This is a genomic window from Streptomyces sp. NPDC050448 (assembly GCF_040655295.1).
Taxonomy (GTDB): Bacteria; Actinomycetota; Actinomycetes; order Streptomycetales; family Streptomycetaceae; genus Streptomyces.
In genome coordinates, this window is record NZ_JBFAJR010000031.1 from 1 (window position 1) to 57,671 (window position 57,671).

A 57,671-nucleotide genomic window follows, 5' to 3' on the forward strand; every position below is an offset into this window, starting at 1 on the left:
AGGTTCCGGGTCAGCCCGAAACTTCCTCGGCGAGCCGTGCCCGCAGGGCCGGGTGGTCCGCGACCACCGTCGCCGAACCGGGGGCGATCTCCGTGAATCCGGCATCCCGGACCACCGGCAGCCCGCTCCCGCTCAGCTCCGCCCACCGCTCGCGCGCGGCCGTCCGGACGGCCAGCCGGAAACCGGAGTCCTGCCAGGCGGTGCGCTCCGGGCCGGTCAGCTCCCACCACGCCAGCTGCGCAGCGTGCCCGGCCTGGGCCATCGCCTTGCCGGCGGACATCTCCAGGTCCGGGTTGAGCCACAGCACCGGAATCCCCGGCGCGGCCGGAGCGACCGGCTCCGGGTCGTCCAGGTCGGTCCCCGAGACCTGGAGCTTCGCGAGCCCCTTGGGCCAGCCGTCCAACGGCACCGGCGGGAAGACCCGTACCTCCGCCATGTCGCCGTGCACCGTGACGCCGGGCAGGGCTGCGGTCTTGCGCCACTCCGCCCCGCGCGCCCGCCGCACCACCTTCCGGATCCGGGCGTCCTGCCAGTCCCGGACCGCCTCGGCCCACTCGCCCTCGCCGTGCGCCCGCTCGTCCGTCAGCAGGGCCAGGACGGCCCGGGCCGCCGTCTCCAGGGCGTCCGTCCGGGCGGGCGGTTCGGCCTTCTCGATCCGCACCACCAGGGGGAGGACGAACTGCGGTGCCTCGTCGCGGGCGACGCGCTCCTGCCGGAAAGGGCTGTCCGCCCCGACTGCGGGTACGTCTGAAGTGTGGTTCGGGTGCTGGCTGCTCATCCCGCCAAGGATGCCAGGCTCCCCCTTCAGGATGATGTCGCAGGGTCCCGGGCCGGGTGAGGATCGAGGCCATGAAGAGTGATCTTTTTGCCTCCGAGAACCTCGCCCAGCCGTCCGCCGTTCCCGGCATGACCCTGCAGAACGCCAAGGCCGTGAAGTGCACCGTCAACGGTGAAATGCTGGCCCGCCAGGGCTCGATGGTCGCTTTCCGCGGGAACCTCCGGTTCGAGCGCAAGGGCCAGGGCATAGGCGGCATGCTCAAGCGCGCCGTCACCGGCGAGGGCCTCGCGCTGATGTCCGTACGCGGGCAGGGCGAGGCCTGGTTCGCGCACGAGGCCGGCAACTGCTTCATCATCGACTTCGAGCCCGGCGACTCCCTGACCATCAACGGCCGCAACGTGCTCTGCTTCGACCCCACGCTCTCGTACGAGATCAAGATGGTGAAGGGCGCCGGCATGACCGGTGGCGGCATCTTCAACAGCCTCTTCACCGGTACCGGCAAGCTCGCCGTGGTCTGCGACGGCAACCCGATCATCATCCCCGTCACGGCGCAGAACCCCGTGTACGTGGACACCGACGCGGTGGTCGGCTGGAGCGCACAACTGGAGACGGGCCTGCACCGCTCCCAGTCGGTCGGCTCGATGATCCGCGGCGGCTCCGGCGAGGCGATCCAGCTGATGCTGCGCGGCGAGGGCTTCGTCATCGTCCGCCCCAGCGAGGTGACCGAGACGGCGGCGGACCACTGAAGCTCACCGGCGTGGGCCGCCGTTACGGACTGCGGCGGCCCTGGGTGCTGCGCGGAGTCGAACTCGACCTGCCGGCCGGCGCCCTCGTCCGCATCGAAGGCCGCAACGGCGGCGGCAAGTCCACCCTGCTGCGGATCGTCGCCGGGATCGACACCCCCTCCGAGGGGCGGATCGCCGGTCGCCCCCGCCGCACGGCGTACGTCCCCGAGCGCTTCCCGGCGGCGCTGCCGCTCACGGCGACGGCCTACCTGACCCACATGGGCCGGGTGCACGGGCTCGCGCGCGCGGAGGCGGCGCACCGGGCGGCCCGCTGGCTGGAGCGCTTCGGCGCCGCCGCGTACGCGCACACCCCGCTGGCCGAACTCTCCAAGGGCTCCAGCCAGAAGGTGGCCGTCGCCCAGGCGCTGCTCGCCGAGCCCGGACTGCTCGTCCTCGACGAAGCCTGGACCGGGCTGGATGCGCCCGCCCGCGCCGAGCTGGACCGGGCCGTCGCCGAGCGGACCGCCGCCGGAGGCACCGTGGTCTTCGTGGACCACGACCCGGCGCGGCTCGCGGGCACGGCCGACGCGCACCACCGGGTCGAGGGGGTCGCGCTGGTCCCCGTACGGGAGACCGCGGACGCGGGGCCGTACGTACGGATCGAGGCCGCCGGACCCCCCGGTTCCGAGCCGCCCCCGGGCCTGGCCGCGGAGCCCGCGCCCGGCGGGGGCCTGCTGCTGACGGTGCCCGCCGCCCGCTCGGACGCGGTGCTGCGCGAGCTGCTCACCGCGCAGTCGCCCTGGCACATCCGAACCGTGGAGGAGCTGCCGTGACCGGCCTGCTGCGATACCAGAGCGTCCTGCTGCTGCGCTCCCACCGCTGGATCGGCCCGCTTCTCCTGTACGCGGCGTTCCTGGCCGCCGGGGTCCGCCCGGGCGACCCGCTGCTGGATTCACTCGGCTTCGCGGCTGCGGGACTGGTGCCGATCACGGCCTGGCTGGTCCGGATCTGCGTGACCAACGAGCCCGACGCCGCCCGCGACTGCGCGGCCGCCGCGGCCGGTCCCGTACGGGTCCACGCGGCCGCCCTGCTGACCGCGCTGGGCGGGGCGCTGCTCGCGGGGACTGTGGGCACGGCGGTGGTGCTGCTGATCGGCGACCCCCGCACGGTGGAACACGTGGAACCGGAGGAGGCCGCCCTGGCCGGGGTGCTGGCGCTCCTCGCGTGCACGCTCACCGGCGCGGCCGTGGGGGCGCTGTGCAGCCGGCCGCTGCTGCGCTCGACGGGGGTCGCGGTCCTGGCGGGCGCCCTGGGCTCCCTGCTGGCCTGGGGCATCGCCGGCTCCCCGGCGCGCAGTGCGGTGACCGCGCTGGTGGAGGGTTCCCGGGCGCACACCGTGACGCTGCCGGTGACGGCCTGCGCGGGGGCGCTGGTGCTGGCGTGCGCAGCGGGTGCGGTGGCCTGCCTCGTCAGCGCGCGCCGGGGCTGAGTACGCTCGCGGGCATGGACGAAGTGGACCGGCCGGCCGAGACCGAGCCGTACTGCCTCCCCCGGCCACCGCTGGGGGGATCCCCAGCCCCGGGGGCGCCGGCGGGGCGGGTGGCCGGGCCGCCGTACGCCGACTGCCTGGAGTGCGGCAAGCCCACCGAGTACGGGGTCGCGACCCCGGGCGTGGTGCTGTGCCCGGTGTGCGAGTGGCAGGACGCGCAGCGCACGGCCTGCTCCGGCTGAGGCCCCTGGCCCCGGCCTACTTCCCGATGAGTTCGGACACCTTCACGAAGCGGTAGCCGCGCTTGCGCAGCTCCGGGACGATCTTCTGGACGGCCTCCTCGGTGACCGGGGCGGCGCTGCGCGTGCAGTGCATGACCACCACCGAGCCGGGCTTCACTCCGGTGAGGACCTGCTCGGCCACCGCGTTCGGGTCCTTCGCGAAGGCGTCCCCGCTGACCACGTCCCACTGGACGGCCGTGACCTTGGCCGTGGAGATGGCGCGCAGCGCCTGGTCGTCGTAGCAGCCGCCGGGGAAGCGGAAGTACGGGACCGTGTTGACCGCGCCGGCTTTGCGGAAGGCGGCGGAGGCCCGGTCGACGTCGGCGCGGGCGGCGGCCTCGTCGAGTGCGGGGAGTCCGTAGCAGGGCGACTTGAAGGCGTGGTGGCTGTACGAGTGGTTCGCGATCTCGAAGTTCGGATCGGTGCCGATGGACTTGGCCTGGTCCGGGTACTCCTCGGCCCAGCGGCCCGTCATGAAGATCGTGGACGGCACCTTGAGCTGCCGCAGGGTCGCGATCAGCTGGGGGTTGTCGAAGTGCTCCCCGCCCGCCGCGCGCGGCCCCTGGTCGGAGGTCATGTCGGCGTCGAAGGTCAGCGCGACGGTCTTGTCGGTCTGCTGCTTGGCCCGCTCGAAGACCGGGGTCAGGCCGTTCGGGCCGGGCGCCAGGGTCGGGGCCTTGGCGGGCGGCGGGGCGGCCGGGGAGGAGCCGGCTGCCTGCGGGGAGGCGGGGGAGGACGGCGGCGCGGAGGCCCCGGGGGTGCCCATACGGGCCTGGCTGCCGGAACCGGAACCGGAGGTGCCGCTGCCGCCTCCGCATCCGGCGAGGGCGGTGCAGAGAGCGGCACCGAGGGCGGCCGCGACCGCCACATTGCGCACAGAAAGGGTCACGGATGCAAAATATATGACGATCTGCCAAGCAGACTGCCGCGGCGCGAGGGCGAGCCTCCGAATCGCCCGTCCGCGCGACTTCGGGTCCTCGCGTCCTCGCGTCCTCGCGTCCTCGGGTCCTGGCGCGGTCGGGTCGTCAGGTCGTCAGCAGCCGGGCGCGGCACGCCTCGACGTCGAAATCGGCCGCGGGATAGCGCGGAGCGAGCTCCTCCAGGTGCTCCAGGAGCAGCTTGCTGACCGCCCAGTTGCGGTACCACTTGCGGTCCGCGGGGACCACGTACCAGGGTGCGGCGTCGCCGCCGCAGCGCTCCAGGGCCAGCTCGTACGCGTGCCGGTACTCGGCCCACATGCCGCGCTCGTCGATGTCGGTCGGGCTGAACTTCCAGTGCTTGTCGGGGTTGTCGAGCCGCTCCAGCAGCCGCTTGCGCTGCTCCTCGTAGCTGATGTGGAGGAAGACCTTCAGCACGGTCACGCCGTCGTCCGCGAGGGCCTCCTCGAACCGGTTGATCTGGGCGTACCGGCGGTTCAGCCGGCTGCGCGACACCAGCTCGCGGACGCGGGCGATGAGGACGTCCTCGTAGTGCGAGCGGTCGAAGATGCCGATCTCGCCCGGCTGGGGGAGGGCCTGTTCGATGCGCCAGAGGAAGGGGTGGCTCTGCTCCTCGGGGGTGGGCGCCTTGAAGGCCCTGATACGGCAGCCCGAGGGGTTGAACAGACCGATCACGTGCTTCACCGTGCCGCCCTTGCCGCTGGTGTCCGTCCCCTGGAGGACGAGCAGGACGCGGCGGCGGTCGCCGGCGGTGCTGGCCGCGTACAGCCGTTCCTGGAGGGAGGCGAGCGGCTCGGCCAGCTGCGCGGTGGCGGCCAGGCCGGCGGCCTTGCCGGTGGGGCCGGCGGGGGTCGCGGAGGGATCGAAGGCGCCGAGGTCGAGGCGCTCACCGGCGGGGACGCGAAGCACCGGGCCCAGGAGGGTGTCCTGGCCGGCCCGCTTCGGGGCTTTGCCGGTCTTCTCGCTCTTCTCCTCGTCCTTCTTCTCGTCCTTCTTGGTCTTCTTGGCCACCGCCACCGCCACCTACCCCGATCCGGTCGATTCCCTCCGATCCTCCACCACATCGAACGGGGTCGCGAGGGCACGGCCGGTTCAGCGCCAGGGGCCCGTCACGGCGAAGGTGGTCCCCGGCGCGTAGGCGTTGACGTACATCGTGCGCCCGTCCGGGGAGAAGGTGACCCCGGCGAACTCCCCCCACTCCGGGGCGCCGGGCCGGCCGATGTCGTCGGCGTTGCGGGCCATCGGGTAGACCTCGCCGCCCGGGGTGACGCCGAAGACGTACTGCGCCCCGCCGCCGTCCTCGCACACCATCAGGCCGCCGTCCGGAGCCAGGCAGATGTTGTCGGGGGAGTCCCCGGGCAGCTGGATGTCGGTGGCCGGGCCGAAACGCACGTCCAGGCGGATCGTCGCGCGCCGCGGGTCGTGGAACCACACCTGGCCGTGGTGGTCGGCGGACGCGCCCTCGGCGGTGCGGGCGTAGCTGGAGACGAAGTGGACGCCGCCGTCGCCCCAGTAGCAGCCCTCCAGCTTCTGCGCGTGGGTGATCCCGCCCGGCCCGAAGTCCTGGAACCGGATCGGGGTGCGGGCCGCCGAGGGGTCCGGTACGGGGACCCACTCGACCGGGAACTCGGCGCCCGGCTCGTCCACCACCGAGAGGTCCGCCAGCCCGGGTACGCGCAGGGCCTGGAGGCTGCCGCCGGCGCGCAGGGAGCCGGGGCCGCCGAGGGGCTGCGCGGGCAGGAACCGGTAGAAGAGCCCGAAGGGCCGGGTGAAGGCGTCCTCGGTCTCGTAGACGGTACCGCGGTACGGGTCCACGGCGACGGCCTCGTGCGCGAAGCGGCCCATCGCGGTGAGCGGGACGGGGCCGCAGCGGTGCGGGTCGGCGGGGTCGACCTCGAAGACGTAGCCGTGGTCCTTGGTGTACCCGGAGGTCCCGGCCCGGTCCTCGGTCTCCTCGCAGCTGAGCCAGGTGTTCCAGGGGGTGCGGCCGCCCGCGCAGTTGACGGCCGTGCCGGCGAGGGCGACGCGCTCGGCGGTGACGCCGCCGCTCGGGTCGAGGTCGAGGAGGGTGCAGCCGCCGAGGGCGCGGGGGTCGTAGGTGAGGCCGTCGACGGCGGGGACGCGGAGGGCGGCGGTGGTGCGGTTCTCGTGGTTGCGGACGAGGCGGACGCGGCCGGCCCCCGCGTCGAAGGCGGCCATGCCGTCGCAGTTGGCCGGCACGGGGCCTTCGCCGGAGCGGAGGGGGTCGCCGGCGCGGGAGAGCACCCGGTAGCCGAATCCGGCGGGGAGGTCGAGCAGCTTGCGGGGATCGGGCAGCAGCGGCCCGTACCCCTGGCGGGGCGGGGTCGCGTGGGAGCTCCCGGCGAAGAGGGCGCCGAGGGCTCCGGTGAAGGCGATTGCGAGGCAGGTGCCGGTGCCGGCGGCGAGCAGGGTGCGGCGGGTGACGGACATCGGCGGCTCCCGGGGCGAGGGGTGAGGGGGCCGTGGTACCACGCGGATCCGCCGCCCGCGCTCTGACGCGTACGACGCCTGCCGCGACTCACCCCACCGGACCCGGGCCCTGCCCGTGCCCGGTGGGGCTACCGGGGCCGGCGCCCGAATCCCCGCGCCTCCATCGCCGGCGGGGCCGGATGGGGCCGGGCGGCGCCGGAACGGGCTCGGCGGGCTGGTTGCCGCGCAGCGGCAATCCCAGCCTCGCCGGCGTCCGAGGCGCGGGCCCGGGCAGAGCCCGGTGAACGGGAGAAGGGCGGGCAGGGGTCAGGCCCGCGCAGCGGGAACCCGCCCCGCCGGGGCGCAGGTGTCAGACCAGCTCGGCGCTGAGGGTGATCGTCGTGCCCGTCAGGGCCTGGCTGACCGGGCAGTTCTTCTTCGCGTCCTCGGCGGCCGCGGCGAAGCCCTCCGCGTCCAGGCCCGGGACCTCCGCGCGCACGGTCAGGTGGATGCCGGTGATGCCCTCACCCGGCTGGAAGGTCACATCGGCCTTGGTCTCCACCCGGGTGGGCGGGGTGCCGGCACCGTCCAGGCCGTGCGAGAGGGCCATCGAGTAGCAGCTGGAGTGCGCGGCGGCGATCAGCTCTTCCGGGCTGGTCTTGCCGTTCGCGGCCTCGGCGCGCGAGGGCCAGGAGACGTCGAACGAGCCCCGGCCCGAGGAGTCGAGGGTGACGACACCGGTGCCCTTGAGCAGGTTGCCTTCCCAGTTGGTGTGCGCGGTACGCGTGGTGGCCATGGTGGATCCCTTCGCAGAAGTGGGAACGGCCGGCCCGTACGGGACAGGCCGGCGCCCCCAAACCTACTGGGACACCAGGGGTTTCGCGTCGCGCGCCAGTGCAGTGAGTCTCGAGATGGCGCGGAAGTACTTCTTGCGGTAGCCGCCGTTCAGCATTTCTTCACTGAAGAGGCGGTCGAACGGCACCCCGGACGCCAGCACCGGTATCTCGCGGTCGTACAGGCGGTCCGCCAGGACCACCAGGCGCAGCGCCGTCGACTGGTCCGGGACCGGGCCGACGTCGGTCAGGCAGACCGCCGATATGCCGTCGGTCAGCGCGCCGTACCGGCTCGGGTGCACCCGGGCCAGGTGTTCCAGCAGGCCCGGGAAGTCGTCCAGGCTCGCGCCCTCGGTCGCGTACGCGGCCTTGGTGACCTGCTCGTCCGAGAACGGCGCCGGTGCCTCCGGCAGGCCGCGGTGGCGGTAGTCCTGGCCGTCGATGCGCAGCGGGCGGAAGTGCGCCGACAGCCCCTGGATCTCCCGCAGGAAGTCCGCGGCGGCGAACCGGCCCTCGCCGAGCTTGCCGGGCAGGGTGTTGGAGGTGGCGGCCAGCGCCACGCCCTGCTCGACGAGGCGGCTGAGCAGGGAGGAGACGAGGACGGTGTCGCCCGGGTCGTCCAGTTCGAACTCGTCGATACAGAGGAGGCGGTGGCCGCCCAGGGTCTGGACCGTCTGCTGGAAGCCGAGCGCGCCGACCAGGTTGGTCAGCTCCACGAAGGTGCCGAAGGCCTTGAGCGCGGGCTCGGCCGGGGTGGCGTGCCAGAGGGAGGCCAGCAGGTGGGTCTTGCCGACGCCGTAGCCGCCGTCGAGGTAGACCCCGCGCGGGGCGGCGGGGGCGGTGTTCTTCGGGGTCCTCGCGAACCAGCGCCGCCTGCCGCTGCCGCTCGCGTGGGATCCGCCCAGGCCGGCGGCGAAGCCGCCGAGCACGGTGACGGCCTCGGCCTGGCTCGGCTGAGTGTCGTCCGGGTTGTACGTGTCGAAGCGCACCGAGTCGAAACGCGGCGGCGGCACCATCTCGGCCACCAGCCGTTCGGCGGGCACCCGCGGCTCGCGGGCGCACAGGGCCTGCGGGCCGACGTCGGCCGGGCCGGCTATCGGGGGTCGCCCGTAGGTGGATCCGGAGGTGGAGAGTGATGTTGACACAGCCCTTAACTCTACGGGGCGTGGCACACTGCACCGATGCGACGCCTGTTCCCTGTGACCGATCAGACATCAGCCCCCGCGGACAGCGGTGACCGTGAGTGGTCGCTGGACGAGCTGGCGGAGGCGTACGCGTACCCCGAGCTCGGCCCGGAGGGCCACTGGCTGCGTGCCAACATGGTCTCCACCCTGGACGGCGCGGCCCAGCACGACGGGCGCTCGCAGCCGATCTCCGGCGAGACCGACATGCGGATCTTCGGCACCCTGCGGGCGCTGGCCGATGTGGTGGTCGTCGGCGCCGAAACGGTTCGCCAGGAGGGTTACCGCCCGGCCCGGGCCCGGGAGGCCTTCGCGGCCCGGCGCGCGGCCGCCGGGCAGGGCCCCGCGCCCGCGATCGCGGTGGTCACCGCCGGTCTGGACCTGGACTTCTCGCTGCCCCTGTTCACCTCCCCCCTGGTGCCCACCCTCGTGGTGACCGGGGCGGCCGCGCCCGCCGATCGGGTGGCCGCGGCCGCCGCGGCGGGGGCCGAGGTGGTGGTGGCCGGCGACGGGGCCGGCGCGGATCCGGCCCGGGTGGTGCGGGAGCTCGCGGACCGGGGGCTGCGCCGCCAGCTCACCGAGGGCGGGCCCCGGCTGCTGGGGCAGTTCGTGGCCGCCGACGCGCTGGACGAGCTGTGCCTGACCATCGCGCCGATGCTCGCGGCGGGCGGCGCCCAGCGCATCTCCGCAGGGCCCTCCGTCGCCGTGCCGCACCGGCTGGCGCCGGCCTCTGTACTGGAAGAGGCTGGGTTCCTCTTCACGAGCTACCGTCGGATCTGACAAGGGGCGGAATTTATTGTTCCGCTTAGCTTCCGCCGGGCACATACCTGGGCAGACATGTCCGCGCAAGGCCCCGTGCGAGAGCGGGGCAGGATGGTTTCCGCAGGGGCCGGCCGACCGGCCCCGGCCCATGAAGGAGAGGGCGTCCGTGTTCACGAGCGTATTGATGATCGAGCAGCCGCTGACCGGCTTCGACGTGGACTTCGTCACCAGCCTGCACGGGGACGACCCGGTCTCCTTCCTCGTCCTGATGCAGCCCCGGGGCGACCAGGACCGGCTGCTGCGCGCGATCGACGACGTGGCGCTCGGCGAGCTCCCGGAGGCGCTCCGCGAGGCCGACATCCCGGAGGGCCACGCCGCCCGCGGCCCGGCCGAGCAGGCTCTGGTGCTCTCGCTGGAGGCCCTGCGCAAGAAGGGCGCCAAGGCCAGCGGGCAGATCATCGAGGACCACCCGCTCGACAAGCTGAGGAGCGTCGTGGAGGAGTCGAACGCCGACGAGGTGATCGTCCTGACCGCCCCGCACTTCGTCGAGGAGTTCTTCCACCGGGACTGGGCCTCCCGCGCGCGCCACAAGGTCGGGGTTCCGGTGCTCAAGCTCTTCGCCCACAACGAATAGGCTGGCGTCCGACACACGCGCCGGGACGGTCCGCACCGCCGAGACCCCCGGCGTACCGACCCGCACCCTGGGGAGATCCCGTATGACGCCGCCCGGCCTGCCGAACGCCATGGAACGCCCGCACTTCATCGGCATCGGCGGCGCCGGGATGTCCGGCATCGCGAAGATCCTCGCCCAGCGCGGCGCGCAGGTCGCCGGCAGCGACGCCAAGGACTCCGACACCGCCCGGGCGCTGCGCGCCCACGGCGCCACGGTCCACATCGGGCACGCGGCGGGCCACCTCGCCGACGACGCCACCTGTGTCGTCGTCTCCAGCGCCATCCGCGCCGACAACCCGGAGCTGGCCCGCGCCGCCGAGCTCGGCATCCCCGTCGTGCACCGCTCCGACGCCCTGGCCGGCCTGATGGACGGCCTGCGGCCGATCGCGGTCGCCGGCACGCACGGCAAGACCACCACCACCTCGATGCTGGCGGTGTCCCTGTCGGCCCTGGGCCTGGACCCCTCGTACGCCATCGGCGGGGACCTGGACGCCCCGGGCTCCAACGCCCACCACGGCGAGGGCGACATCTTCGTGGCCGAGGCGGACGAAAGCGACCGCAGCTTCCACAAGTACACCCCGCAGGTCGCGATCATCCTCAACGCGGAGCTCGACCACCACGCGAACTACGCGTCGATGGACGAGATCTACGAGTCCTTCGAGACCTTCGTCGGCAAGATCGTGCCCGGCGGCACCCTGGTCATCGCCCACGGCCAGGCGGGTGCCGCCGAGATCGCCGGCCGGGTCCGCGGCACCGAGGGCCTGAGCGTCGTCACGTACGGCGAGGAGGAAGGCGCCGACGTCCGGATCACCAAGATCACCCCGCGCGGTCTGACCAGCGAGGTCACCGTGGTCATCGACGGCCGGATGCTCACCTTCACCGTCTCCGTGCCCGGTCGCCACTACGCGCACAACGCCGTCGCGGCCCTCGCGGCCGGCGTCGCCCTCGGCATCCCGGCACACAACCTCGCCTCCGCCCTCGGCAAGTACACCGGCGTCAAGCGCCGCCTCCAGCTCAAGGGCGAGGCCGCGGGCGTGCAGGTCATCGACTCCTACGCGCACCACCCGACCGAGATGACCGCCGACCTGGAGGCCATCCGGGGCGCCGCCGGGGACTCCCGGATCCTGGTCGTCTTCCAGCCGCACCTCTTCTCCCGCACCCAGGAGCTGGGCAAGGAGATGGGCCAGGCCCTCTCCCTCGCCGACTCCGCCGTGGTCCTGGACATCTACCCGGCCCGCGAGGACCCGATCCCCGGCATCACCAGCGAGATCATCATCGCGGCGGCCCGTACCGCGGGCGCCGACGTCACCGCCGAGCACGACAAGGGCGCCGTCGCCGACGTCATCGCGGGAATGGCGAAGCCGGGTGATCTCGTTCTCACCATGGGCGCGGGCGACGTCACGGACCTGGGTCCGGCGATCCTCGCCCGGCTGACGGACTGAGTCACGAGGGAGCGGGAGAGTCATGTCGTACGAGGTCGAGAAGACGGACGAGCAGTGGCAGGCGGAGCTGACGCCGTCCGAGTACCAGGTGCTGCGCCTGGCCGGCACCGAGCCGGCGTTCCGCGGTGAGTACACCGACACCAAGACGGCCGGCGTCTACTCCTGCCGCGGCTGCGGCGCCGAGCTCTTCCGCTCCACGGAGAAGTTCGAGTCGCACTGCGGCTGGCCGTCCTTCTACGACCCGAAGGACTCCGACGCCGTCGAGCTGAAGGCGGACGTCTCGCACGGGATGGTCCGCACCGAGGTGCTCTGCGCGAAGTGCGGCTCCCACCTGGGCCACGTCTTCGAGGGCGAGGGCTATTCCACGCCCACCGACCAGCGCTACTGCATCAACTCCATCTCGCTCCGGCTGGCCCCGGACGAGGGCTGACGCCGTCCGGCTCCTCGCCGGGGGCCCGCCGGGGATCAGACCGCGACGCGGTCCACGGCGGGCAGGAACTGGTCGTAGAAGCTGCTCTTGAGGCCGAGGGCGCGCTCCTCCAGCTCCTTGAAGCAGTCGGTCGATTCCTCCTGGGCGAGGAGTTCGGTCACCCGGGTGGCGAGGCGGTCGGAGTGGGAGCCCGACAGCAGGGACAGCGTCGCCAGGGAGCGCGTCTTCGCGTCGTGGACGTGGTGCGGGTAGTAGAAGCGGGAGCGGTTCCTGCCCTCGTCGGTCAGCAGGGGGGCCATCCGCTCCCACAGCCGCCCGTACTCGACCGAGACCAGCACCTCGCCCCAGAACCGCAGGACGGTCAGCAGCCGAAGGTCGGCATCGGCGTGGCCGCCCGCGTCGGCGATCAGCTCCAGGGTGTCCTGGATGACCCGCAGGGTGGCGGCCGTGGGCCGTGAGGCCACCAGGGCGGAGCGGGAGATCCCCAGCCGGTGCAGGTCCTGCGTCATGTCCTCCCGGTGCGAGGGCGTGTGGCCGTGGCCGTCCGGATACTCCTCACGCAGGATGACACGGGCGATCCGCAGCCCCGCCTCGTCCTCCAGCAGGTCGATCGCGAGGTCGTAGGAGGGGGTGAAGGCGAGCGAGACGAAGCGCCGCTGGAGCAGGAGCGCGGCGAAGTCCTCGTCCGGGAGGCCGGTGACGTTCGCCAGGACCGGATGCGCCTCGAACCGCTCGATCAGTTCGTCCTCGAACTGATCCAGATGGTGCAGATCGTGCATGGCCGTACCTTTCCGTGGATCACAGGCTGATGCTTGCCACCGACGTGCGCCAGTCGAGGAGATCCACGTCCTTGCCGATGCTCCACAGCGTGCGCAGCTCCTGCTGGACCTCCTCGCCCATGACGGTGTCGTCGCCGTCGATCTCGATCTGAGTGGAATCGATGGCGAGTTGGCCGTGCAGGAACGAACTGACGAGAAAATGCCGGTCGACCTTGAACACGGCGATGGACGGCAGGGAGTTGTAGAGCCGGACCTGAAGGCGCGCCCTGCTCCCGGGCGGGATCTCCGCGTTCAGCTGGGCGAGTCCGGCGAGGCAGGATTCGACGCTGGCCTTGACGTTCACCGCGAGTGCCGGATCCCGCACCGCCCTGAGCGCCTCGTCGCGCAGCCCGGCCACGGGTGACGAGGGGTGCAGCAGCAGGATGCGTACGTGGACCTGCTGATCGACGAGTGCCTTGCGCAGGGCGGCCTTGACGTGGTGCAGGTTGGGGATCCAGGTCTGGAGGATCACCAGCTCGTCCCCGGCGCGCTCCAGGAATCCGGTGAACGCCTCTTCGGGAAAGCGGCTGTGGACCCCGACCACGCCGCCGTAGTGCTGCCGCTTGAGGCGCTGTGCGATGGCGTCGATGTCCAGCTTGGACAGGTGCGCTTCGACGTTCGCGGTGAGGGTGGTGATCTGCGCTCCGACACTGGTCTCCAGAGCGGTGAACTTCGTCCCGACGTTGGTCTCCAGGGCGGTGACCTTGTCATTCACGTCGGGGCCCAGGGCGTCCACCTTCTGCTGGACGGTGTCGAGCTTCTTGAGGCGGTCGAGCTCCAGCAGGAGGAACACCGTGACCGTGCTGAGGATGAGCAGCGTGACCTTCGGGAGGGTGCCTCCGGGAGCCAGCGCATCGAGCCAGCCGAAGAGATCCGCCAGCAGGACCACCACGCCCGACGTGGCCATCAACGCCAGCGCAGCCCGCTCCACCCAATGGCGAAACTCGCCCCTCGTACCCGCCAACGCTCAACCCCCGTCCAGTGTTCGAGCGTTGACCGTACACCCGCCGCGCGATGGGCAAGGGTGGCATTCCGGCCAACACCTCAGATGAGGCTGTGCCGGACCGCACAGGCCACGGCGTGGGCGCGGTTGCGGGCCTGGAGGCGGGACATCAGCTCGTAGATCACGTTCTTGATCGTGTGCTCCGAGCAGGACAGGGTGCGGGCGATCACCGCGTTGCCGTGGCCCTCCGCCATCAGCGTCAGCACCGCGGTCTGGCGGGCCGTGAGCCGGGGGGCGTCCGGCGGGGCCGCGGACCGGGGCGCCGGTGCGGTCGCCGACGCGGTGGCGGTGGCGGCGGCTGCGGTGGCGGCGCCGGCGGCGGTGGCCGCGCCGAGCAGGCGGACCAGGGCCGGGTACGGCATCCGGCCGTCCCCGGCCTGGCGCAGCAGGCTCAGCCGGTCCGGCGGTGCGGCGACCCGCCCGGGCGCGGTCTCACGCGTGAGTTCGGCGACGGCGGTCACAGCAGGCCCACCCGGAGGGCGTAGGCGACGGCGTGCGCCCGGTTGCGCAGCCGGAACCGCTGGGTGATGTCGTGGACGACGCTCGTCACGGTCCGCGGCGAGTAGCACAGCTGCTTGGCTATCTCGTTCGTCTCGTGGCCGTCGGCGACCAGGCGCAGGACGCTGCGCTCCCGGTCGCTCAGGCCCGCAGCCGCCCACGGGTCCGCGACCCCGTCGGACCTGCCGGCCGCCCGGCCGCCGGCGCCGGAGCGCTCCAGCAGCCGGTCCAGGAGATCCGGCGGCAGCGTGCAGTCGCCACGGGAGGCGGCCAGTACGGCGCGCGAGAGCCGCGTGACGTCCGCCTCGCGGCGGCGCAGCAGCCCGCGGGCGCCGGCCGCAATGGCGTGCAGGGCGCCGTCGGGCGCCAACTCGCCCGCCACCAGCACCACATCGGGGCGGGCCGGGGCGTCGCGGACGGTGCGCAGGACATCGAGCTCCGGCCGGCCGACCTGGTCCACGGTCATGACCACGACCCGCGGTGCGCCGCCCGGTGCCGTCAGGCACACCTCCGGGCAGGCGAACAGGGTGCTCTTGGTTCCGGCTTCCAGCACGGGGTCGAATGCGACGACGTCGACAGGGACGGGTACTCCCACCAGGTCCTCCGATGATCATCCGCCGGCCGGGGTGACGGACGGGCGGAAGGGGCACTGGACACAGGCTGCGGGGAGCGGACCGGGCGGGGCATCGGGCCGTGGCCCCCACATTTGTGAAGGTGTGCCTCCGCATGCCCGGATCCTGCGCAGGCAGCCCTCCGGGCGGCGCGCGACCTGGCGGAACCGGTGCGCCGCGGCCCCGGCCGCCGGATGCCGCACCACCCCGTACGGCGGGCCCGCGGGGCCCATGGGGGCGGGTCCGCGGAATATGGGGGGTCGGCCCCCATGTGCGCGACCCCCGCACTCTGCGAGTTTTCTCCTGTGACTGACACCGCCACCACCGCCGAAGAAACCCAGGTCGGCGGCCTGGCCCCCTCCTGGTGGGCCCGGGCCCTGAACCTGCGGGAGCGGCTCGCCGCCCCGGGCACCCCGGTACCCGCACCGGCCGACGCCCCCCACAGCCGACCGGCATCGTGGGACCTGGGGGACACGGAGGGCTTCGCCGCCCGGCTGGCGAGCCTGGGAGCCGGCGAGGACGTGGCGTACGCCCTCGCGGCGGAGGCCCCCGGCCGGCTGGCCGCCCGTACGGCCAGGCCGCAGTGGGCCCGGTACATCGAGCAGACGGTGGCCGCGGCCCCCGCAGAGGCCGGCCGGCCGGTCCCCGCGGCGGCGGACGCGGACGGCGCCGCGGTGTTCCTGCCGGCGCTGCGCCCCCTGATCGGCTCCGCCTGGGCGGAGGCGGCCGCGCGCATCGACCTCGCCGAGGGCGAACTCGCCACGGTCCGGGCCGCGTTCGAGGAGCGGCTCGGCGACCGGCTGATCCGCCAGTGCGCCCGCACCCTGGTCCGGGAACTCCACCGGGCCCGTACGGACGGCCTGCTCGCGGGGGAGACCCCGCGGGAGCGGTTCGCGGACTTCCTGGCGCGGCTCGGCACCCGGCAGGGCCTCGCCGAGCTGTTCACCGGCTACCCGGTGCTGGCGCGGATGCTGGGCCAGTCCTGCGGCCACGCGGCCTCGGCCACGGTGGAGCTGCTGGACCGCTTCACCGCCGACCGCGCGGAGATCGTCGAGGAGCTGCTGCGCGGCTCCGACCCGGGCGCCCTCGTACGGGTGGACCTCGGCCGGGGTGACGTCCATCAGGGCAACCGGTCCGTGGCCCTGCTGCGCTTCGCCGGCGGGGCGAGCGTCGTGTACAAGCCCCGGCCGCTGGACCAGCACGTCCTGCTGGACCAGGCGGTGGGCTGGGCCAACGGCAAGGTACCGGGCCTCGGGCTGCGGACCCCGCGGTCGGTGCGCGGCGACGGATACGGCTGGCTGGAGTTCATCGAGCACGGCTGGTGCGCCTCGCCCACCGAACTGGACCGGTTCTACCGGCGCCAGGGCGCGCTGCTCGCCCTGCTCTACGCGGTCGACGGCGTGGACATGCACTACGAGAACGTCATCGCCTGCGGTGACCAGCCGGTGCTGGTGGACGCCGAGACCCTGCTGCACTCCGGCCTGCCGGCGGCCGTGACCTACGGGTCCGACCCGGCGGCGGACGCCCTGGCCTCCTCGGTGTACCGCACCTGCCTGCTGCCGAGCCTGCTGATCGGCGAGAACGGCGCCATGGACATCTCGGCGCTGGGCGGCGGCGAGGGCGGCTCGTACCCCAGCGACGGGCTGCGCTGGGAGGCCGCCGGGACGGACCGGATGCGGCTGCAGCGCGGCCCGGTGGCCAGCCCGGCCGGGCAGAACAGGCCGGCGCCGCAGGGCCGGGCGGCCGGGCACGCCGACCACCGGGCGGCGCTGCTGGAGGGATTCCGGGCCGGGTACGACGCGATCACCGAGCACCGGGGCGAACTCCTGGGCAGCGCAGGCGCCGAGGGTGAGGGCGACGGCGGGCTGCTGGCCCGCTGGGCCACCAGCCCGGGGCGTCTGATCGCCCGCTCGACCCGCCTCTACACGACCCTGCTGGACGAGTCCACCCACCCCGACGTGCTGCGCGACGCCCTGACCCGCGACGCGGTGCTGGCCGTGCTCTGGGCGGAGTCCGCACACGACCCGGCCCGCCAGCGGCTCATCGAGGACGAGATCGCCGACCTGTGGTCCGGGGATGTGCCGCTCTTCTTCCACCACCCCGCGGACACCGCGGTGCGGACCTCCCGCGGCACCCGCCTCGACGGGGTGCTGCCGGCCCCGAGCCTGCGCTCCGCCCGTGGCAAGATCGCCGCCATGGGAGAGGTGGACCGCCACGACCAGGAGTGGATCATCTCGGCGACGCTCGCCGTCACCGGGGCCAACCTCAGCGTCGGCGGCCCCCGTTCGACCCTGGCCGGACCCGCCGCGCCGGCCGTCGTGCCCGAGCCGTCCCGGCTGCTGGCCGCGGCCTGCGGGATTGCCGACGAGATCGCGGCCCGGGCGGTGCACGGCGGCGGGCGGGTCAACTGGCTCGGCCTGGAGCAGGTGGCCGGCGAGCACTGGGCCGTCCTGCCGATGGGCGGCGGGCTCGCCCAGGGCTACTGCGGGGTGGCGCTGTTCCTGGCCCAGCTCGGCGCCCTGACCGGCGCCGAGCGGTACACCGCACTGGCCCGGCAGGCCGTACGGCCGCTGCCCGCGCTGCTGGCCACGCTGGCCGGGAACCCCGGACTGGGCGCCGCGGTGGGACCCGGAGCCCTGCACGGACTCGGCGGCATCGTCTACACGCTGGCCCGGCTGGCCCCGCTGCTCGGCGAGGGCCTGGGCGACTGCCTGCCCGACGCCCTCGCCGCCCTGGAACGCGCGGCCGAGGCCGATGCCGAGGACGGCGCCGAAGGGCCGGCCGACCTGGCCGACGGCCTCGCCGGAGCCCTGGCCGCGGCGGTCGCGGCGCAGCGCACGTCCGGGGCGGAGGCGGAGGGAGCAGCGGAAGCGGCGGGAGTGGCCCGACGACTCGCCGACCGGCTGCTGCTCCGGGCCGAGAAGAGGCTCGCCGAGCAGCACCCGGCGGCCCCCGGCTTCGCCCACGGCGACGCCGGCATCGGCTGGGCCCTGCTGCGCTACGCCGCCGCCTCGGCGGAGGCGGGGCAGCCGGGCGCCGCGTACGCCCGTACCGGTGCCGCGCTGCTGCGCCCGGCGCTGGACGAAGCCCTGCGCCGCCCCGCCGACCTCGGCTGGCACTCGGGCCTCGCGGGCACCGCGCTGGCCGCCGCCGACGTGCTCTGCGCCGCCGGGCAGCCGGTGCCCGCGGCGGAACTCGACCGGTGCGCCGCCCTGGCGGGTGCGCCCTTCGAATCCCCCGACCTCAGCCTGCACCACGGCGCCCTCGGATCCCTGGAGCTGCTCGGCGTGCTCGCCGGGCAGGGCCACGACGGGGCCCGGGCCGCACTCGGCCACCGCGCCGGGGACATCCTCGGCCGGCTCGAGGACCACGGCCACCGCTGCGGAACCCCCGACCACGTACCGTCCCCCGGGTTCCTCACCGGGCTCTCCGGCATCGGATACGCCCTGCTCAGGCTGGGCTTCCCGGAGGCCGTCCCGTCCGTCCTGCTGCTCGAACCCGCCACACCGGAGCCGAGCGGCCCGCGCACCACCGGCTGACCGGCACCACCGAGCACCACTCCCCATCAGGTAACGAGAAAGGTACTCACCACCATGCAGAAGCCCCAGGTCAACGCCCAGTCCGTCACCGCCGCCGACGAGGCCGCCGCCGGCGTCGCGGCCGAGGCGCGGATCGAGGACCCGGCCGGCGGGATCACCCTGTCGGGTCGGAACAAGGCGTGCGCCCGGGCCCGTGCTCTGGCCGGCGTGGTGCTCACCAGCGGCATCGTGATCACCCTGAGCTCGATCGACACCAGCGTCTCGGCCCCGAACGTCACCTGGTAGTCCGTGTCCGATCTTCTCCGGATCTCTCCCGGATCTCCACTCCGCCTTTGTTCGGAACGGCCAACTTTCGTCGCACAATCAGCCGTTCACATGAACTAGATTGCGGACATGCGTTCCCGTTCGCGGTACATCGTCGGTCGTGACTCGCAACTGCGGGAGATCAAGCAGGCACTGACCGACGCGGGCGAAGGGCGCGGCGGCGTCGTCTTCCTGGTCGGCGAGGCCGGAATCGGAAAGTCCCGGCTCGCCGCCGAAGCCGTGGGCATGGCCTTCGGCATGGGCCTGCGAGCCCTGCGGGGCCGCAGCAGCACCACCAGCCCCACCGTCCCTTTCCGGCCACTCACCGAAGCCCTGATGTCGCTTTTCCGCAGCGGCCCGCTCGACGGCACCGCCCTGGACGACCTGCCGCTGGGCCCCTACCGGCCCGCGCTCGGCAGGATCATCCCGGACTGGAGCAGCGACGCCCAGAACAACAGCTCCATGGTCATCCTCGGCGAGGCCGTGCTGCGGTTGCTCATCGCCACCGGCAAGGAGCACGGCCAGCTCCTCCTCCTGGAAGACCTGCACGACGCCGACCCCGAGACGCTCGCGGTCGTCGAATACCTGGTGGACAACCTGGAGTACACCAACGTGGTGCTCCTGGCCACGATCTGTACGGAGCCCTGCGACGCGCTCGACATGGCCGAGTCGGCCCGCCGGCGCGGCGTGGGGACCGTACTGGAACTCGCCCCGCTCACCCGACCCGAGGTCGGCGCGGTGATCGCCGCCCAACTGGACACCGAGCCCGGGCTCGTCCCGCCGGCGGCCCTCGACCGGCTCTGGGACGACAGCGCCGGCAGCCCCTTCCTCGTCGAGGAACTGCTCCAGGGCATGATCGGCAGCGGCGCCCTCGTCCGCTTCGACGACGGCTGGCGGGTCGTCGGCGACCTGCGCAGCGACGTGTCGACCGCCCTCGCCCGCGGGATCCTGCGCCGCATGGACCGGCTCGGCCCGCAGGGGCTGACCCTGCTGTCCGCCGCCGCCGTGATCGGCCGCCGCTTCCCGCTGACCGTGCTCCAGCGGATGACCGGCATCGACGACCGCGGGCTGCTCAGCCACCTGCACGCCGGCGTCGCGGCCCAGCTCGTCGTCCCCGACGAACCCGCCCCGGACTGGTACGCGTTCCGCCACTCGCTCACCGCCGAGGCACTGCTCACCCAGCTCACACCGGGCAACCGTGCGACGATGTCCGGCCGCGCCGCGGACGCGGTGCAGGCGCTCTACCCGGACCTCGAGGGCGACTGGTGCCCCCTGGTCGCGGAGCTGCGCTCCCAGGCGGGCGACGAGGCCGAGGCCGGCCGCCTGTTCACCGACGCCGGCCTGCGCGCCCTCGCCGCCGGCGCGATCGGCTCCGCGGTCACCCTGCTCAGCCGCGCCGAACGACTGCTCGCCGCCAGCCAGGACCCCGCCGGCCGCACCGACGCCCTGGAGGCCCTGCTCCCCGCGCTCGCCGAGGCCGGGGACTTCGCCCGGGCCTTCGGCTTCGCGGAGAACCTGCACACCCTCGGCGGCAGCGGCCTGAGCGCCACCCGGCTCGCCGCGCTGCACACCCGGCTCGCCAAGGTGGCGCACACCGCGGGCCGCTGGGAGGACGGCAATAGACAGATAGCCCAGGCCAGAGCCCTCCTCGGCGCCCACCCCGACGAGCGCTGCACCGCCTCGATCGATGTGACCGCCGCCTACCTCGCCCTCGACACCCCCGGCCCGGACCGCACCCAACTGGCCGAGAAACTCGGCCACTGCGCACTCCAGGCAGCGCAGCGCCACGGCCTCGCGACCGTCGCCTGCCAGGCCCTGGAACTCCTCGCCACCCTGGCCCGGGAGCGGGACTTCGACGAGGCCACCGCCCTGCTGGAATCGGCCCTGCAGACCGCCGAACAGCACCAGCTCCCGCTCCAGCGGATGTACGCGCTCACCCGGATCGGCGGCAACTACTGGCTCACCGAGGGCGCCACCGCCCCGCTGCTGGCGGCCCGGAGCCAGGCCCAGCGGCTCGGCTCGGCCACCATCGTCTACACCATTGACGGCATCATGATCCTGGACGCCGTCCTGCGGGCCGATTTCACCGCCGCGCAGCAGTCCGCCGAGGAGTGCCTGGCCGTCGTGCAGCGGCTCCGGCTGGCCCCGGCCACCCGCTACGTCCTGATGGCCCGGGCGGCGATGGCCGCCCACCGGGGCGACCGGCCCGCGATGGAGAGCGCGCTGGCCGCGTTCGCCGACTGGGACGGGGCCGGCTCCCAGGAGGAACCGCTGACCCGCGGCCTCGCCCGGGCCTTCTGCGCGCTGACGGAGGAGGACCGGCCCGGCGCCGTCCGCGAACTGCGCGCCGTCGCCGCCCTCGAGGACACCAACCCCAGTACCTACTACCTCAGCGGGCGGTACGGCATCGGCCTGCTCCTGGACGTGCTGTCGGGGGAGGCCGGCCGCGCCGCGTACGAGGAGATCGCCGCCACCGCACCCGGGCGGATGCGCTGGAACCGGCAGTTCGTCCTGTTCGCCGGCGCCGTCCTGCTGGGCCGCGAACGCCGTCCCGAAGAGGCCGCGGCCGCCGTGGCCGAGGCCCTGCGCGCCGCCGCCCCGTACGCCACCGCGCTCCACCTGGGCCTGCGGCTGATCGCCGAAGCGGCGTACGAGGACGGCTGGGGCGAGCCGGTGGCCTGGCTGCGCCGCGCCGAGGAGCACTTCCACCAGGGCGGCGTGGCCACGGTCGCGGGCGCCTGCCGCGCGGCCCTGCGCCGCATGGGCGCTCCGGTTCAGCAGCGCCGCACGGGTTCGAGCACGATCCCGGACGTCCTGCGCTCCCAGGGCGTCACGGTCCGCGAGTACGAGGTCTTCCGGCTCCTCGCGGAGCGCCTGGGCAACAAGGACATCGCCGACCGCCTCTACATCTCGCCGCGCACGGTCGAGAAGCACATCGCGGCTCTCGGCACCAAGACGGGCCGCACCAACCGCGCCGCCCTGTGCGAACTCTCGGCATCCCTGGCCTCGTCGGCGTCCTGACGTACCGGTCCCCGCGCCCGGACGCCCCCGCACGGTGACGCAGGCATCCCGCCGCGGACGGCACCCGGTCAGCGCATCTCGCGGACCGTGCGCGAGCTGAGGATCCCGATCCCCGTCACGGCCAGGACCACCGCCGAGAGGGCGAACATCGGGGCCGTGCCCGACTGGGCCAGGGCTCCGCACAGGATCAGGGAGAGCGGGGCCACCGCGTAGCCGATGACCATGTCCACCGAGATCACCCGGCTCAGCACCGGGCCGTCGATGGTGCGCTGGATCCAGCTGAGGCCGAAGACCCCCTGGAAGCCCATCCCGAAGCCCATCGCCAGGACCGTCGCGAGGGCCCCCGCCGTATTGCCGACGATGCCGAGCAGGCCCGTGCCGATCGCGAGCCATCCCGCCAGCGCGGCGATCAGCAGGCCCACCCGGGGGCGGCTGCTCAGGGCGCCGCCGACGAGGGTGCCCAGCATCGCCCCGCCGGCCAGTGCGCCGTTGAGCAGGCCGAGGGTGGCCGAGCCGCCGTGCAGGTCCACCTTGGCCAGGGTGGCGAAGCCGACGGTGAACGGGCCCGCCTGGCAGAAGGTCACCGCCGCGTCGACGGCCAGGATCGTGCGGATCCGGGGGTCCTCGAACGCGTACCGCAGCCCGGCGCGGATCCGGGAGCCCGGCGAACCCCCGTCCACGGGCTTCGCCGGCGCCGCCGAGCCCCCGGCCGGTGCGTCCGCCCCGGGGCGGGGCAGCGGGCGGATCCCCGCGACGCACAGACCGCAGAGCGCGAAGCACACCCCGTCGACGAGGAAGGCGACCGGGGCGTCGGAGAAGGCCACCACCATGCCCCCGACGGCCGGGCCGAGCACGGCCGACACCTTGGCGGCGACCGCGAGCAGGGCATTGGCCGGGGCGAGCAGCTCCTTGTCCACCACCGACGGCAGGATCGACGCCCGGGCGGGCTGGAAGAACGCGTCGACCGCGCCGAAGGCCGCGGCGGCGCAGCACAGCGTCCCCACCGTCAGGGATCCGGCCAGGCCGGCCAGACCGACGGCGGCCATCAGGCCGGCCCGGGCCCAGCTCGAGAGCGTCATCAGCGTCCGGGAGGACCACTTGTCGCTGAGGGAACCGCCGACCAGGGTCAGCAGGGCCCGCGGCACCGCCTGGAAGGCGAGGACGTAGCCGAGGGCCAGGGTGGACTGCGTGAGGCCGAGCGTGATCCAGGAGAAGGCGATGTAGCTGAACCCGTCGCCGAGCAGGGACAGGGACTGTCCGAGCCACAACAGGCGGAACGACGGCAGCCGGGCGGGGGCGCTCAGCCGCGACCGCGCGTCCACCAGGGTGGAAGCCATGGAGAAAATCCCCTTCGTAGGGCTGTCGGGCCGCCGCCGGGCGGCCGTGGTCAGTAGCGGACGGGCAGGGCCGTCAGCGCGCGGTTGAGGAGGGAGAGCTGCCAGGTGTGCTGCCGGTCGAGCAGCTCCAGGCCCGGGTATTCGCGTACGAGTACGTCGACCACCGCGCCGGCCACCAGCCGGGCCAGCGCCGCACCGATGCAGAAGTGCGCGCCGAATCCGAACCCCAGGTGCGAGGCGCTGCCGCGCCGGACGCTGAACAGGTCCGGGTCGGGGAAGCGCGCCGGGTCCCGGTTGGCGGCCGCCGTGACCAGGAACAGCCGGTCCTCCGCGCGGACGGATCGCCCGTCGAGGTCGAAGTCCCGGGCGGCGGTGCGGATGGACATCTTCGACGGTCCGTCGAAGCGCATGGCCTCCTCGACCGCCATCGGCACCAGCTGCGGGTCCTCGCGTACGGCCGCCAGCTCGTCGGGGTGCTCCAGCAGGGCGAGCACGGTGTTGACGATCAGGTTGCTGGTGGTCTCGCCGCCGGCGAAGGCCATCTGGGTCAGCATCCCGACGAACTCCTCCTCGCTGACCGACTTCCCTATCAGGCCGCCCGCCAGCACGGCGCTGATCAGGTCGTCCTTGGGGTCGGCGCGGCGCTGTCGCACCAGGTCTGCGAGGTAGTCGTCCAGGTTGACCAGGGACTGGAGGGAGGTGCGGTACTCGCGCTCCTCCTGGGCCGCCCCCAGGACGAGGTCGCCCACCCGGGCGTTCCAGTACCAGAAGGACGGGCCGTGTGCCTGGGGGACGCCCAGCCAGCGGGCGAAGACCAGGGCGGGCAGCGGCCGGGCGATGTCGGCGACCAGGTCCCCGATCCGGCCGGGGACGGCGCGGCGGGCGAGCATGGCGCGGGTGGCGCGTTCGACGAAGGCCCGGTAGCGGCCGATCGAGCGGGCCGCGAACTGCTCCTGGAACACCTGGCGCAGCCGCCGGTGCTGCGGGGCGTCGTTGAACACCATCCAGCGGGACAGGATCGCGAACGCCCGCTCGGCGTCCTCGCGGGCGCCCTCCGGCACGGCGTCCATCAGCGGGCGCACCCGCTCGGCGGAGACCGCGGGGTCGCGCAGGCAGTGCATCAGCTGGGCATGGCCGGTGACGAGCCAGGCCCGGTGCATGGCGGACCAGTACACGGGGTCGTGGTCGCGCAGGGAGCCCAGGTACCCGTACGGGTCCGCGTTGACGGCGGGGTCGAGGAGGTACCGCTCGGCGAAGCCGGCCGGCGGGGGCGGCGGGGTCGTCCGGGCGGCCGGAGCCGCCGGGGTGGCGGGCGGTGCGGTCCTCCCGGACATCGGGCACACCAGGGCGGTCGTGTCCGCGATCGTCTTCGCGGTCGTGTCGGTGTTCGTGGTCAGGACGGTCATCGGCGTGCCTCCGACTGGATCCGGCCGAGCACTGCAGCGGTCTTGTGCATCAGCCGTTCGGACATCATGGACATGTGGTCGCCTTCGGTGACGTGGACGGTCAGCCCGCCGAGCGCGACCTCGCGCCAGCGCTCGACGTAGGTCCGGAAGTCCACGTCCAGCCCGGGCATCGGTTCGCCGTCGGGCAGTTGCGCGGCCGCGCTGCCCACCAGGAGGTGGACGTGACCGGGGTAGGGGCGCAGTGCGTAGCCCGCCAGGGCGGTCAGCAGCGAGTGCCACACCTCGATGGGGGCGTGCTCCACCAGGGCCGCCTCGCCGGGGCTCATGCCGGCGCCCAGCAGCAGGGCGGTGAGCTCGGCCACGACCGCCTCCCGCTCCGCGGACGGCGCCAGTGCGCGGACGCGGTCGCGCATCCGGAGCCCCTGCCGCATGTCCCGGCCGACTGCCGCGAGGCGTTCGCGGGCCGCCGGGTTGGGCAGGTACGGCTCGATCAGCGTCAGCGGTGCGACGGTGTGACCGGCCTCGTGCAGCTGGGTCGCCATCTCCAGGGCGATGTTGGCGCCCATGGACCAGCCCAGCAGGTCGTGCGGGCCGGTCCCGCCGTGGCCGGCCATCTCGGCGGCGTAGTTGGCCGCGATGCCGGCGATCGTGGTCGGATCCACGCCGCCGAGCAGGCCCCGGGCCTGGAAGGCCCGGACCGGCTGCCCGGGCGGGAGGGCCCGGGCGAGCGGGACGTACCAGGCGCCGCTGCCGCCGCTGGGGTGCACGCACCACAGCGGGGCGCCGTCGCCCTCGCGCAGCCGGACCTCCGAGGTGACGGCCCGGGCCTTCGCACCCGGTGACGCCACGCCGGCCTCCCCGGCCTCCCCTGGCTCCCCGGCCGCCTCCGCCGCCGCCTCCGTGGCGCGGGCGGCGAGCCGGGCGATCGTGGGCAGCTCGAGCAGATCCCGTACGGAGACGCTCAAGCCCCGGGCGGCGGCCTGCGCGGCGACCCGGACGGTGGAGAGCGAACTCCCCCCGAGGGCGAAGAAGTCGTCGTGGACACCGACCTGGGAGATGCCGAGTACCGTGCGCCACACCTCGGCGAGCACCACCTCGGCCGGCGTGCCGGGCGCGACGTAGGCGGCGGCGCTGTGCAGGCGGTCGGCCGAGGGCAGCGGCAGGGCGTTCTTGTCGATCTTGCCGCTGCTGTTGACGGGCATCGCGTCGAGGAACACGAACCGGGCGGGGACCATGTAGGCGGGCACCTTGGCCCGCAGGGCCCGGCGGAAGGGCTCGACGACGGGCTCCACGCCGTCCTCGGGGACCACGTAGGCGACCAGCGCCGGCTCCGGGAGGTCGCGCCGCAGCAGGACCACCGCCTGTTGTACCTCGGGCAGTTCGCGCAGCCCGTGCTCGATCTCGCCGAGCTCGATGCGGAACCCGCGCAGCTTCACCTGGCTGTCGCGGCGGCCGAGGACCTCCACGGCGCCGTCGGGCAGCTGGACGCCGAGGTCGCCGGTGCGGCACAGCCGGCCGCCGGGGGCACCGTAGGGGTCGGGGACGAAGGCGGCGGCGGTCAGGTCGGGGCGGTTCACATAGCCCCGGCCGATGGCGCGTCCGCCGAGGTAGACCTCGCCCTGCACCCCGACGGGAACGGGCTGGAGGTCCTCGTCGAGCACGTAGACCTGGGTGTTGCGCATCGGCCAGCCGATCGGCGGCCGCTTGCAGTCCGGCTTGAGGAGGGTGGAGACGGACCACACGGCCGTCTCGGTGAGCCCGTAGACGTTGTAGAACCGCCGTCCGCGCGCCCACTTCTGGGCCAGTTCGGCCGGGCAGGCCTCGCCGGCGACCTGGAGCATCCGGATCGCGGGGAAGCGGTCCTCGCCGAGGGCCGCCAGGGCGCTCGGGGCCAGCATCGCGACGGTGATCCCGTACTCGAGCAGGGTGTTCGCGAGGTCGGAGCCGGCGCGCAGCGCCTCCCTGGGCGGTGTGCACAGCTGGGCGCCGTTCGCCAGGGCCCAGGTCAGGTCCATGATCGAGACGTCGAAGCTGAGGGAGGCGAACTGGAGCACCCGGTCGGCGGGGGTCACGGGGAACAGGTCGCGCTGTCCCTCCAGCATGTTGGTCAGGCTGCGGTGCTGGATGGTGACGCCCTTGGGCGTGCCCGTGGAGCCGGAGGTGTAGAGGATGTAGGCGGCGTTGTCCGCGCTGACGGCGGGCGCCGGGTCCGGGGCCTCGATCGGATCCGCCCAGGTCGACGGGTCGTCCACGACCAGGGTCGGGCCGTCGAACGGCACCGTCCCCAGCAGCGACGACTGGGTGATCAGCACCGGCATTGCGCTGTCCCGGGCGATGAACTCCAGCCGGTCGGCGGGGTGCTGCGATTCCAGCGGCAGGAAGGCGCCGCCCGAGCGGAGCACGCCGAGCACGGCCCGGACCATCTCCGGGCCCCGGTCGAGGCAGATGCCGACCGGCACCTCCGGGCCGACCCCGAGCGTGCGCAGCCGGTCCGCCAGCTTCCGTACGGAGGCGTCCAGTTCGGCATAGGTCACCTCCTGGGAACCCTGGCGGACGGCCACCGCGCCGGGCGTGCGCACCGCGTGCTCGGCCACGCACTCGTGGAACATCAGCGGGGTGTTGGGAAGTTCGGGACCCCGGCCCCACTCCTCCAGCGCGCGGATACGGGCCTCGCCGGCCAGCGCCGGCGGCGCGACGGGCGCCTGCGGCTGCGCGGTCATCGCCCTCAGCACCCCGCACATCAGGTCGGCGAGCTGCTCGGCGGTGGCCGGGGCGAGGTAGTCGGGGTCGACGTCGAGGGTGAAGGCCTCCACGCTCGCGTTGAGCATCAGCGGGAATGCGGTGCGGGCGATCTCGAGCGAGTCGTCCCAGCTGTCCCCGGACAGCCGGTGGAAGTTGACGTAGTTGAACAGGGTGTCCGCCAGGCTCGGCGTGCCGGGCCGCAGCTGCGCCAGCCGCGCCAGCGGGATCCTGCGGTACGGGAGCATCTCCTGTTCGGCGGCGAACGCCGCCTTCAGGTACTCCAGCCAGCTGCCCCGGGGACGCCGGACGCCGAACGGGACGGTGTTGAGGAACAGCCCGCGCATCCGGTCGGCGCCGGGCACCTCGGGCCGGCCGTTGGTGACCAGGCCGATCGAGTGCCCCTCGGCGGAGCCGTCGCGCTCGGCGAACAGGCTCATGGTGTGGTGGAACGCCGACAGCAGGACGGTGCGGCGGGGCACTCCGGCCAGCCGGGCCAGCCGGCCGATCGGCTCGGCGAGGGCGGCGTAGGAGCGGCGCACCTCGTGGACGACCTGCCCGCCGTCGGCGGCCTCCGTGCCGCGCCGGGTGAACCGGACCGGGCTCAGATCGCTGAGCGCCGACCGCCAGTACGCCAGGCCCTCCTCGTCGACGAGCGCGGCGCGTTCCAGCGCGACGTACTCGGCGTACGGGGGCGCCGCCGGCAGCTGCGGTGTCCGGCCCTGCGCCACGGCCTGCCGGTGCAGGTCGAGCAGGTCCGCGATGAGCGAGGTCAGGCTCCAGCCGTCGAGCACCACGTGGCAGTCGGTGAGCGTGAGCCGCAGCTCGTGGTCGGTGAGCCGGTGCAGGTGGATGCGGACCAGGGGCGGGGCGGCCAGGTCGAAGCGCCGGGCGAACTCCGCCTCGACGTAGCCCCGGACCGATGCCCACTGCTCCGCGTGCGCAAGGCCGCGCAGGTCGCTGTAGCCGACCGGGAGTCCGGCGGCGGCGTGCACCAGCTGGAGCGGCTCGGAGAAGGAGACCAGGTCGATGGAGGACCGCAGGATGCTGTGGCCGCGTACGACGGCGTCCACCGCGGCCTGGAAGGCGGCGAGGTCGAAGCCCTCCGGCACGGTGATCTTGAGGTCGGTGACGTTGTGGTAGGCGCCGCGGTGCGGGTCGGCCAGCATCTCGTGCAGCATGCCGGCCTGGAGCATGGTCAGGGGGTACGCGTCGTCGAGGCCCTTCGGCAGCCGGGCTGCGTCGGCCGGGTCGAGCTGGGAGAACGGCTCCACGGGCGCGGGGACCGGGTCGTCGCCCGCCTCGGTGGCCAGCGCCGCGAGGTCGCCCAGGGTGCGGGCCCGGAACAGGTCCGGGACGCTCAGCCCCAGTCCGGCGGAGCGGGCCTGCCCGATCACCCGCAGGGCCAGCATCGAGTCGCCGCCCAGGTCGAAGAAGTTCGCCGTACGGCTGATCCGCTCGGCGCCCAGGACGTCCGACCAGATGCGGGCCAGCGCCACCTCGGTCGCACCGGCCGGCGGGACGTGGCCGGCGGGCGCGGCGGCCCCCTCGACGGCCACCGCCACCAGGGACGTGCGGTCCACCTTGCCGTTGGCGGTGATCGGCAGCTTCGGGTGCCGGACGAACAGCGCGGGGACCATGTACTCGGGCAGCGTCAGCCGCAGCCGGCCGCGCAGGTCCGGCGCGTCCAGCGGCCGGCCCTCGGTCAGCACCACGTGGGCGACCAGGCGGGCGCCGCCGTGCGCGTCGGGCCGGGCCACCACCGCGGCGTCCCGTACGCCGGGCAGAGCGCGCAGCGCGGTCTCGATCTCGCCGGGCTCGATGCGGAAGCCGCGGATCTTCACCTGGTGGTCGGCCCGGCCGGCGTACGCCAACTGCCCGTCCGGCATCACCCGTACCAGGTCGCCGGTGCGGTACATGCGGGTCCCGCCCGGACCGAACGGGTCGAGGGGGAAGCGCTCGGCGGACAGCTCCGGCCGGTTGCGGTAGCCGCGGGCGACGCCGCCGCCGGCCACGTACAGCTCGCCCACCGTGCCGCGCGGCGCCAGCCGCCCCGCCCGGTCCAGGACGTAGCCGTGCTGGCCGGCGAGGGGGCGGCCGATCGGCGAGTACACGGGGGAGACCGTGTCCTCCTCGGTGATCAGCCGGTACGTGACGTGCACGGTGGTCTCGGTGATCCCGTACATGTTCACCAGCGCGGGCCGCTCGCCCTCGGGCACGGCGAACCAGTCGCGGTAGTCGCGGGCGTCGAAGGCGTCACCGCCGAAGATCACGGTGCGCAGCGCCAGAGCGGCGAACGCCTCGCCCTGCTGCGCCAGATGGGCCCGCAGCCCCTTGAACGCGGCCGGGGTCTGGTTGAGCACGGTGACGCGCTCGTCGCGCAGGACGGCGTGCACCGCGGCGGGGTCGCGGACCTCGTCCTCGCTGAGCACGACCACCCGCCCGCCGGAGGCCAGCGGGGCCCACAGCTCCCAGACGGAGAAGTCGAAGGCGGGGGAGTGCAGGAGCGTCCACACGTCGTCGGCGCCGAAGCCGAAGTGCCGGTCGGCGGCGCCGAGCAGCCAGGCGAGGTTGCCGTGGGTGATCTCGACGCCCTTGGGCTGCCCGGTCGACCCCGAGGTGTAGATGACGTAGGCGAGGGTGTCCGGTCCGGGGAGCACACCGGCGAGCGGGTCCGCCGCCCCGGTGTCGGCGGTGTCGTCGGCGGCGCCCCCGAGGGGGATCACGCCCACCGGCAGCCCCTCCACCGCCGCGCGGCCGACGGCATCGGCGACCACCCACTCCACCCCGGCGTCGGCGACCGTGAACTCCCGCCGGGCCCGCGGGTGGGCGGGGTCCAGCGGCAGGTACGCCGCACCGGCCCGCCATACGCCGAGCAGCGCCACGGCCAGGTCGACCGAGCGGCCGAGGCAGACGCCGACCAGGGACTCCGGGCCGATGCCCGCGGCCCGCAGCCGCCGGGCCAGGGCCAGGGAGGCGGCATCGAGTTCGGCGTACGTCAGGCTGCGGCCGCCGCCGGAGACGGCCACCGCGGCGGGGGCCAGCCGGATCCGCTCGGCCAGGCGCTCCAGAGCCGGCCGCGGCGCCGGCTCGGCGCCGCCTGCCGTCAGGCGGTTCGCCGGGCCGTCGGGGCCGAGCAGCGCGGCCCGCTCGTCCCCGGTGAGCAGGTCGGCCATGCCGAGCGGCACGTCCGGGGCCTCGGCGAACACCCGCAGCACCGCGACGGTGTGCTCGGCCAGCCGGGCCACCGATGCCGCGTCGAACAGATCGGGGCGGTAGACGAATTGGAGCCGGATGCGGTCCGCGTCCTCGCTGACGTCGAGCGTCAGGTCGAACTTCGCGGTGGTGAGGTCGATGGGGAACGCCGTACCCGTCGCCTCGCCGAGGGCGTACGCACCCTGCCGGGCGGTGGCGGAGTGCGAGAACAGCACCTGGAACAGCGGGTTGCGCGACAGGTCCCGCTCGGGGCTCAGCTCGTCGACGACCCGCTCGAACGGCAGGCTCTGGTGGGAGAGGGCGCCCAGGACGCTGTCCCGGGTGCGGGCGAGGAGCTGCGCCGAGGTCGGGTCGCCGGACAGATCGGTGCGGATGACCAGGGTGTTCACGAAGAACCCGACCAGCTGCTCGATCTCCGGGCGCTCGCGGTTGGCGACGACGGTGCCGATCGCGATGTCGTCCTGGCCGCTGTGGAAGGCCAGCGCCGCCTTGAAGGCCGCCATCAGGGTCATGTACGAGGTGGTGTCGGCCCGTCGGCCCAGCTCGGCCAGGGCCGCCGTCAGCGCCTCGGGGAGCTCCACCGCGTGCACGGCGCCGGCGGAGGTGCGGACGGCGGGGCGCGGGTGGTCGGTGGGCAGGTCGAGCGGGGTCAGGCCGGAGAGGGCCGTACGCCAGTAGGCCAGGTCCGTGCTCTCGTCGGCCCCGCGCTGCCAGTGCGCGTAGTCGGTGTAGTCGACCGGCGGCGCGGTGAGTTGCGGGAGCCGGCCCCGGCTTCTGGCCCGGTAGCAGGCGCTCAGGTCACCCGTCAGGATGTCCAGTGACCAGCCGTCCGAGACGATGTGGTGCATGGCCAGCACCAGCACGTGGTCGTCGGCCGCGATCCGCAGCAGGGTGGCCCGGAACGGCGGCGCCGCGGCCAGGTCGAAGGGGCGCAGCGCCACCTCCCGTACGGCCTCGGCGATCGCCCCGGGGCCGCCGGCGCGCACCGCCGGGGGCAGGTCGACCACGTCCAGGCCGGCCGCGTCGGCGGCGTCGAGCACGTGCTGGGCCGGTACGCCGTCCTCGTGGGAGAACACCACCCGCAGCTGCTCGTGGCGGGCGACGAGGTCCCCGATCGCCGCGCTCAGCGCGGCCACGTCCAGGGGGCCGGTGAACCGCCAGGCCGCGGGCATCAGGTACTCGACGCCGCCGGGGGCGAGCTGGTCGAGGAAGTACAGGCGCTGCTGGGCGGCCGACAGCGGGGCCCGCGCGGGGCGCGGTCCCCGCCGGGGGATGCCCGCGGGCGCAGTGGTGGCCTTGCCGCGCAGGCGCAGTTCGAGGAGCCGGCGGGCTGCCGGGGAGAGACCGCTCGGGGTGCCGGAGGCAGGGGTGGCAGCCGCGGTGGGGGTGCCGGTGGAGGGGCCGGTGGAGGTTTCGACCTGTGCAGTGGTCATCGGAAGTGCCGTCCAATCAAGGGCTGGGGTCGTTGAGACGGTCAGTGGTCGCAGGTCAGGGACAGGTCGATCTCGTCGTCGCTCATCGTGGAGATCTGGTCGATGAGCTGCCGTTCCACCTCGATGGCGAGCAGTTCGACCGTCGGGTGGTCGAACAGGTCGCGCACCTGGATCGGGCAGTCGAACGCGGTGCGCAGGCGGGACGCGGCCGCCACGGCGCGCAGCGAGTGGCCGCCGAGGGCGAAGAAGTCCTCCCGGATCCCGACCTCGGCCAGGCCCAGGACCTCGGCCCAGATCTGGGCCGTCACGAGCTCGGTGGGGGTGCGCGGTGCCACGGACGCGGCGGGCGCGGCCAGGACCGGGTCGGGCAGGGCGGCGGTGTCGGTCTTGCCCTGCACGGTGCGGGGCAGGGCGTCGAGCAGGACGAACGCGGCGGGCACCATGTAGCCGGGCAGCAGGGTCCGGCACCAGGCGGCCAGTGCCTCGGCGTCGAGCCCCCGGCCGGCCGCGTAGCCGACGAGGGCGCGCTCGCCCCGGAGTTCCCGGACCAGCACGGCCGCGCCGTGCACGCCCGGGTGCTGTTCCAGGACGGCCTCGATCTCGGCCGGTTCGATGCGGAAGCCGCGGATCTTGACCTGGTCGTCGGTGCGGCCGAGGAACTCCAGTTCCCCGGTGGGCAGTCGGCGGACCAGGTCGCCGGTGCGGTAGAGCCGCCCGCCGTCGCCGCCGTACGGATCGGGGACGAACCTCTCGGCGGTGAGATCCGGCCTGCCGAGGTAGCCGCGGGCCAGCTCCGGGCCGCCGATCAGCAGCTCGCCGGGCACCCCGACGGGTACGAGCTGACCGAGGGCGTCCACGACGTACGCCCGGCGCGAGCCCAGCGGCCTGCCGATCGCGACCCGGCCCTCGACCGGTGCGGTGACGGTGTGGGCGGTGGCCGAGATGACCGACTCGGTCGGGCCGTACGTGTTGACGACGGGCACGTCGGGGAGGTGGGCGAACCAGCGGGCCAGGGGCGCCGAGGGCAGTGCCTCGCCGCCGGTGACCAGCAGCCGCAGGCTCTTGAGGTCCCCGGCGACCGTGTCGAGCCGGGCGACGATCTCCTCCCAGTAGGCGGGGGTGGCCTCCATGACCGTGACGCCCCGGGTGCGGACGGCCTCGGCGAGCTCCTCCACCGCCCACACCTCGTCCGGGCGGACGACCACCGAGGCTCCCGCGCCGAGGGCGGGCAGCACCTGCTCCAGGGACGCGTCGAAGGAGAAGGAGGCGAAGGCGAGGACCCGGTCGTCCGCGGTGATGCCGAACAGTTCGCGGGCCGCGGCGGTGTGCGCGCCGAGCGCGTGGTGTGCGACGCCGACGGCCTTGGGGCGGCCGGTGGAGCCCGAGGTGAAGATGACGTAGGCGAGGTCGTCGGGGCCGGGGGTGTGCCGGGGCGCGTCCGGGTCGGGCAGGACGGTGTCGACGGGGACGGCCCGCGGTCCGAGCGCGGCGGCCAGCGCGTGGGTCGAGGCGTCGCTGAACACGCTGTGCACGCCCGCCTCGGCGCACATGAACCGCAGCCGGTCCTGCGGCAGCCGCGGGTCGAGGGGGACGTAGACCCCGCCCGCCCGCCAGATCGCGGCCATGGCGGCGACCGAGCGGATACCGCGCCGCAGGCACACGCCGACCGGGGTGCCCGGCCGTACCCCGGCGTTGGTGAGGGCGCGGGCCAGCCCGCCGGTCAGGCCGTCCAGTTCGCCGTAGGTCAGCCTCTCGTCCCCGCAGAGCAGCGCCGGCGCGTCCGGCGCGCCCGACACGGTGAACGGGACCGCCGCCGGGGCGGCGCCCGCGGCGCCCGCGGCCCCGGCCAGCTCCGCGTACTCCGCGGGCGACAGCAGCTCCAGCCGCCCGACGGGCTGCTCCGGATCGGCCACCACCGACTCCAGCACCCGGCCCACGTGCCCGGCGAACCGGGTGACCGTCCCGGCGTCGAAGAGATCGCTCGCGTACTCCATGTTCAGCGCGAAACGGTCGGGATAGAGCAGGAAGGTGGCGGTCAGGTCGAACTTGGCCGAACCCCACGGCAGGACGAAGTGCTCCACGTCGAGGCCCTCGACCCGCGGCCCGCCGGCGGCGCCCTCCTGCACGTCGAACATCACCTGGAACAAGGGGTTGCGGGACGGGTCCCGCTCCGGCCGCAGCTGCTCCACCAGCCGCTCGAACGGCACCTCCTGGTGGTCGAAGGCCCCGAGCACCGACTCCCGGACCCGGCCCAGGAACTCCGTGAACGAGGGCTCGCCGGACAGGTCCCCGCGCAGCACCACCGTGTTCACCAGCAGCCCCACCAGCCGCTCCAGCTCCACCTGGCCGCGGCCCGCGACCGGTGTGCCCACCGCCACGTCCTGCTGCCCGGACCAGCGGCCCAGCACGATCTGCACCACGGCCAGCAGCACCGTGAACCGGGTCACCCCGTGCCGGCGGGCCAGCTCGCCGAGCGCGGCCTCCAGCTCCTTCGGCAGATCGATCTCGACCGCGCCGCCCCGGCCCGACCACCCCGCCGGGCGCGGCCGGTCCGTCGGCAGGTCCAGTACGGGGACACCCGCCAGGGCCCGCTCCCAGTACGCCAGCTGCCGCTCCAGCACCTCGCCGGCCATCCGGTCGCGCTGCCAGACCGCGAAGTCCCCGTACTGGACCGGGACGGGCGGCAGTTCGGCCGGGCGCCCCGTCACCCGGGCGGCGTACGACTCGGCCAGCTCGCCGATGATCACGTCCTTGGACCAGCCGTCGGTCGCCACGTGGTGGAAGGCGATGACGGCGACGTGGTCCTCGGGGTCCAGCTCCCACACCCCGGCCCGCAGCAGCGGCGGCCCGGCCAGGTCGAAGCGGCGGGTGGCGTACGGGACGGCCACCTCCCGGAGCCGCTCGAGCCGCACGGCCTCGTCGTCCCCCGGCGGCGCCGGCTGCCACACCAGCGGTACGCGGACCCCGTCGACCACCCGCTGCGCCGGCCGGCCGTCCACCTCGACCAGGGCGGTCCGCAGCGCCTCGTGCCGGGCCACCACCTCGTCGAGGGCCCCCTGCCAGGCGTCCCGGTCGAGTCCGCCGCGCATCCGCCACGAGAACCAGAGCACGTACTCGTCGCCGACGTCGGACATGCGGTCCAGGAACCACATCCGCTCCTGCGCGAAGGACAGCGGCAGCGGCCCGGAGCGGTCCACGGGGACGACGCTCGCGGCGCCCGCCTGCCGGGCCGCGGCCACCAGCGGGCCGAACGCGCGGATGCGGGGGTTCTCGAACAGGGTGCGCAGCTCCACCTCGCGGCCGAGCCGCTCCGCGATCCGGGACACGGCCATGGTGGCGAGCAGGGAGTGGCCGCCGAGGTCGAAGAACCCGTCGTCGATGCCGACCCGGTCGACGCCCAGGACCTCCGCCCAGATCTCGGCGACCACCCGCTCGGTGGCGTCGCGCGGCGCGATGAACTCGGCGCCGCCCGCCGCCCGGTCCCGCTCCGCGCGCTCCCCGTCCGGCCGCGCGGCGGGCAGGGCGGCCCGGTCCAGCTTGCCCGAGGCGTTCACGGGCAGTGCGTCGAGCGCCACGAAGTCCGCGGGCACGGCGTAGTGCGGCAGCCGGCCGGCGCAGAAGGACCGCAGCACGGCGGGCTCCACCGGACCGCCCGGGCCGGCCACCACGTAGCCGGTCAGGCTCTTGCCCCCCTGGGCGTCGGTGCCGACGGCCACCGCGGCGGCCACCACCCCGGGGCACCGGGCGAGGGCCGCCTCCACCTCGCCGAGTTCGATGCGGAAGCCGCGGATCTTGACCTGTTCGTCGGTGCGGCCGAGGAACTCCAGCTCTCCGGTGGGCAGTCGGCGGACCAGGTCGCCGGTGCGGTAGAGCCGCCCGCCGTCGCCGCCGTACGGATCGGGGACGAACCTCTCGGCGGTGAGATCCGGCCTGCCGAGGTAGCCGCGGGCCAGCTCCGGGCCGCCGATCAGCAGCTCGCCGGGCACCCCGACCGGTACGAGCTCGTCGTGCGCGTCCACCACGTACGCCCGGCGGGAGCCCAGCGGCCGCCCGATCGGCACCCGGCCAAGGTCCCCGGCGGCGCCGATGTCGTGGGTGGTGGCGGTGACGGTGGTCTCGGTCGGGCCGTACGCGTTGAGCACCCGCACCTGCGGGGCCCGGGCCAGCCAGGCGGCCAGCGCCGCGGCCGGGACGGACTCCCCGCCGAGGACCAGCAGGCGCAGCGGGGCCAGCGCGGCCGCGCTCCGGTCGGTGAGCGAGAAGGCCAGCTCGGCCCAGTACGTGGGCGGCAGGTTCAAGACGGTGATCCCGTGCCGCTCGACCACCGCGGGGAGCTGCGCGGGCAGCCACTGCTCGTCCGGCCGCAGGACCAGGGCGGCCCCGCAGCCGAGGGCGGTCAGCAGCTGGTCCAGCGAGGCGTCGAACGAGAAGGACGAGAAGGCGAGCACCCGGTCCCGGGCGGTGATCCCGAACTCCTCGCGGGCGGCGGCGACATGCGCGGCGATCGCGCCGTGCTCGATGCCGACGGCCTTCGGGCGCCCGGTGGAGCCCGAGGTGAAGATGACGTACGCGAGGTCCCGCGGGTCGGGGGTGTGGTGCGGGGCGTCCGCATCGGGCCCGGCGTCCTCCACCCGGAGCACCTGCGGGCCGAGCGCGGCGGCCAGGCCGCCGGTCGCGGCATCGGTGAGCACGCAGTGCAGACCGGCCTCGGCGGCCATGAACCGCAGCCGCTCCTCGGGGAGCGCGGGATCCAGCGGTACGTAGACCCCGCCCGCCCGCCAGATCGCGGTCATCGCGGCCACCGACCGCACCCCGCGCTGCAGGCACACGCCCACCGGGGTCCCCGGGCCCACCCCCGCCGCCCGCAGGGCCGTGGCCAGGCCGCCGCCGAGGGCGTCCAGTTCGCCGTAGCGCAGCGTCTCCTCCCCGCACACCAGGGCCACCGCGCCGGGCTCGCCCGCCACGGTGAACGGCGCCGCGGCCGGCGCGCCGCGCCCCGAGCCCGCCATCTCGACCAGGCGCCGGCGCTCCTTGCCGGGCAGCGGCTCCAGCCGCCCGGCGAGTTCGGCCACCGGGGTCCCCGGCGAGGCCGTCACCGCGCGCAGGAACTCCAGGTAGCCCTCGGTGAAGCGGACCATCGTGCTCTGGTCGAACAGGGCCGTGGAGTACTGGAGCCGCGCCGCGATGTCCCCGTTGGCGCGCAGGCTCAGGTCGAGGAACACGTCCAGCGGGGTGCCCGTCAGCGGGGTCCGCACCAGCGCCACGTCCAGATCGTCCAGCCGGGCCGCCGACGGGACGGTGTTGAGCAGTGTGAAGGAGGCCTGCGCGAGGGGGTGGCGGGACAGGTCGCGTTCGGTGACCACCTCGCCGACCACCCGGTCGAACGGCGCCTCGGCGTGCGAGAAGTCCCGCAGCGCCCCCGACCGGACCCGGCCCAGCAGCGCGGCGAAGGTCGGATCGCCGGACAGGTCGGTGCGCAGCACGATCGTGTTCACGAACGGGCCGATCAGACCGGCCACTTCGGCGCGCCCGCGGTCCGCCAGGGTGGTGCAGACGGCGATGTCGGACCGGCCGGAGTAGCGGCCCAGCAGGGCCTGGTACACCGCGAGCAGCAGCATGTAGCGGGTCGCGCGCTGCTCCCGGGCCACCCGGTCGACCTCGGCGACCAGTCCGGCCGGCAGCTCGAAGCGGACCACGTCCCCGGAGCCGTCCCAGAACGCCGGCCGGGGCCGGTCCGCGGGCAGTGCGAGCGGGGCGACGCCGGCCAGCCGCTCGCGCCAGTACCCGAGCAGCCGCTCCATGCGCGGCCCGCTCAGCCGCTCGGCCTCGGTGCGGGCGACGTCGGTGTACTGGAGAGGGGGTGCGTCCACCGCCTCGCCCCGGTAGCCGGCGTCCAGTTCGCGCAGCAGCACGTCCCAGGACCAGCCGTCCACGGCGATGTGGTGGACCACCAGGAGCAGCACGTGGTCCTCGGGCCCGAGGCGGGCGAGCGTGGCGCGCAGCGGGTGTTCCTTCGCCAGGTCGAGCGGGCGCGCCGGCTCCCGGTCGAACAGCTCGTCGACGCTGCCCGCCTCCACCCGCTCCAGCCTGGTGCGGCCCGGCGGGTCCACCCGGGGTACGGGCTCCCCGTCGACGGCCGTGAACCGGGTGCGCAGCACCTCGTGCCGGTCCACGATGCCCGTCAGCGACCGCTCCAGGGCCGGGACGTCGAGGGCGCCGCGGATGCGCAGGGCCAGCGGGAGCAGGGACTCGGCCGAGCCTCCGGTGAGCTGGTCGAGGAACCACAGCCTCCGCTGCGCGAACGACACTCCGTCACCGTCTCGGACGACGTCGCCGGCTTCGCTGCCGTGCCTCGCCGCTCCGCCGTGCGCTGCGACAACCTTCACTGTGGGCCTCCAAGCGGTGTTTTCCTCAACACTGCTGTCTGCGGAGATCCGTCAGTAGGGAAGAAGACGCAGCCGCGCACGCAGCCGCCGGGGGGTAGAACGCGCAACGGCGCCGCCGCACGGCCTTGCTCTGCCGTGCGCGCCGCCGTCTGCGCGTCGCTCCCCCATCCGGGGCCGGGCCGCTGTGGTCAGCCCTCGTCCACCGCCACGAAGCGCAGCTCGGAGGTGTACGCCTCGCCCTGGTCGTCGGTCAGCCACGCCTGTTCGGGGCTCGGCAGCATCTCGGTGAACACGGCCCGGCCCGCAGGCTCCTTGCGGGCCATCCTGCGGACCGCCTTGGCGAGGATGTTGACGTACACCGGGCTGTCGAAGTCCACGTAGAACGGGCGGGTCTCGGTCGGCAGCACCACGAAGACGAACCGCGGCAGCTCGCGCCGCTCCCGCCACTGCCGGGCCCGTACGAACCGGCGGGCCTCGTCCTTCTCCTCGGCGAAGTCCATGTCCGACGGGGGCAGCCGCCAGGTCTCGCGGGCCACCACCAGCCGGTCCACCGTGACCCGGGGGGAGTGGTCCGCCCCGTCCGGCAGGATCTGGAACAGGTCCATCGCCAGGGTGGTCAGCACGTGGGAGAACACGTCCACCGCGGGGAACTCGGCCCCGTCGGGCAGGATCACCGCCAGCTCGCCGTCCGACCGCTCGGTCACCTCCACGTCGGCGCTGAGCACCGTACGGGGCCGGCCCGGATCGGCGGTGAAGTCGACGAGGGCGACGTAGTAGTCCTCGGGGCGGACCAGGGAGTGCCGGATCCGCGCCGAAAGCCGGGAGCGGTGCTCCTTGGGCAGCAGCGGCATCAGGCGGGGACCGGGATGATCCCGGCCGGTGAGCCGGAGCAGCTCCTCGGGCTCCGGGTGCTGGTTGACGAACAGAGAGGCGCCCAGGGTGTTGGCGGCGACGTGCAGTTCGCCGAGTACGAGCTCGAAGTCGCCGCGGGCCACGGCCTGTTCCCCCGTCGCGGCGATCATGATGTCGGGGCTGAGGTAGCGGGCGGCGGTCCAGCCGCCGCCCGGACCGCCGAACTGCTCGGCGACGGGCCCCGCGACGGCCTCCAGCGGCAGCCTGACCCGGCGGGTGCCCGGCGGCGGCGCCAGGATCGCGTCCCAGCGCCGGCGGAACTCCTGCTGGAGCTCGGCGGACTCCGAGCGGGCGGCGCCGTGCAGGATCGGCATGCAGGCGAACCAGAACGCGGCCAGATCGACCGGGCCCTGCGCGGCCAGCCTGCGGTACACCTCCCGCGCCCGGGCCATCACCGCGTCGGCGAGCCGCGCGGTGAGCCACCCGGCGCTGGTCAGCAGCGGGTCCAGCGGGGCGAGGGCCTCGTGCACGGTCCGCCCGAGGGCGGCGGTCGCCGCCCGCCGGCAGTCCGAGTACACCAGGGCCCGGCAGGGGGCCGTACCGGCCGCCTTCTCGCGTACGGCGGCGGTCTCGGTCAGCGAGACGAACTCGCCCTCCAGATCCGTCAGCGCGGCCACCAGGGCCTCCGGCCCCGCCGCGGCCCGCACCCGCTCCCGGCCCCGCTCCAGGGTGTCCAGGGCGGCCAGGCCGGGCCCGCGCAGCTCCGCGTCCCCGACCCGGTCCAGCCAGGCCCGCAGATGCCGCTCCGGGCGGGCGTCGGCGGGCACCTCCAGCTTCCACACCACCCACCGGCGGGCCACCAGATCGGCCAGGACCGCGGACACGTCCACGTCCGGCAGCGCGGCCCGGATCTCCCGGGCGGGCCGTACGCCGTCGCACAGCGCGAGCACGGCGCGCGCCTCCTCGGCGAGGGCCTGGCGCGGGCGGCCCGGCACCGTCACGTCCATCCCGGACTGACGGACGAACGGCACGCGCCGGGGCGCCACCCACTCCCGCAGCTCCGGGCCGGTGTCGAGCCGCGCGGCCAGGGCGTCGACGGCCCAGCTGGCGAAGTACACCTCGGAGCCGGCGATCAGGCCGGTGCCGGGGTCGACGCGGACGCCGTCTGCGGACAGGTCCCAGCGGCCCCAGCCGACGGGCCCGAAGAAGCCGATGGTGTCGTTCTTGACGCAGAACCGCTGCCAGTAGTGGGCGACGAGCTCCTCCCGCTGGCGGGGCATGCTGGTGCGGCCCGCGGCGGTCGGCGTCCAGTTCAGGAAGGGTGTGATCCCGGAGCCGAGCACCGGGCGGTTCTGCCAGGCCACCGCCTCCCGGAAGGCGGGCATCCGGGCGATCTCCTGGAGCGTGTGCGCCGTCTCCACCTGGGCGTCGGCGAACAGGCCGGTGAACTCCCCCCACCGCTCGCCGGACAGCCCCTCGCCGGACTCGAACTTGTCGGCGGCCGCGGCGAGCCCGTCCGGGGCCAGCCGCAGCACGCCCCGGGCCGGGAAACCCGGCCCGCGCAGGGCGAACTGGTCCCACAGCCGCCAGCGGCCGCCGGGCACGTAGGTATCGGTCATGGCCGCCCCCTCATGCCTGGACGAAGTCGGCGTGGACGACGTCGGCGAGGTCCGCGGGCGAGGGGTAGGCGAAGACCAGGGCCACCGGGACCTCCGCCCCCAGTGCCTCCTCGAGCCGTGCGGTGATCCGGAACGCGGTCAGCGAATCGCCGCCCCATTCGTAGAAGTCGCTCTGCTCGTCGAGCTCGGCCACCCCCAGCGTCTCCCGGTAGACGGAGACGACCAGCTCGGTCAGGGCGGCGGCGGTCAGCTGCGCGGTCAGGTTCTCGGTCTCGGTCACGGTCACGGTCAGGGTCATGAGATCTCCTCGAAGAGCGAACGGGTGGTGTGGGTGGTGCGGTGGGTACGGGAAGCCGCGGCGGCCGCGGCGGCCGCCGTCAGGGCCGCCGTGGTGTTGCCGCCGGACACGACGGCGACCGAGCGGCCGCTGCCGCCTCCCGCGCGGATCGCCCCGGCCAGCGCGACCGCGCCGGACGGCTCGGCCTCGAACCCGCGCCGCCGCAGCAGCGCGGCCGCGGCGAGGATCTCCGCGTCGGACACGGTGACCAGGTCGTCGACCCGGTCACGGATGATCGGATAGGGCACCGCCCCCGGCTGCTGGCCGCGCAGCCCGTCGGCGACGCTGTCACCGGGCGCCAGCCGTACGGGGTGCCCCGCCGCCAGCGACCGGGCGTAGCGGGGGGTGCCGGCGGGCTCGACGCCCACCACCCGCACCGGGTGCCCGTACGCGGCGAGGCACACCCCCGCGAGCAGCCCGCCCCCGCCGGTCGGCACGTACACGGTCTCGGCGTCGGGCGCCTCGGCCAGGATCTCCAGGCCGACCGTGCCCTGCCCGGCGACCACCAGTTCGTGGTCGGAGGAGGGCACGAGGACCGCCCCCGTCTCCTCGGCCAGCGCACGCGCCCGGGCGTCGCGCTCGGCGACGCCGCCCGGCACGCTGACCGTCCGCCCGCCGAGCGCCCGGATCAGGGCGACCTTGGCGGGGTGCGCCCCGCCGGCCAGCACCACGGTCACGTCGGCCCCGAGCGAGGCCGCCAGCCGGGCCAGCGCGATGCCGTGATTGCCGGAGGAGCCGGTGACGATCCGGCGGGCCCCCAGCGCCAGAACGGCGTTGGCGGCTCCGCGCAGCTTGAACGACCCGCCGTACTGGAGGTGTTCGGCCTTCAGCAGCAGCCTCCAGCCGGCCCGCCGGCGCTCGGGCGTGGGCAGCCCCGGCAGCAGCGGCGTACGCCGGACATGGCCGGCGATCCGCGCGGCGGCGGCCGCCACGTCGGCCGGGCCGGGCGGGAGGCGCACGGCGCCGGCCGGTCCGCCGGACGCTGCGGGGGCTGCGGACGGGCAGGGACCGGGCGCCGCCCGGCGCCCGGGCACGTGGGACGCATGGGGCGTGGGTGCATGGGACGCGGGGGAGTGGGACGCGTGCGCCGGGGATGCGGCAGGTGCGCTGGTCACGACCGGCCTCCTGTCTGCGAGAGGGCACGGCGGTCGGCCTTCCCGCCCCGGGTGGTGGGCAGTTCCGCCAGCCGCGCGAACCGGCGCGGCATCAGATGCGGGGGCAGCGTGGCGCCCAGATGGGCGCGCAGCGCCGCGTCCTTCACGTCCGCCAGGTCCCCGGTGACGTGGGCTACCAGGAACACCCGCCCCTGGCCGTCGGTTTCGGAGGTGACGACCGCCCCGGTGACTCCGGGATGGGCCAGCAGCGCGCCCTCGACCTCGGCCGGGTCCACCCGGTAGCCGCGGATCTTGACCTGCCGGTCGCCGCGCCCCAGGTACTCCAGCCCTTCCGGGCCCCGGCTCGCCAGGTCGCCCGTCCGGTACATCCGGGCGCCCGGCGGCCCGAGCGGGTCGGGAACGAAACACTCGGCCGTACGGGCGGGCAGCCCGCGGTAGCCCCGGGCCACCCCGGCCCCGCCGATGCAGACCTCCCCGACGGCCCCGTCGGGCACCGACGACAGCCCGGCGTCGAGCACGCGGACCACCACGCCGTCGATCGGCGTGCCCACGACGTCGGTCAGGACGTCCGGCTCGGCCGGTACGGCGTAGCGGGTCGAGGTCATCGTGCACTCGGTCGGCCCGTACTGGTTGACCAGCGAGCCCGGCACCAGGGTCCGCCCGCCGGCGGTCAGGAACGGCCGCAGCGACTCGCCGCTGGACACCACGACCCGCACCCCGGCGAGCAGTCCGGACGCGTCCGGCTGCCCGGCCAGGAAGGCCAGGAAGGACGGCGTCACGCTCAGCAGCGCCGTCACCCCGTGCTCGCGTACGGCGGCCCCGAACTCCTCGGGCCGCAGCACCGCCGAACGCGGCACCACCACCAGCCGCCCGCCCGCCAGCAGCGGGGCGAACGTGTCCCGCAGCGAGGCGTCGTAGCCCAGCGGCGCCACCTGCAGCGCCACCGTGTCCGGCCCGAGGCCGTAGTCGCGGGCGACGAACCGCAGATAGGAGTCCAGCCCGCGGTGCTCGACGAGCACGGCACTGGGCTCCCCGGTGCTCCCGGAGGTGTGGCTGACGTACGCGAGCGCCCGCCCGCCGAGCGGCCCGCCGGCCCCCCGGTCCGCCCCGGCCACGCTCCCCGGGCGGTCCAGCAGCACCGGAGTCCCCGGGATCGGCAGGTCGAGCCGGCCGGCGAGGGCCGAGGAGGTCAGCAGCATGTCGGCGCCGCCGCTGCGTACCAGCGCCGCCAGCCGGGCCGGCGGCTGCTCCGGGTCGAGGCTCAGGAACGCCGCACCCGAGCGCACCACCGCGGCCGGCGCGACCACGGCGTCCACACCGCGTTCCACGGCCACCGCGCACACCGTCTCGGGCCGGGCGCCCCGGGCCCGCAGCACCGCCGCCAGCGCGTCGATGCGGGCGATGAGCTCCCCGTACCTCACCTCGCCGGCCGGGGTGGTCACCGCGACCCGGCCGGGGCCGAGGGCGGCGTGCGCGGCGATGTCGTCGACGAAGGTCCGCATCACACCGCCCCGTCCGCGGGCCGGTCGATGCCGGTCCGGTCGACGGAGGCCTGGTCGACGGAGGCCTGGTCGACGACGGCATGGTCGACGACGGTCTGGTCGACGACGGTCTGGTCGACGGCGACGAACCGCAGTTCCGAGGTGAACGTGTCGCCCTGGTCGTCGGTCAGCCAGGCCTGCTCCGGCGTGGGCAGCATCTCGCTGATCTTCAGCTTGGCCCCGGGGTCCTTGCGGGCCAGCCTGCGGGCGGCCTTCGCGAGGATGCTCAGGTACACCGGGCTGTCGAAGTCCACGTAGAACGGCCGGGGTTCGGTCGGCGAGACCACGAACACGAATCGGGGAAGGTCGTGCTCCTGCCGCCAGTGCCGGGCCCGTACGTACCGCCCGGCCTCGGACTTCTCGTCGGCGAAGGCGAGTCCGGACGCCGGGAAGGCCCAGGTCTCGCGCGCCACCACCATCTTGTCGATGCTGATCCGCGGGGTGTGGTCACCCTCCGGGCGCAGCGTGAACCGGTCCATGACGTGCTGGGTCAGGGTGTTGGCGTACACGTCGAGCAGGTCGAACGCGGCCCCGTCGGGCAGCACCGCCGTCAGCCTGCCGCCGCGGTCCTCCACGGCGACGTCGGCGCACAGGACGGTGCGCGGGCGGTGCGGGTCGCCGGTGTCGTCGACCAGCGAGACGTAGTAGTCCTGCGGCCGGTCCAGCGAAGGCCTGCTGCGCGTCGACCACTTCAGCGGCAGCTCCTTGGGCAGCATCGGCAGCAGCCGCGGCCCGGGGAAGTCGCGCGTGGTCTCCGCGATCAGCTCGTCGCGGTCGGGATGCTGGTGGACGAAGAGGGAGGCGCCCATCGTGTTGAGGGCACTGTGCATCTCGCCCAGCACCATCTCGAAGTCCCCGCGCGCCACCGCGTCCGCGCTCTCGGCCAGCAGCAGCACGTCCGGGCTGAAGTAGCGGGCCAGCGACCACCCCGCGCCGGGCTCGTCGAACTCCGCGCGCACCCGCTCCGCGATGTCCGCCGAGGAGACCCGCACCCGGCGCGCCCCTTCGGGCACGGCGAGGATCCGCGCCCATTTCGCGCGCAGCTCCGCCTGGACGGCGTCGAGGTCCCGGCCCGCCTCCGGGTACGGGGACGGCAGGCAGCCCAGCCACATCGCCCCCAGGTCCACCGGGCCGGCCGCCCGCAGCCGGTCGTACACCGCGCGGAGCCGTGTCCCGACCCGCTCGGCGAACCGGTTGGTCAGCCAGCGCGCCGCGGTCAGGCACTGTGCGAGGGGGGTCAGTTCGTCCAGCAGGGCGGTGCCGAGGGTCGCCGTCGCCGCGCGCCGTGCGTCGGAGTAGACGAGCCCCCGGCAGGGCGCGGTCCGCTCGCCCTTGGACCGCTGGGCGTCGGTGGCGGTCAGCGCCGCGAAGTCCGCCTCCAGGGCGCCGATCGCCGAGGTCAGCGCCTCGGCGTCCAGGCCGGCCGCCTGGACGGCGTCCCGGCCGCGTTCCAGCACGGCCAGCTTCTCCAGGGCCGGCTCCCGCAGGGCCGGATCGCCGATCCGCTCCAGTACGGCCCGCAGCTCACGCTCCGGGTAGGTGCCCGTCGGCACGTCGAGGCGCCAGTGCACCCACCGCTTGGCCAGCAGCCACTGGACGGTCTCCGTCGCCTCCGCCACCGGGATCCCCAGCGCCCCGGCGATCGCGGCCACGGGCCGGGTCCCGTCGCACAGGTCCAGTACGGCGCGGGCGCTCTCGCCGATGGGCTGCGGCGGCCGGCCCGGCAGGTGCACGGACAGGCCCTCGGCCCGTACGAAGGACACCCGGCGCGGGGGTATCCAGGCCCGCAGCGCGGGGTCGGAGTTCAGCGACTTGGCGAGGGCGTCGATGGCCCAACTGGCGAAGTAGACCCGCGAGTCGGCAAGGAACCCGCCGGTGCCCGGGTCGACCTGTACCCCGTCCGTGGCCAGGTCCCACCGCCCCCACCCCACGGGCCCGAAGAACCCGATGGTGTCGTTCTTGACGCAGAACCGCTGCCAGTAGTGGGCCACCAGCTCCTCCCGCTGGCGGGGCATGCTGGTACGGCCCGCCGTGGTCGGCGTCCAGTTCAGGAACGGGGCGATGCCGGTGCGCAGCACGGCCGGGTTCTGCCAGGCCACGGCGGCCCGGAAGCGCGGCGAGGCCGCGATGTCCTGCAGCAGGCCGGCGGTCCGGACGGCGCCGGTGTCGAAGGCCCCGGTGAACGCCTCCCAGTCCGGGCCGGCGAGGGTGTCGCCCGGCCCGAACTTGTCGGCGGCCAGGGCGAGTCCGGGCGGGGCCATGCGCAGGACCCCCTCGGCCGGGAAGCCCGGACCGCGGAGGGCGAAGTGCTCCCACAACCGCCACCCGCCGGTGGGCAGGTGCACGGTCTCCGGGGTGTCCGACATGGCGGAGCTCCTTCCAGCCTGAGGGGGTGGCGTGGCCGGCGGCGCTGTACCTCTCGAACGCCACCCTGGCTGCCCCGAACACTGCCGCCGCGCACACCGGAGCCACCAGGGAAGGAGCGGCAGCACCGACCGCCGGTCCTTCTGCGCGTTTGTCCCTATGGCGGCCCGGGGCCGGGGCGGCACGCTGTGACCCGCTGACCGAATGACTGCGGGAGGACCGAAGCGATGAGTGACACCGACGAGAGCGGCTACCGGGTCGTGCGCAACGACGAGGAGCAGTACTCCATCTGGCGTGCGGACCGCGAGCTGCCGGCGGGCTGGCACGCCGAGGGCACGGCGGGTACCCGGCAGGAGTGCCTGGACCACATCGGCACGGTGTGGACGGACATGCGGCCGCTGAGCCTGCGCCGCCGGATGGCAGAGGCGGGCGCCTGAGCGGGCGCCCCGAACGGGGGTTTGAACGCCGGTCGGCGTGGCTGAGGCGCGGGGGGACCGAGCCCCGCCGACCGGTGCAGTGACGCCCCGCGCGGCCCCCGGCCGCGCGGCTCACCACGTTGTCCGCACCCGGCGGCGGTCCGGCTCACGCCGGTGCGGCCCGCGCCCGGCCTTGGCCCGTGGGGCTCACGCCAGGCTCAGGCCTGGCGGCCGCGAGGCAGAGCCCGGCGTTCACGGCCGCCGCCCGCCCTCGGCGCCGCCGCCGGGGTCGACGGGCCCGCCGCGGCCGCCCCGCGGCGGCGGGCTGCCGGGCGAGGACTTCGCGCCGCGGCGGCCGGAGCCGCCGAAGCGGTCGCGCAGCCGCCCGAACGCCCCGGGCCGCTGCCAGCCGCGGAAGTCCTCCGCCCAGCGGCCGCCGAGCCGGGCCAGGGCCTCCTCGAGCGCCGTGAGCTCCGCGGGCGGCAGGCCCCGTACGGCCGGGCGCAGCACGCCCTCGAGCAGGTCGGTGCGGGCCTCCTGCCACACCGGGCCCGCCTGGGGCTGCGAGGACCAGGTGGCGAAGCACTCCGCCGCGTAGGGCAGATCGCACCTCAGCCGGTCCGCGACCTGCGGCTCCCGGGCGGCCCGGCGGTACGCGGCCAGCAGCTCGGCGTCGTTGCTCTCGATCAGGGCCCGCAGCTCGCTCCCGGGCCGGTCCTCGGCGAGCAGCCGGGCGGCCACCGCCGCGTAGGCGTGCTCCCGCGCCGTCGGGGTGGGGTCCAGCGTCCCCAGTTCCAGGGCGAGGCGGACCCAGCCCGGGCCCGCCTCCCGCGTCCGCAGGTTCCGGGCCAGCTCCAGCAGCAGCAGCGAGGGCCGCACCGGGGCCGGGAGTTCCGCGGGGAAGCGCCGCAGCAGCTCCAGGGCCAGCTCTTGCGCATACCGGTCGCCGGCCGGGGCGGAGACCGCCGCCCGCGCGAGCAGCTCCCAGGTGCCGGCCTCCCGGTGGGCCCGGTCGCCCAGCGCGGACAGGGCCAGCCAGGCCTCGTCCGCGCCCGGCGGCTCCGCGCCCCACACCAGCCGCATCGCCGTCCGCAGCACCAGCGGCTCCTCCTCCAGCGAGGCGCCGGACTGCTCCACGAGCCCGGCCAGCGCCTTCACCCGGTCCCCGGACGCCGCGGGCGGCTGCGCGCACATCCGCAGATGCGGCAGCGCCTCGGCCCCGGTCAGCCGCAGCGTGGTGAGGCCGAACAGCCGGGCCCCCGCGGCCGGATCGCCCGCCGCGAGCGCGTCCAGCCGGTCGAGCACGGGGCCCCGCAGATCCGGCAGCTCCGCCAGCGCGGCCCGTACCGCCTCCCCGTACGCCCGCTCCGGATCGGCGATCAGGGCGTGCGCCAACTGCCGTGCCACATCGGGCAGGAGATCCGCGGCGCCCACACCGAGCTCCGCGGCGACCCGCAACAGCCCGGCCCGGTCCCCGGGTTCGCGCTCCGGATCGGTGAGCGCCGACCGCAGCTCCGGCCCCAGCTCGGCCGCGAGCCGCGACCGGGCGGCCTCGCCCAGCGCCCCGGAGGCCGGGGCGGCGCCGCCCGAGCGGACCGCCCCGGCGAGGGCCAGCTCCACCAGCGGCTCGCTCACCTCCGGGGGCGCCCAGCCGGTCAGGGCCGTCAGCAGCCGCCCGCTCGCGGCGGCCTCCTCGGGCCCGCGGTCCCCGGCCGGGCGGCCCAGCGCCCGGGCCAGCGCGTGCAGCCGTACGTCGTCCAGCGCCTCGCGGTGTCCGGCGGCCCAGTCGGCGGCCGCGGCCCGGCCCGCCGAGTCCAGGCCGACACCGGCGGCGAGGGCGAGCGCGGCCAGCGGGCCCGCCTCGTACGGCCCGGACGGTCCGCCGGGCAGCCGCCGGACGTCCGCGAAGAGGTCCTGCCGCTGCGCCCGCCAGATCAGCGCGGCGGTCTGCGCCCACGCGTCGGGGTCCGCTGCGGGGGCCGCCGCGCGGGCGGCGTCGTACACCCGGTAGCGGTGCTCCTGCCCGGTGAGGCTCAGGCCGTCCTCCGGCACCACGCCGATGATCTGCTGCCGGGCGAGCTGCGGACGCCGGGTGTAGGTGGTGAAGGTGAGCCACTGACCGCGCCGGTGCGGCAGCACACTGCAGGCGAGCAGGATCCACCAGGCCACGGCCTCGCTGTCCCGCTCCACCAGGACGAGCTGCGGGGCGGCCGGGTCCTCCACGAGCCGGCGCACATCGGCGAAGAAGCCGGCGAGCCAGCGCCCGCGGGCGGTCACGAAGGCCTCCAGCGCGCCGACGTCGAGCGGGCCCGGGGCCGGCAGCGCCGCCAGCGGCGGCACGGGCGCCCCGGCCGGCGGGGAATCGGCCGCCCACTGCCGGGAGCCCCAGGAGGTGATCGGCAGTGGCCAGTCGGCGGGCCGGTCCGGGTCGGCGGGCTGCGGCAGATGGACCGCGTGGGCGTGGAAATTGCCCCAGCGGCCGCTGTAGTCGGCGCCCGTGTACACGGAGCGGGCCAGCAGCCGGCTGCCGTCGCCGAGCACGTTCAGGCTCAAGGCCTGCGGGAAGGAGCCCAGTTGGTCCACGTTCGGCCGCGGCGGCGCGTCCCGGGGCGGCTCGTACCCGATCAGCTGCTCGGCCTCGCGCAGCAGCGAGACGGGCACCCCGGGGCTGACGGCGGTGAACCGGAAGCCCGAGCCGTCGGGACCCGGCGGCGCCGAGGTGTAGTGCAGTTGCGCGAGGCTCACGCCGCTCCTCCCGACCCGTGAGGCCGGCCCGCCATCGTGCTCGCGCTCCCACCCGCGGCTGCCGTCGCCGCCGCTGCGGCCGGTGCCGTACGCCGGCCCGCGCCGCCGGTCCCGGTGCGCGGCAGCAGCCCGCCCAGCCCCAGCAGCCACAGCAGCGGGTCCTCGACCCGCAGCGGCTGCGGCCCCGACTTGGGGGCGTCCGCCGGGGCGTGCACGGGCGGCGGGGAGCCGAGCGCCGAGAGCCCGAACAGCGACAGCCGTGCGAAGTCCCGGTCCAGTTGCCGCAGCAACGCCCCCGAGTCCCAGCCGTCGAGCAGCCCCCGCATCTCCTCGTGCACCGCCAGCCGGTCCTCGTCGTCCACCGCGCCACCCGCGTGAGCGGCATTGCGCCGCAGCGGGGAGTGCGGCCCCACCAGCGAGAACAGGGAGTCCGTCTTGGTCACCGCCACCGCCACGGGGGTGGTGACCCGGCCGCGCGACGTGCCCCTCCCGTGGGCCCGCAGCTGCGCCGCCAGGTCCGCCGCGATCTGCTGCGGCGGGGTCTCCACGGTGGGCAGCGGCAGCCCCGCGTCCACCGGCAGCTGGTCCCGTACGGCCCTCATCTGCAGCGGGTCCACCAGCAGGATGATCCCGTCGGCGGCCGCCAGGTAGTGCGTGTAGCGGTCCATGGCCTCGGCGCTGCCCAGGTCCTCGCCCGCCGCGTCGAAGAACACCAGCGCGGTGTGCCGGCTGCCGTCCCCGCGCAGCCGGCGGCGCAGCGGCAGGCTCAGCCGGTACAGCAGCGGGTCGTTGAAGCCGAGCGCCGCCGGTCTCGTGGCCTCCGGCAGCCGCAGCCGGTCGTACAGGTCCTCGGCCATCTCCCGGTCCCGGCGCTGGGTCTCGCCGCCCATCGCCGTGATGGAGGCGCCGTACGCCCGGCCCACCCGGTTGCGCAGCTCGTTGATCAGCACCGAGACGTACGTGCTCTTGCCCGAGGCCTTGGGGCCCAGCAGGGCGATGATCCGGGTGTCCTGGTCGGTGTAGTCGCTCGGGAAGTCGCTGTGGCAGCGCAGGCAGACCCGGACCGGGGTGGACACCCCGCAGTGCGGGCAGTCCGCGCGCGCGCCCCCGCCGAGACGGCTGCCGAGGCCGCGCGGGGCGGTGAAGACCGGGCCCCGCATCTTCAGCGCGGGCGGCACGCTCGGCCCCATGAACTCCGCCCATATGCCGTCGAGTTCCGCAGCGCACGGCTTGCCGCCGCGCACCCCGGTGGCGGACATCTGGCAGCGGAACGGCAGCCGGGCGGCGGCCGAACGGTCGAAGCAGTAGGGGCAGACGACGGAGGTCATGTCAGTGGACCACCAGGGAGGTGAGGGAGGGCTCGTCGAGCCGGACGGAGGCGGCACGGCCGCCGAGGAGGAAACCGCGCACGGCGTACGGGCCGCCGGGCGCGCGGGGGACGATCTCGCGCTCGACGGTCCCCGAGGCCGCGAGCTCGGTGCCGGTCACCCGGCACAACTCGGCGCCGTCGGCGGGCCGGTGGGGCCGGGCCGCACCGCCCGCTCCGGCGACGAGGACGAAGTCGGGGATCCCGGATCCGGGATCCCCGCCGGGCGCCAGCAGGGTCACCCGGAGTACGGAGGGACCGCGCCGCAGCATCCGCCGGGGCCCGGGCAGGACCCGGTAGGCGATGGCGACGTCGGCCGGGAGGACGGCCTGCTCGGCGCCGCGCGGGGCGGCCGCGACCGCGAGCGCGCTGCGCGGGGCGGCGTACGCCGTGATGCGGGCGGCGCCTGGGCCGACGGGCAGCTCCAGCCCCTCGCGCAGGAACACGGCCCGCACGACGGGGTGTTCGGTGCGCTCGCCGCCGGACTCGGGGGTGACCGCGACCGTGACCCGGCCGGCGCCGTCGGGCCAGTCGAAGCTGACCCGGGCCCGCCCGCCGGTGGTCCGCCGGACCGTGAGCCCGGTGACCGCCTCCGGCGCCTCGACCGCCACCCCCGGCCCGGCCAGCGCCCGTCCGCCCCGTACGGCCACGGCGCTGACGGTGGCCGCCGGGCCCGGCGGCGGCTGGGCGATCCCGGCCGCATCCACCCAGGGCAGCGCCTGCGGCAGCTCGGCGGCCGCCAGCTCGGCGCCCTCCTCGGGAGCCGGGCCCGGCCACTGGACGAGCCGTACGTCGGCCCCGGCGGCCCCGGTCCAGCGGAACTCCAGCCCGCCCGCGTCCCGGGCGGTCGCGGCGAGGCTGAGCACCGGGGCCGGCCACGGGTGCACGCTGACCGCCGCCTCGGAGCCGGCGGACAGCACCTCGTCCCCACCGCCCTCGGGCCGGTACCGGCACCGCACCCGCAGCACGTAGGCACCGGGCTCCAACCCCCCGCCCCGTACGGCCTCCCGACCCCCCACCCCGCCACGGCGTCCGACTCTGCCGCCGGCCCCGCCGCCCGTTCCGCCCGCGCCGGCTGTTCCGCCCGCGCCGGTCCCGCTACCGGCCGTTCGGCCCGCGCCGGCCGTTCGGCCCGCGCCGGTCCCGCCGCCTGGGCCACCCGTGCCGGCCGCGGCGGCGGGCGCAGTCGTTCCGCCGGGTGCATCCGGCTCGCCCGTACCGGCCCGCGTCGCGTCGGCCGGGCCGACGGCGACCGGGGGGCCGAGCTCCACGGTGTGTCCCTGCGGGCCGGTCAGCGTCACGTGCACCCCGACCGCGCCGGGCGGCCGCACCCACGAGGCCTCGATCCGGGCCCGGCCGTCGGTGAGGCGCAGCTCCGCCACCTCGGGCGCCACGAGCAGCGGGGCGCTGATCAGCGGGGCACCGGGGGCGGCAGTCCCCATGCCCGGGAGGGCCACGTACCGGACCTCCCGTCCGAGCGGGGCCCGGCGGTCCGTCAGCGGCCGTGCGCCGAGCGGGCCCGGCACCTCCGGGAGCGGTGTGGTGGGCGGCTCGCGCCGGGTCAGCCGGACCACCCGCCAGGTCCCGTCCGGGTCGGCGCCGGGCGGCCGCCGCAGGGCGACCCCGCCGGGTACGGGCCAGGCCTCCAGCGGCCCGGGGTCCCCGTCGGCCGGCCGGTGCGTGCGGACCAGGCCCCGCACCGCGCGCGGGCAGTCCCAGGCCAGCCGGGCCGCCTGCGCGTACGCCGCGGCGGCCTGCTCCGGATCCTCCCGGTCCTCGTACTCCCGGGCCTCGTCCAGCAGGGCGTCGGCGGCCCGTACCCGCTCGGCCAGCCCGGCCAGCCGCCCCGCCAGCAGCGGGTCCCCGCCGGCCACGGCCGGCGGCAGTACGGCGGCACTCCGGGCGGCGGCGCGCACCCGCCCGCGCAGCCACGCGTCCTCCAGCCCCTCGGCGGCGGCCCGCTGGGCGGGGTCCAGCCGGGGGCGCCCGGCGGCGGCGTGCACGAGGGCCGCCGCCGCGTCGGGGTCGACCCCGAACCCGGCGGCCGTGTCCGGCAGATCCCCCCGGGGGTGGTCGTGGAGCAGCTGCACGAGTTGGTACAGCAGGATCCGGCGCAGCGCGGCCGGATCCCGCTCCTGGATTTCGGCCAGCCGGTCGAACAGCCCGGCGGCACCGGCACCGGCAGGGGCAGCGGCACCAAAACCGGCACCGGCACCGGCGCCGGAATGTGCACCCGCCCGGGAGCCCCGCAGCGTGCGCAGCACATCGGCCCCCACATGGCGCCGCCGGCCGGGCCCCTCGACGGTGAAGATCCCGTCGAGCACCCGGAACCGCCCGCCGGCCGGAACCAGTAACTCGCCCAAGTGGCGTAATCCCAAGGCCTGTTGCGTGGACGCGAGTTCCCCGTACCGTGCCACGAGCGGAGCAGCCGGCAGGCCGGAGAGCGCGCGGGATCGTCCGAGGGCATGCCCGAACTCGGTCCCCACCATCTGCTCTGCGCCCCCCGTGCAGTGTGTTTGGGAGGTCATTTCAGCAGATGCGCGGACCGTCCGGGAGGTCTTTCCGTTCTCCAGCTGTACCGCGTGGTGTCACGAACTGATCTCCGGCCGGTATCCCGGGACCGCTGTCCTTGGGTCGCCCCTCGACACCCCCCTCACCCGCAGAGGTCGTCACCCCATGGCTGAACTCAATCGCCGCAGGTTCCTGCAGATCGCCGGCGGGACCGCCGCAGCCGCGATGCTGAACGAGAGCATCGCGCGCGCGGCCGCCATCCCGGCGCAGGGCACCACCGGCACCATCCAGGACATCGAGCACATCGTGGTCCTCATGCAGGAGAACCGGTCCTTCGACCAGTACTTCGGCTCGATGAAGGGCGTCCGGGGCTTCGGCGACCCCCGGCCGGTGCTCCAGGACAACGGGAAGTCCGTCTTCTACCAGTCCGACGGGACGAAGGACATCCTCCCCTTCAACCCGCAGGTCAACGACCTGGGCATGCAGTTCGTCGAGGGCCTGAACCACGACTGGGCCGGCGGCCACCAGGCCTACAACAACGGCAAGTACGACAAGTGGGTGCCGGCCAAGACGGCCACGACCATGTCGTACATGACGCGGAACGACATCCCGTTCCACTACGCGCTCGCCGACGCCTTCACGGTCTGCGACGCCTACCACTGCTCGTTCATCGGCGCGACCGACCCGAACCGCTACTACATGTGGACCGGCTACACGGGCAACGACGGCACCGGCGGCGGCCCGGTCCTCGGCAACCAGGAGGCCGGCTACGGCTGGAAGACCTACCCGGAGCGCCTGGAAGCGGCCGGGGTCTCCTGGAAGATCTACCAGGACATCGGCGACGGCCTGAACGCGGCCGGCTCGTGGGGCTGGATCAGCGACGCCTTCCGCGGCAACTACGGCGACAACTCGCTGCTGTACTTCAACTCCTACCGGGGAGCCCAGCCCGGAGACGCGCTGTACGAGAAGGCCCGTACGGGCACCAACGCCAAGGCGGGCGAGGGCTACTTCGACAGGCTCCGCGCCGACGTGGTGAACGGCACGCTGCCCCAGGTCTCCTGGATAGCCGCCCCCGAGGCCTTCAGCGAGCACCCGAACTGGCCGGTCAACTTCGGCGCCTGGTACATCTCGCAGGTCCTGGACGCGCTGACCGCGAACCCGGCGGTGTGGGCGAAGACGGCGTTCTTCATCACCTACGACGAGAACGACGGCTTCTTCGACCACGTCGTCCCGCCGTACCCGCCGGCCTCCTCGGCGTGGGGCCTGTCCACGGCCGATGTCTCGAAGGACCTGTACGCCGGTGGCGGCGGCTACGCGGCCGGCCCGTACGGCCTCGGCCCGCGCGTCCCGATGATCGTGGTCTCCCCGTGGAGCAAGGGCGGCTACGTCTGCTCCGAGACCTTCGACCACACCTCGGTGATCCGCTTCATGGAGAAGCGCTTCGGCGTGCAGGAGCCCAACATCTCGCCGTGGCGCCGCGCGGTCTGCGGTGACCTGACCTCGGCGTTCGACTTCTCGAAGGCGGACGCGTCGCCCGCGGCCCTCCCCTCCACGGCGGGCTACGTCCCGCCGGACCACAACGCCCACCCGTCCTACCACCCGGTCCCGCCGGCGACCGGCACCCTGCCCAAGCAGGAGGCGGGCGCGAAGCCGACGCGCGCACTGGGCTACGCCCCGTACGTGGACGGCAAGGCCACGTTCTCCACGGGCAAGTTCACCCTGACCTTCTCCTCCGGACCCTCCCTCGGCGCGCACTTCCACAGCACCTCGGGCAACCGGACGGACGGCCCCTGGCCCTACACGGTCGAGGCGGGCAAGACCCTCTCGGACACCTGGAGCACCAGCAGCTCCACCGGCAACCAGATCAACCTGACGGTCTGGGGCCCGAACGGTTTCCTGCGCACCTGGAAGGGCCCGGCGAAGAAGGCGGGCCCGGAGGTCACGGCCCGCCACGACGCGGCCACCGGCAACCTGAAGCTGACGCTGACCAACTCCGGCTCGGCGGCGGTCAACCTCACGGTGACCAACGCCTACGGCGGCGCGGCCCAGACCCTGCGGGTCGCGGCGGGCGGCTCGGCCACGTACACGGCGGACCTGGGCACCACGGGCCGCTGGTACGACGTCAAGGTCGTCTCCGACGCGGACAGCACCTTCCTGCGCCGCTTCGCGGGCCACGTGGAGACGGGCGCCCCGGGCACCTCCGACCCGGCGATCAAGACCGTCTGACGCGGTCGTCCGGTGCGCGCAGCAGCCGCCGTTCCAGGACCGGGAGATCGGCGGGGCGGTGGCTGCGGGCGTGCCGGAGCAGGAGGTCGCGGGCGGTGTCCGTGACCCGGCGGTGCTTGGGGTGGCGGGTGGTGAACTCCTCGCTCGCGAAGAACCGCACGGCCGCGTCGAGCCCGCCGCGGTCCGTCTCGCGCACTGCCCAGGCCAGGTCCGCCGTGCCCGCTCCGGTCAGCAGGCGCAGCGGGGCCACCTCCGCGAGGAGGGACGCCGCGTCCGCGGGGTGCTCCCGGGCGGCCCCCTGCCAGGCGAAGGCGGTCGACAGCGCGACGCCCGCCGGGGGCTCCGGCTCCTCGCCGCGGGCCATGGCCTCGGCGTAGCCGCGGAGCCCTTCGGGCGCGGTGGCCGCCCACCGGGCGCGGTGCCGGGCCGGGATTCCGTCCGGGGAATCCCGGTCGAGCAGCCGCGCGAGCGGCTGCGGCCGCCTGACGTTCGGCAGCTCGCGCACCCGCGGGTCGTCGGTGCCGCCGGGCTCGTACTCCCAGCACATGCAGGCGAGGAACTCGATGTCCGGGTCGGACGGTTCGTGCGTCCCGGCGGGTGCGGGCCCGTCGGGCCAGACGGCGAGGACCTCCGCGATCTCCTGCGGATCGACGATCTCGTAGTACGAGGGGTGGTGCGGGTGGCCGGACCCGGTCTTCGCATCGCGGACCCTGATGCACTCCACCGAAGGTGTCGTTGTCACGGTGTGATGGTAGGTGCGCTGGGCAGGAGGTACGGCGTCCGGCACCGCCACCCCCGCCACCGAGGGAGAACGCATGGCCATCGCCCACCGCAGGATCGGCACCGGCCCCGTCCGCGTCATCTTCGTCGACCTTCGCAGGTCTCGTCGTGTCGTGACGGGCAGGCGAGCACCCGTCGGCCTCCGGCGGATGCCGCCCCGCCAGGATGGGTGGCGGGAAACGCCTGTAGGGGTACGAGAGAAGATCTCGTACCCCTACAGGACCAATAGGGTGAGTGACGGGACTTGAACCCGCGGCCACCTGGACCACAACCAGGTGCTCTACCAACTGAGCTACACCCACCACGAAGGGCGGCGGAACCGCCCGTTCGATGTGCACGCACAGCATAGCTGATCAGGAGGGTGGTCCCGCCACGCGTTATCCGGCCGTGGCGTGCGCGACGGCCGCCGCCGCGAGCGCCTTCACGACGGGGTGCGGGCGGGTTCCGTCCCCGGACAGCTCCGGCTGGAACAGCGTGGCCAGGAAGAAGGGGTGTCCCGGCAGCTCCGCGATGCGCGCCTGTCCGTCCTCGTCGCGCCCCGACAGCCGCAGCCCGTGGGCGGTGAGCACCGGCAGGTGCCGTGGCTCCGGCCCGTAGCCGCAGTGGTAGCGCTCCATGGACCGCTCCGCGCCGAGCGTGGACTCGGCGAGCGACCCGGGCTCGGCCCGTACGAGGCCCTCGTGGCCGACGAGCGAACAGGCGAGCGGGGCGATCAGCAGGTCCTCGGCTCCGGGGTCGTTCTCGGCGTGGGCGACGCCGGTCAGTCCGCAGACCGAGCGGGCGTACTCCAGCAGCGCGTGCTGGAAGCCGCCGCAGGTCCCGAGGAACGGAATGGCCTCCTCCCGTGCCACCCGGATCGCGGCGAGCGCCCCGGCCTCGCTGGCGTACGGGCTCCCGGGCAGCACCCAGACCGCGTCGAACCGGGCCAGGGCCCCGGAGGCGGCTTCGGCCTCGGCATCGCCGGTGGGGATCCAGTACGCGTCGAGGACGAGCCCGTCGCGGGAGGCGAGGGCGTCGAGGAGGAGCGGGATGCGGGTGTGGGACTTCACATGCGGGGAGCGGTCGCCGACGAGGGCGATCCGTGCGGTCTTCGGGGTCTGCGCCGTGGTCATGCCGATCATCCTGCGGCCCGGCCCCGGTTCAGCGCCAACGATTGTTCCTGCGCGTTCGATAAGCAGAGCTGATCAGTGCTTCAAGGCCGCCTTGGTGGCCACGATGATCAGACCGAGGACGAGGTTGACGACCCCCTCGGCCGCCAACTGGCGGCGCGTGGCCCCCGCGCGGGCGGCGCCGAGGCACGCCCAGGCGACCTGCTGCGTCACGGCGACGCTCATGGCCAGCCATGCCGTCCCGACGTAGTCCAGTCCGAGGAGGCCGCTGACGGCGACGGCGGCCGCAGGCAGCACGGCGGCCTCGACGATCGGCCACTCGTGCACGGCGACCCGGCGGATCTCGTGCCGGCTCCAGGGCTCGCCGACCAGCCGTTCCCCCGCCAGCTGGGCGTACACGTGAGTGGCCCAGAACACCA

At 74.8% G+C, this 57,671-nt stretch carries 38 protein-coding genes and 1 tRNA gene (1 of these 39 running past the window's edge); 13 read left to right on the top strand and 26 right to left on the bottom strand.

Going from position 1 to position 57,671, the window contains the following annotated elements:
- Positions 1 to 10: 10 nt before the first annotated feature.
- Entirely contained in the window at positions 11 to 778 is a 768-nt protein-coding gene (locus tag AB0I68_RS28880; protein ID WP_363180295.1) for an aminoacyl-tRNA hydrolase, read from the bottom strand.
- Positions 779 to 849: 71 nt separating this feature from the next.
- Here AB0I68_RS28880 and AB0I68_RS28885 point away from each other — a divergent pair, with 71 nt between their 5' ends.
- From AB0I68_RS28885 to AB0I68_RS28900, 4 genes are read left to right on the top strand one after another with little or no spacing between them, the layout of a single operon-like run.
- The gene (locus tag AB0I68_RS28885; protein WP_363180296.1) at positions 850 to 1,524 is read left to right on the top strand and encodes an AIM24 family protein; all 675 of its coding nucleotides are present in this window, start codon (positions 850 to 852) and stop codon (positions 1,522 to 1,524) included.
- Positions 1,521 to 2,336: an ATP-binding cassette domain-containing protein gene (locus AB0I68_RS28890; protein WP_363180371.1), complete on the top strand. Its 816-nt coding sequence runs from the start codon at positions 1,521 to 1,523 to the stop codon at positions 2,334 to 2,336. The genes AB0I68_RS28885 and AB0I68_RS28890 overlap by 4 nt, the downstream gene beginning before the upstream one ends.
- Positions 2,333 to 2,992: an ABC transporter gene (locus AB0I68_RS28895; protein ID WP_363180297.1), complete on the top strand. Its 660-nt coding sequence runs from the start codon at positions 2,333 to 2,335 to the stop codon at positions 2,990 to 2,992. Before AB0I68_RS28890 ends, AB0I68_RS28895 begins: the two co-directional genes overlap by 4 nt.
- Positions 2,993 to 3,006: 14 nt before the next feature.
- Positions 3,007 to 3,234, top strand: coding sequence for a hypothetical protein (locus AB0I68_RS28900; protein ID WP_363180298.1), 228 nt, complete (start codon positions 3,007 to 3,009; stop codon positions 3,232 to 3,234).
- Between the two features lie 16 nt (positions 3,235 to 3,250).
- On the opposite strand, the gene AB0I68_RS28905 is transcribed toward AB0I68_RS28900, so the two are convergent.
- From AB0I68_RS28905 to zapE, 5 genes are all read right to left on the bottom strand, one after another.
- Positions 3,251 to 4,162, bottom strand: a complete 912-nt coding sequence (locus AB0I68_RS28905) for a polysaccharide deacetylase family protein (protein WP_363180299.1) — start codon at positions 4,160 to 4,162, stop codon at positions 3,251 to 3,253.
- A 136-nt stretch (positions 4,163 to 4,298) separates the two neighbouring features.
- Positions 4,299 to 5,129: a PPK2 family polyphosphate kinase gene (locus AB0I68_RS28910; RefSeq protein ID WP_363180372.1), complete on the bottom strand. Its 831-nt coding sequence runs from the start codon at positions 5,127 to 5,129 to the stop codon at positions 4,299 to 4,301.
- 174 nt (positions 5,130 to 5,303) lie between these two features.
- Positions 5,304 to 6,662: an alkaline phosphatase PhoX gene (locus AB0I68_RS28915; RefSeq protein ID WP_363180300.1), complete on the bottom strand. Its 1,359-nt coding sequence runs from the start codon at positions 6,660 to 6,662 to the stop codon at positions 5,304 to 5,306.
- A 349-nt stretch (positions 6,663 to 7,011) separates the two neighbouring features.
- Positions 7,012 to 7,437, bottom strand: a complete 426-nt coding sequence (locus AB0I68_RS28920) for an OsmC family protein (RefSeq protein ID WP_363180301.1) — start codon at positions 7,435 to 7,437, stop codon at positions 7,012 to 7,014.
- A gap of 63 nt (positions 7,438 to 7,500) precedes the next feature.
- Positions 7,501 to 8,619 carry a cell division protein ZapE gene (gene zapE, locus AB0I68_RS28925; protein WP_363180302.1) on the bottom strand — a complete coding sequence of 373 codons (1,119 nt, stop codon included), beginning with the start codon at positions 8,617 to 8,619 and terminating at the stop codon, positions 7,501 to 7,503.
- Between the two features lie 36 nt (positions 8,620 to 8,655).
- On the opposite strand from zapE, the gene AB0I68_RS28930 reads away from it, so the two are divergent.
- The 4 genes from AB0I68_RS28930 (at position 8,656) to msrB (ending at position 11,961) form a co-directional block, all read left to right on the top strand.
- Positions 8,656 to 9,435, top strand: a complete 780-nt coding sequence (locus AB0I68_RS28930) for a pyrimidine reductase family protein (RefSeq protein ID WP_363180303.1) — start codon at positions 8,656 to 8,658, stop codon at positions 9,433 to 9,435.
- A 148-nt stretch (positions 9,436 to 9,583) separates the two neighbouring features.
- Positions 9,584 to 10,051: an indole-3-glycerol phosphate synthase gene (locus AB0I68_RS28935; protein ID WP_363180304.1), complete on the top strand. Its 468-nt coding sequence runs from the start codon at positions 9,584 to 9,586 to the stop codon at positions 10,049 to 10,051.
- A gap of 82 nt (positions 10,052 to 10,133) precedes the next feature.
- A complete protein-coding gene (murC, locus tag AB0I68_RS28940; RefSeq protein WP_363180305.1) occupies positions 10,134 to 11,531 on the top strand; it encodes a UDP-N-acetylmuramate--L-alanine ligase in 1,398 nt (465 codons plus the stop codon).
- Positions 11,532 to 11,553: 22 nt separating this feature from the next.
- On the top strand, positions 11,554 to 11,961 hold the full coding sequence (gene msrB / locus AB0I68_RS28945; RefSeq protein WP_363180306.1) for a peptide-methionine (R)-S-oxide reductase MsrB: 408 nt from the start codon (positions 11,554 to 11,556) through the stop codon (positions 11,959 to 11,961).
- 35 nt (positions 11,962 to 11,996) lie between these two features.
- Here the strand turns inward: msrB and AB0I68_RS28950 are convergent, their stop codons facing one another.
- The 4 genes from AB0I68_RS28950 to AB0I68_RS28965 form a co-directional block, all read right to left on the bottom strand.
- Positions 11,997 to 12,740: a hypothetical protein gene (locus tag AB0I68_RS28950; RefSeq protein WP_363180307.1), complete on the bottom strand. Its 744-nt coding sequence runs from the start codon at positions 12,738 to 12,740 to the stop codon at positions 11,997 to 11,999.
- Positions 12,741 to 12,759: 19 nt separating this feature from the next.
- On the bottom strand, positions 12,760 to 13,686 hold the full coding sequence (locus AB0I68_RS28955) for a hypothetical protein (protein WP_363180308.1): 927 nt from the start codon (positions 13,684 to 13,686) through the stop codon (positions 12,760 to 12,762).
- 137 nt (positions 13,687 to 13,823) lie between these two features.
- Positions 13,824 to 14,243 (bottom strand): helix-turn-helix transcriptional regulator, encoded by a 420-nt coding sequence (locus AB0I68_RS28960; protein WP_363180309.1) that lies wholly within the window; start codon positions 14,241 to 14,243, stop codon positions 13,824 to 13,826.
- A complete protein-coding gene (locus AB0I68_RS28965; protein WP_363180310.1) occupies positions 14,240 to 14,875 on the bottom strand; it encodes a LuxR C-terminal-related transcriptional regulator in 636 nt (211 codons plus the stop codon). Before AB0I68_RS28965 ends, AB0I68_RS28960 begins: the two co-directional genes overlap by 4 nt.
- 321 nt (positions 14,876 to 15,196) lie before the next feature.
- On the opposite strand from AB0I68_RS28965, the gene AB0I68_RS28970 reads away from it, so the two are divergent.
- The 3 genes from AB0I68_RS28970 to AB0I68_RS28980 all read left to right on the top strand — a co-directional run bounded on the left by AB0I68_RS28970 (position 15,197) and on the right by AB0I68_RS28980 (position 21,754).
- A complete protein-coding gene (locus AB0I68_RS28970; RefSeq protein ID WP_363180311.1) occupies positions 15,197 to 18,430 on the top strand; it encodes a type 2 lanthipeptide synthetase LanM family protein in 3,234 nt (1,077 codons plus the stop codon).
- Positions 18,431 to 18,484: 54 nt separating this feature from the next.
- Positions 18,485 to 18,715, top strand: coding sequence for a hypothetical protein (locus AB0I68_RS28975; RefSeq protein WP_363180312.1), 231 nt, complete (start codon positions 18,485 to 18,487; stop codon positions 18,713 to 18,715).
- A gap of 108 nt (positions 18,716 to 18,823) precedes the next feature.
- Positions 18,824 to 21,754 carry an AAA family ATPase gene (locus tag AB0I68_RS28980; RefSeq protein WP_363180313.1) on the top strand — a complete coding sequence of 977 codons (2,931 nt, stop codon included), beginning with the start codon at positions 18,824 to 18,826 and terminating at the stop codon, positions 21,752 to 21,754.
- 68 nt (positions 21,755 to 21,822) lie between these two features.
- On the opposite strand, the gene AB0I68_RS28985 is transcribed toward AB0I68_RS28980, so the two are convergent.
- The 9 genes from AB0I68_RS28985 to AB0I68_RS29025 form a co-directional block, all read right to left on the bottom strand.
- Positions 21,823 to 23,091, bottom strand: coding sequence for an MFS transporter (locus AB0I68_RS28985; protein ID WP_363180314.1), 1,269 nt, complete (start codon positions 23,089 to 23,091; stop codon positions 21,823 to 21,825).
- A gap of 50 nt (positions 23,092 to 23,141) precedes the next feature.
- The gene (locus tag AB0I68_RS28990; protein ID WP_363180315.1) at positions 23,142 to 24,497 is read right to left on the bottom strand and encodes a cytochrome P450; all 1,356 of its coding nucleotides are present in this window, start codon (positions 24,495 to 24,497) and stop codon (positions 23,142 to 23,144) included.
- Positions 24,494 to 31,885, bottom strand: a complete 7,392-nt coding sequence (locus AB0I68_RS28995) for an amino acid adenylation domain-containing protein (protein ID WP_363180316.1) — start codon at positions 31,883 to 31,885, stop codon at positions 24,494 to 24,496. The genes AB0I68_RS28990 and AB0I68_RS28995 overlap by 4 nt, the downstream gene beginning before the upstream one ends.
- 41 nt (positions 31,886 to 31,926) lie before the next feature.
- Positions 31,927 to 38,271 (bottom strand): amino acid adenylation domain-containing protein, encoded by a 6,345-nt coding sequence (locus tag AB0I68_RS29000; protein WP_363180317.1) that lies wholly within the window; start codon positions 38,269 to 38,271, stop codon positions 31,927 to 31,929.
- A gap of 188 nt (positions 38,272 to 38,459) precedes the next feature.
- The gene (locus AB0I68_RS29005; protein ID WP_363180318.1) at positions 38,460 to 40,742 is read right to left on the bottom strand and encodes a lantibiotic dehydratase; all 2,283 of its coding nucleotides are present in this window, start codon (positions 40,740 to 40,742) and stop codon (positions 38,460 to 38,462) included.
- A 10-nt stretch (positions 40,743 to 40,752) separates the two neighbouring features.
- Entirely contained in the window at positions 40,753 to 41,040 is a 288-nt protein-coding gene (locus tag AB0I68_RS29010; RefSeq protein ID WP_363180319.1) for an acyl carrier protein, read from the bottom strand.
- Complete coding sequence (locus AB0I68_RS29015) at positions 41,037 to 42,038, bottom strand: pyridoxal-phosphate dependent enzyme (RefSeq protein ID WP_363180320.1); 1,002 nt, start codon at positions 42,036 to 42,038, stop codon at positions 41,037 to 41,039. The genes AB0I68_RS29010 and AB0I68_RS29015 overlap by 4 nt, the downstream gene beginning before the upstream one ends.
- 152 nt (positions 42,039 to 42,190) lie before the next feature.
- Positions 42,191 to 43,696, bottom strand: a complete 1,506-nt coding sequence (locus AB0I68_RS29020) for an amino acid adenylation domain-containing protein (RefSeq protein WP_363180321.1) — start codon at positions 43,694 to 43,696, stop codon at positions 42,191 to 42,193.
- Positions 43,696 to 46,101, bottom strand: a complete 2,406-nt coding sequence (locus AB0I68_RS29025; protein WP_363180322.1) for a lantibiotic dehydratase — start codon at positions 46,099 to 46,101, stop codon at positions 43,696 to 43,698. Before AB0I68_RS29025 ends, AB0I68_RS29020 begins: the two co-directional genes overlap by 1 nt.
- A 225-nt stretch (positions 46,102 to 46,326) precedes the next feature.
- Here AB0I68_RS29025 and AB0I68_RS29030 point away from each other — a divergent pair, with 225 nt between their 5' ends.
- Positions 46,327 to 46,536, top strand: coding sequence for an MbtH family NRPS accessory protein (locus AB0I68_RS29030; protein ID WP_363180323.1), 210 nt, complete (start codon positions 46,327 to 46,329; stop codon positions 46,534 to 46,536).
- A gap of 231 nt (positions 46,537 to 46,767) precedes the next feature.
- On the opposite strand, the gene AB0I68_RS29035 is transcribed toward AB0I68_RS29030, so the two are convergent.
- The 3 genes from AB0I68_RS29035 to AB0I68_RS29045 are packed head-to-tail and all read right to left on the bottom strand — an operon-like array spanning position 46,768 to position 52,989.
- The gene (locus AB0I68_RS29035) at positions 46,768 to 49,260 is read right to left on the bottom strand and encodes a GTPase-associated protein 1-related protein (RefSeq protein WP_363180324.1); all 2,493 of its coding nucleotides are present in this window, start codon (positions 49,258 to 49,260) and stop codon (positions 46,768 to 46,770) included.
- A complete protein-coding gene (locus tag AB0I68_RS29040; RefSeq protein ID WP_363180325.1) occupies positions 49,257 to 50,588 on the bottom strand; it encodes a hypothetical protein in 1,332 nt (443 codons plus the stop codon). Before AB0I68_RS29040 ends, AB0I68_RS29035 begins: the two co-directional genes overlap by 4 nt.
- Position 50,589: 1 nt before the next feature.
- Positions 50,590 to 52,989, bottom strand: a complete 2,400-nt coding sequence (locus AB0I68_RS29045; RefSeq protein ID WP_363180326.1) for a hypothetical protein — start codon at positions 52,987 to 52,989, stop codon at positions 50,590 to 50,592.
- 313 nt (positions 52,990 to 53,302) lie between these two features.
- Here AB0I68_RS29045 and AB0I68_RS29050 point away from each other — a divergent pair, with 313 nt between their 5' ends.
- Positions 53,303 to 55,363: a phosphocholine-specific phospholipase C gene (locus AB0I68_RS29050; RefSeq protein ID WP_363180327.1), complete on the top strand. Its 2,061-nt coding sequence runs from the start codon at positions 53,303 to 53,305 to the stop codon at positions 55,361 to 55,363.
- On the opposite strand, the gene AB0I68_RS29055 is transcribed toward AB0I68_RS29050, so the two are convergent.
- From AB0I68_RS29055 to AB0I68_RS29070, 4 genes are all read right to left on the bottom strand, one after another.
- Positions 55,350 to 56,105, bottom strand: a complete 756-nt coding sequence (locus AB0I68_RS29055; protein WP_363180328.1) for a hypothetical protein — start codon at positions 56,103 to 56,105, stop codon at positions 55,350 to 55,352. The two genes, AB0I68_RS29050 and AB0I68_RS29055, sit on opposite strands and share 14 nt — an antisense overlap.
- 267 nt (positions 56,106 to 56,372) lie before the next feature.
- Positions 56,373 to 56,445 (bottom strand) — tRNA-His (locus tag AB0I68_RS29060).
- A gap of 75 nt (positions 56,446 to 56,520) precedes the next feature.
- Complete coding sequence (locus AB0I68_RS29065; RefSeq protein WP_363180329.1) at positions 56,521 to 57,255, bottom strand: hypothetical protein; 735 nt, start codon at positions 57,253 to 57,255, stop codon at positions 56,521 to 56,523.
- Between the two features lie 72 nt (positions 57,256 to 57,327).
- A protein-coding gene (locus AB0I68_RS29070; RefSeq protein WP_363180330.1) for a hypothetical protein crosses the window boundary here: on the bottom strand, positions 57,328 to 57,671 show its 3' portion. 175 nt of this gene lie beyond the right edge of the window; only the last 344 of its 519 coding nucleotides appear in the window; its start codon lies beyond the right edge, outside the window — the gene reads right to left on this strand; the stop codon is at positions 57,328 to 57,330.

Coding starts and splice junctions, on each gene's coding strand:
- AB0I68_RS28880 (WP_363180295.1), bottom strand. CDS start 778: ATGAGCAGCCAGCACCCGAACCACACTTCAGACGTACCCGCAGTCGGG.
- AB0I68_RS28885 (WP_363180296.1), top strand. CDS start 850: ATGAAGAGTGATCTTTTTGCCTCCGAGAACCTCGCCCAGCCGTCCGCC.
- AB0I68_RS28900 (WP_363180298.1), top strand. CDS start 3,007: ATGGACGAAGTGGACCGGCCGGCCGAGACCGAGCCGTACTGCCTCCCC.
- AB0I68_RS28915 (WP_363180300.1), bottom strand. CDS start 6,662: ATGTCCGTCACCCGCCGCACCCTGCTCGCCGCCGGCACCGGCACCTGC.
- AB0I68_RS28920 (WP_363180301.1), bottom strand. CDS start 7,437: ATGGCCACCACGCGTACCGCGCACACCAACTGGGAAGGCAACCTGCTC.
- AB0I68_RS28930 (WP_363180303.1), top strand. CDS start 8,656: ATGCGACGCCTGTTCCCTGTGACCGATCAGACATCAGCCCCCGCGGAC.
- murC (WP_363180305.1), top strand. CDS start 10,134: ATGACGCCGCCCGGCCTGCCGAACGCCATGGAACGCCCGCACTTCATC.
- msrB (WP_363180306.1), top strand. CDS start 11,554: ATGTCGTACGAGGTCGAGAAGACGGACGAGCAGTGGCAGGCGGAGCTG.
- AB0I68_RS28950 (WP_363180307.1), bottom strand. CDS start 12,740: ATGCACGATCTGCACCATCTGGATCAGTTCGAGGACGAACTGATCGAG.
- AB0I68_RS28955 (WP_363180308.1), bottom strand. CDS start 13,686: ATGGCCACGTCGGGCGTGGTGGTCCTGCTGGCGGATCTCTTCGGCTGG.
- AB0I68_RS28975 (WP_363180312.1), top strand. CDS start 18,485: ATGCAGAAGCCCCAGGTCAACGCCCAGTCCGTCACCGCCGCCGACGAG.
- AB0I68_RS28980 (WP_363180313.1), top strand. CDS start 18,824: ATGCGTTCCCGTTCGCGGTACATCGTCGGTCGTGACTCGCAACTGCGG.
- AB0I68_RS28985 (WP_363180314.1), bottom strand. CDS start 23,091: ATGGCTTCCACCCTGGTGGACGCGCGGTCGCGGCTGAGCGCCCCCGCC.
- AB0I68_RS28990 (WP_363180315.1), bottom strand. CDS start 24,497: ATGACCGTCCTGACCACGAACACCGACACGACCGCGAAGACGATCGCG.
- AB0I68_RS28995 (WP_363180316.1), bottom strand. CDS start 31,885: ATGACCACTGCACAGGTCGAAACCTCCACCGGCCCCTCCACCGGCACC.
- AB0I68_RS29005 (WP_363180318.1), bottom strand. CDS start 40,742: ATGACCGATACCTACGTGCCCGGCGGCCGCTGGCGGCTGTGGGACCAG.
- AB0I68_RS29010 (WP_363180319.1), bottom strand. CDS start 41,040: ATGACCCTGACCGTGACCGTGACCGAGACCGAGAACCTGACCGCGCAG.
- AB0I68_RS29020 (WP_363180321.1), bottom strand. CDS start 43,696: ATGCGGACCTTCGTCGACGACATCGCCGCGCACGCCGCCCTCGGCCCC.
- AB0I68_RS29025 (WP_363180322.1), bottom strand. CDS start 46,101: ATGTCGGACACCCCGGAGACCGTGCACCTGCCCACCGGCGGGTGGCGG.
- AB0I68_RS29030 (WP_363180323.1), top strand. CDS start 46,327: ATGAGTGACACCGACGAGAGCGGCTACCGGGTCGTGCGCAACGACGAG.
- AB0I68_RS29040 (WP_363180325.1), bottom strand. CDS start 50,588: ATGACCTCCGTCGTCTGCCCCTACTGCTTCGACCGTTCGGCCGCCGCC.
- AB0I68_RS29050 (WP_363180327.1), top strand. CDS start 53,303: ATGGCTGAACTCAATCGCCGCAGGTTCCTGCAGATCGCCGGCGGGACC.
- AB0I68_RS29065 (WP_363180329.1), bottom strand. CDS start 57,255: ATGACCACGGCGCAGACCCCGAAGACCGCACGGATCGCCCTCGTCGGC.